The sequence below is a fragment of the Intestinibacter sp. genome, from assembly GCF_034113885.1.
Taxonomy (GTDB): Bacteria; Bacillota; Clostridia; order Peptostreptococcales; family Peptostreptococcaceae; genus Intestinibacter.
The window spans coordinates 1-41,824 of sequence record NZ_JAXEWM010000253.1 but is presented as its reverse complement, the minus strand read 5'-3'; the positions used below and the strand labels follow the sequence as shown (position 1 = coordinate 41,824).

General features: G+C 30.3%; 33 protein-coding genes, 1 pseudogene, 1 riboswitch and 1 other annotated feature. Of the genes and pseudogenes, 5 read left to right on the top strand and 29 right to left on the bottom strand.

Features of this window, described 5'->3' with window-relative positions; all coding sequences use genetic code 11:
- The first annotated feature begins 470 nt into the window (after positions 1 to 470).
- Positions 471 to 728 carry a hypothetical protein gene (locus SPD90_RS15120; RefSeq protein ID WP_290686989.1) on the top strand — a complete coding sequence of 86 codons (258 nt, stop codon included), beginning with the start codon at positions 471 to 473 and terminating at the stop codon, positions 726 to 728.
- A 369-nt stretch (positions 729 to 1,097) separates the two neighbouring features.
- Here SPD90_RS15120 and carB read toward each other — a convergent pair whose 3' ends face one another.
- The 4 genes from carB to SPD90_RS15100 form a co-directional block, all read right to left on the bottom strand.
- Complete coding sequence (gene carB, locus SPD90_RS15115) at positions 1,098 to 4,304, bottom strand: carbamoyl-phosphate synthase large subunit (RefSeq protein ID WP_320925781.1); 3,207 nt, start codon at positions 4,302 to 4,304, stop codon at positions 1,098 to 1,100.
- A 30-nt stretch (positions 4,305 to 4,334) separates the two neighbouring features.
- Positions 4,335 to 5,393, bottom strand: a complete 1,059-nt coding sequence (locus tag SPD90_RS15110; protein WP_320623791.1) for a carbamoyl phosphate synthase small subunit — start codon at positions 5,391 to 5,393, stop codon at positions 4,335 to 4,337.
- A gap of 12 nt (positions 5,394 to 5,405) precedes the next feature.
- Positions 5,406 to 6,122: an orotidine-5'-phosphate decarboxylase gene (gene pyrF / locus SPD90_RS15105; RefSeq protein WP_320625678.1), complete on the bottom strand. Its 717-nt coding sequence runs from the start codon at positions 6,120 to 6,122 to the stop codon at positions 5,406 to 5,408.
- A gap of 409 nt (positions 6,123 to 6,531) precedes the next feature.
- Complete coding sequence (locus tag SPD90_RS15100) at positions 6,532 to 7,332, bottom strand: nitroreductase family protein (protein WP_320925780.1); 801 nt, start codon at positions 7,330 to 7,332, stop codon at positions 6,532 to 6,534.
- 310 nt (positions 7,333 to 7,642) lie between these two features.
- Here SPD90_RS15100 and SPD90_RS15095 point away from each other — a divergent pair, with 310 nt between their 5' ends.
- Positions 7,643 to 8,869 carry an aminopeptidase gene (locus SPD90_RS15095; protein WP_320925779.1) on the top strand — a complete coding sequence of 409 codons (1,227 nt, stop codon included), beginning with the start codon at positions 7,643 to 7,645 and terminating at the stop codon, positions 8,867 to 8,869.
- Between the two features lie 743 nt (positions 8,870 to 9,612).
- Here the strand turns inward: SPD90_RS15095 and SPD90_RS15090 are convergent.
- Entirely contained in the window at positions 9,613 to 10,488 is an 876-nt protein-coding gene (locus tag SPD90_RS15090; protein WP_320627171.1) for a LysR family transcriptional regulator, read from the bottom strand.
- A gap of 210 nt (positions 10,489 to 10,698) precedes the next feature.
- Between SPD90_RS15090 and SPD90_RS15085 the strand changes: the two genes are divergently transcribed.
- The gene (locus tag SPD90_RS15085) at positions 10,699 to 11,247 is read left to right on the top strand and encodes a chromate transporter (protein ID WP_320627172.1); all 549 of its coding nucleotides are present in this window, start codon (positions 10,699 to 10,701) and stop codon (positions 11,245 to 11,247) included.
- Positions 11,241 to 11,807, top strand: coding sequence for a chromate transporter (locus SPD90_RS15080; protein ID WP_320925778.1), 567 nt, complete (start codon positions 11,241 to 11,243; stop codon positions 11,805 to 11,807). Before SPD90_RS15085 ends, SPD90_RS15080 begins: the two co-directional genes overlap by 7 nt.
- Positions 11,808 to 12,081: 274 nt before the next feature.
- Here SPD90_RS15080 and SPD90_RS15075 read toward each other — a convergent pair whose 3' ends face one another.
- The 8 genes from SPD90_RS15075 to SPD90_RS15040 form a co-directional block, all read right to left on the bottom strand.
- Complete coding sequence (locus SPD90_RS15075; protein WP_320925777.1) at positions 12,082 to 14,472, bottom strand: homocysteine S-methyltransferase family protein; 2,391 nt, start codon at positions 14,470 to 14,472, stop codon at positions 12,082 to 12,084.
- The gene (locus SPD90_RS15070) at positions 14,444 to 15,169 is read right to left on the bottom strand and encodes a vitamin B12 dependent-methionine synthase activation domain-containing protein (protein WP_320925776.1); all 726 of its coding nucleotides are present in this window, start codon (positions 15,167 to 15,169) and stop codon (positions 14,444 to 14,446) included. Before SPD90_RS15070 ends, SPD90_RS15075 begins: the two co-directional genes overlap by 29 nt.
- A 35-nt stretch (positions 15,170 to 15,204) precedes the next feature.
- Positions 15,205 to 15,660, bottom strand: coding sequence for an S-ribosylhomocysteine lyase (locus SPD90_RS15065; RefSeq protein WP_320627176.1), 456 nt, complete (start codon positions 15,658 to 15,660; stop codon positions 15,205 to 15,207).
- 149 nt (positions 15,661 to 15,809) lie between these two features.
- Entirely contained in the window at positions 15,810 to 16,748 is a 939-nt protein-coding gene (locus SPD90_RS15060; protein ID WP_320627177.1) for an NAD-dependent epimerase/dehydratase family protein, read from the bottom strand.
- A gap of 290 nt (positions 16,749 to 17,038) precedes the next feature.
- Positions 17,039 to 17,779 carry an amino acid ABC transporter ATP-binding protein gene (locus tag SPD90_RS15055; RefSeq protein WP_320627178.1) on the bottom strand — a complete coding sequence of 247 codons (741 nt, stop codon included), beginning with the start codon at positions 17,777 to 17,779 and terminating at the stop codon, positions 17,039 to 17,041.
- A gap of 23 nt (positions 17,780 to 17,802) precedes the next feature.
- Complete coding sequence (locus SPD90_RS15050; RefSeq protein ID WP_320627179.1) at positions 17,803 to 18,561, bottom strand: amino acid ABC transporter permease; 759 nt, start codon at positions 18,559 to 18,561, stop codon at positions 17,803 to 17,805.
- A 76-nt stretch (positions 18,562 to 18,637) separates the two neighbouring features.
- A complete protein-coding gene (locus SPD90_RS15045; RefSeq protein ID WP_320627180.1) occupies positions 18,638 to 19,483 on the bottom strand; it encodes a transporter substrate-binding domain-containing protein in 846 nt (281 codons plus the stop codon).
- Positions 19,484 to 19,806: 323 nt separating this feature from the next.
- Positions 19,807 to 21,135 carry an APC family permease gene (locus SPD90_RS15040; RefSeq protein WP_320925775.1) on the bottom strand — a complete coding sequence of 443 codons (1,329 nt, stop codon included), beginning with the start codon at positions 21,133 to 21,135 and terminating at the stop codon, positions 19,807 to 19,809.
- A gap of 191 nt (positions 21,136 to 21,326) precedes the next feature.
- A riboswitch (glycine riboswitch) is annotated at positions 21,327 to 21,434 on the bottom strand.
- Between the two features lie 942 nt (positions 21,435 to 22,376).
- Here SPD90_RS15040 and SPD90_RS15035 point away from each other — a divergent pair.
- Entirely contained in the window at positions 22,377 to 23,735 is a 1,359-nt protein-coding gene (locus tag SPD90_RS15035; protein WP_320624965.1) for an APC family permease, read from the top strand.
- Positions 23,736 to 23,833: 98 nt separating this feature from the next.
- Here the strand turns inward: SPD90_RS15035 and SPD90_RS15030 are convergent, their stop codons facing one another.
- The 16 genes and pseudogenes from SPD90_RS15030 to SPD90_RS14955 form a co-directional block, all read right to left on the bottom strand.
- Positions 23,834 to 24,505: a YitT family protein gene (locus SPD90_RS15030; protein WP_320624964.1), complete on the bottom strand. Its 672-nt coding sequence runs from the start codon at positions 24,503 to 24,505 to the stop codon at positions 23,834 to 23,836.
- A 166-nt stretch (positions 24,506 to 24,671) separates the two neighbouring features.
- A complete protein-coding gene (locus SPD90_RS15025; RefSeq protein WP_320925774.1) occupies positions 24,672 to 26,093 on the bottom strand; it encodes a gamma-glutamylcyclotransferase family protein in 1,422 nt (473 codons plus the stop codon).
- Positions 26,094 to 26,260: 167 nt separating this feature from the next.
- On the bottom strand, positions 26,261 to 27,316 hold the full coding sequence (locus SPD90_RS15020; protein ID WP_320925773.1) for a hypothetical protein: 1,056 nt from the start codon (positions 27,314 to 27,316) through the stop codon (positions 26,261 to 26,263).
- Between the two features lie 114 nt (positions 27,317 to 27,430).
- Positions 27,431 to 28,915 (bottom strand): glutamate--tRNA ligase, encoded by a 1,485-nt coding sequence (gene gltX / locus SPD90_RS15015; RefSeq protein WP_320624961.1) that lies wholly within the window; start codon positions 28,913 to 28,915, stop codon positions 27,431 to 27,433.
- Positions 28,916 to 28,934: 19 nt separating this feature from the next.
- On the bottom strand, positions 28,935 to 30,650 hold the full coding sequence (locus SPD90_RS15010) for a proline--tRNA ligase (RefSeq protein ID WP_320925772.1): 1,716 nt from the start codon (positions 30,648 to 30,650) through the stop codon (positions 28,935 to 28,937).
- A gap of 56 nt (positions 30,651 to 30,706) precedes the next feature.
- Positions 30,707 to 30,914 (bottom strand) — a binding site (T-box leader).
- A 45-nt stretch (positions 30,915 to 30,959) separates the two neighbouring features.
- Positions 30,960 to 31,442: a 2-C-methyl-D-erythritol 2,4-cyclodiphosphate synthase gene (gene ispF / locus SPD90_RS15005; protein WP_320624959.1), complete on the bottom strand. Its 483-nt coding sequence runs from the start codon at positions 31,440 to 31,442 to the stop codon at positions 30,960 to 30,962.
- 27 nt (positions 31,443 to 31,469) lie between these two features.
- Positions 31,470 to 32,408, bottom strand: a complete 939-nt coding sequence (locus tag SPD90_RS15000; protein WP_320925771.1) for a lipoate--protein ligase family protein — start codon at positions 32,406 to 32,408, stop codon at positions 31,470 to 31,472.
- Between the two features lie 21 nt (positions 32,409 to 32,429).
- Positions 32,430 to 33,146 carry a 2-C-methyl-D-erythritol 4-phosphate cytidylyltransferase gene (ispD, locus tag SPD90_RS14995; RefSeq protein WP_320624957.1) on the bottom strand — a complete coding sequence of 239 codons (717 nt, stop codon included), beginning with the start codon at positions 33,144 to 33,146 and terminating at the stop codon, positions 32,430 to 32,432.
- 480 nt (positions 33,147 to 33,626) lie between these two features.
- Positions 33,627 to 34,970: a dihydrolipoyl dehydrogenase gene (lpdA, locus tag SPD90_RS14990; protein WP_320925770.1), complete on the bottom strand. Its 1,344-nt coding sequence runs from the start codon at positions 34,968 to 34,970 to the stop codon at positions 33,627 to 33,629.
- A 79-nt stretch (positions 34,971 to 35,049) separates the two neighbouring features.
- Positions 35,050 to 36,456 (bottom strand): 2-oxo acid dehydrogenase subunit E2, encoded by a 1,407-nt coding sequence (locus SPD90_RS14985; protein ID WP_320925769.1) that lies wholly within the window; start codon positions 36,454 to 36,456, stop codon positions 35,050 to 35,052.
- A gap of 11 nt (positions 36,457 to 36,467) precedes the next feature.
- Complete coding sequence (locus tag SPD90_RS14980; RefSeq protein ID WP_320624954.1) at positions 36,468 to 37,454, bottom strand: alpha-ketoacid dehydrogenase subunit beta; 987 nt, start codon at positions 37,452 to 37,454, stop codon at positions 36,468 to 36,470.
- A 61-nt stretch (positions 37,455 to 37,515) separates the two neighbouring features.
- Positions 37,516 to 38,478 carry a thiamine pyrophosphate-dependent dehydrogenase E1 component subunit alpha gene (locus tag SPD90_RS14975; protein WP_320624953.1) on the bottom strand — a complete coding sequence of 321 codons (963 nt, stop codon included), beginning with the start codon at positions 38,476 to 38,478 and terminating at the stop codon, positions 37,516 to 37,518.
- Between the two features lie 255 nt (positions 38,479 to 38,733).
- Positions 38,734 to 39,684: a sugar-binding transcriptional regulator gene (locus tag SPD90_RS14970; protein WP_320925768.1), complete on the bottom strand. Its 951-nt coding sequence runs from the start codon at positions 39,682 to 39,684 to the stop codon at positions 38,734 to 38,736.
- Positions 39,685 to 39,788: 104 nt separating this feature from the next.
- Complete coding sequence (srlE, locus tag SPD90_RS14965) at positions 39,789 to 40,805, bottom strand: PTS glucitol/sorbitol transporter subunit IIB (RefSeq protein ID WP_320624951.1); 1,017 nt, start codon at positions 40,803 to 40,805, stop codon at positions 39,789 to 39,791.
- Positions 40,806 to 40,832: 27 nt separating this feature from the next.
- Entirely contained in the window at positions 40,833 to 41,354 is a 522-nt protein-coding gene (gene srlA / locus SPD90_RS14960; RefSeq protein ID WP_320624950.1) for a PTS glucitol/sorbitol transporter subunit IIC, read from the bottom strand.
- A 259-nt stretch (positions 41,355 to 41,613) separates the two neighbouring features.
- Positions 41,614 to 41,824, bottom strand: a pseudogene (locus SPD90_RS14955) (NAD(P)H-dependent oxidoreductase); the annotation flags it as partial.

Here is a 41,824-nt window from a genome sequence, read left to right as displayed (position 1 = left end):
ATCTCATTTGAAGAATTTGGTCAATATATCAATCCTAGATTTTATTGCAACCCACAAAACGTAATTAGAAGAAGAAAAAAATAGTTCACTAATAGAGAAACAATTATTTTTGTTTCTCTTTTTTTATTCGTTATTTTTCGTTATTTATTTAACTTATATACTATATTATCACACAAACTATTAAAAACCGTTTTCCTAAAGTTATTTTTTTAACTTTTTAAAAGTATATTTTTTTAACTTATTTTATTTAATTTTCAGATAAAAACTATTAAAAACAAATACTTTTATTTTATTATATTAATTTTTTTATAATATTGTTTTTTGTATACTAAATAGAGTATTATTATAACATCAATAAACAATTAAATAGTTAATTAATTATTAGTCAATTATTTTTAATAAATTTATTTAGCTAAAGGTATTTTATTAATTTTCAGAATATTTATATTTATCTAAAAGGAGTGATTATTGTGTTAACAACTACTAAAAATTATAACAACGTAAATTCAGCTAAATTTGAAGAAATAGATGCTTTATTAAAAAAATATGTAAGAGTAAAAACTTATCTTAGTATGAAGCCAATATATGGTGAAATATTAGAATCTACAGAATATACGATAACTGTAGTTCCTGAGTATATAGGAGCTTTCGACCATGTAAATTATGATAAATTACAAACGTATTTAATACCTAAAAGCTCAATAATAGATGTTAAAGAAATTGTATAATTACAATATATATGAATAAGATTTCAAGATATTTAGTTTAAAATTATAAATATAACTAAAAAACTAAATGTAACTATATATCCATAATAGTTTCCTATAGAAGAGATTTAATTTGTTTGCTTTCCTTTTGTGTTTTTTTCTCTTCTATATTTTTTACTGTTGGAGATGTAGAAATGCATATAATCAAATCCCAATAAAAAACAAGCAATACGTAAAACTTTACAAATTGCTTGTTTTTTTATTGATTTAATAGTCCATTTCTCCTTCTATAATAAAAGGATTATATGAAGAAAATTTTTTGCAAGAAAAAAGCTACTGTGAGCCAGCACAAACCTGGTCACAGTAGCCTATATAATTAATCATATTAAATTAATCAGCTAAGTTATATACTTTTAATTGATCTTTATCCATATGTTTTTGATTTACTTTAACTAACGCTTTTAATGTATCTAATGAAGTCATAACATCTATAGAGTATTCAGTTGCTAATCTTCTTATCTTGAATCCATCTCTTGTTGCATCGTTACCTTTAGTTGGAGTATTTATAACCATATCAACTTGGTTGTTAGTTATAACATCAAGTAAGTTAGGTCTTGCTTCTCTTATCTTATTAACTACAGTTGCTTCTATACCATTGTTTCTTAAGTATAATGCTGTTCCTTCTGTAGCTAAGAAAGTATATCCTACCTTCTTCATTTCTTTTGCTATTTCTAAGAATTCTTCTTTATCTTGGTCATTTACAGTTGCAAGTACAACACCTGTATCGTTAGTCATCTTTCTACCAGATGCTATGAATCCTTTGTATAAAGCTTCTTCTAATGTTTCACCAACACCTAAAACTTCACCAGTTGATTTCATTTCTGGTCCAAGGCTTACGTCAACTTTAGCAAGTTTTGACATTGAGAATACTGGAACTTTTACAGCTATTAAGTCTGGAGTCTTGTAGATTCCTGTTCCATATCCTAAATCTTTTAATTTAGCGCCTAACATACATTTAGTAGCTAAGTCTACTATTGGCACACCACTGACTTTACTTATATAAGGTACTGTTCTACTTGCTCTAGGGTTAACTTCTATGATGTATAATTCACCTTTGTATTCGATGAATTGGATATTAACCATACCTAAAACATTAAGTTCTAGTGATATTCTCTTAGTGTAGTCTAATATTTTTTCTTTTATTTCATCAGATATATTTTGGCTTGGGTACATTGTTATAGAGTCTCCAGAGTGAACCCCTGCTCTTTCTAAGTGTTCCATAATACCTGGTATTAATATATCTTCTTTATCGCATATTGCATCTACTTCTATTTCTCTACCAACTAGATATTTATCTATAAGTACTGGGTTTTTATGATCTCTTTCAAATGCACTGTCAAGATAAGCTTTTAGCTTAGTTTCGTTGTAAGTTATTTCCATACCTTGACCACCAAGTACGTAAGAAGGTCTAACTAGAACTGGATATCCTATTTCACTAGCATGTTTTATACCTTCTTCAGTAGACCATACAGCTATACCTTTTGGTCTGTTTATGTTTAATTTTTCTAGTAATTCATCGAATTTTTCTCTATCTTCTGCTGCATCTATATCAGCAAAGTCAGTTCCTAATATTGGTATATTCTTTTCGTCTAAGAACTTAGCTAATTTTATAGCTGTTTGTCCACCGAATTGTAAGATTACACCTTCTGGTTTTTCTTTTTCTATTATATTTAAAACTTCTTCTTCTGTTAATGGTTCGAAGTATAATTTGTCAGAAGTATCGAAGTCTGTACTTACTGTTTCTGGGTTGTTGTTTACGATTATAGTTTCTATACCTAATCTTCTTAATGCTTTTATACAGTGAACTGAGCAGTAGTCGAATTCTATACCTTGTCCTATTCTAATTGGTCCAGAACCTAAAACTACGATTTTTCTCTTGTCACTAACTACAACTTCATCGTATTCTTCGTAAGTTGAATAGTAGTATGGAGATAATGCATCGAATTCACCACCGCATGTATCAACCATTTTGTAAGCAGCGTTTATGTTGTATAGAGATCTTAATTCGTATACTTTTTCTGGGCTTATTCCCATTAAGTCAGCTATACCCTTATCAGAGAATCCTTTTTTCTTAAGAGTTCTTAAGTAATCTTTACTTAAGTCTTCTATTTGCATAGTTTTTAATTTTTCTTCTTGTTTAACTATCCAATCAATTCTATATAAGAACCATTTGTCTACACCAGTGATTTTTTCTATCATATCTATGCTGTAGCCTCTTCTTATCATTTCAGCTAAGTCGAATAGTCTTTCGTCATCTGGCATAACAACTCTTTCTTTTAATTCTTCTATAGTTCTTTGTTGAGATGGTTTGTGAATTAAAGAGTATTTTCCTATTTCTAGAGATCTTATACCTTTTAATAAAGCAGCTTCGAAGTTGCTACCTATACTCATTATTTCTCCTGTAGCCATCATCTTTGTACCAAGTCTTCTGTTAGCTTGTTTGAATTTATCAAATGGCCATTTTGGTATTTTTACAACTACATAGTCAAGAGTTGGTTCGAAGCAAGCTTTTGTTTTCTTAGTTACTGCATTTTGTATTTCATCTAATGTATAACCTAAAGCTATTTTAGCTGCAACCTTTGCTATTGGATAACCAGTTGCTTTTGATGCTAATGCTGAAGATCTACTAACTCTTGGGTTTATTTCTATTATTGCATATTCTAATCTGTGAGGATGTAAAGCTATTTGTACGTTACAACCACCTTTTACTTCTATTGCATTGATTATATCAATTGAAGCAGATCTTAATAATTGGTATTCTTTATCACTTAAAGTTTGAGAAGGAGCTACAACTATACTGTCCCCTGTATGTACACCAACTGGGTCTACATTTTCCATGTTACAAACAGTTATACAGTTTCCGTTACCGTCTCTCATTACTTCGTATTCGATTTCTTTCCAACCTTTTATACTTTTTTCTATAAGAACTTGAGTAACTGGGCTAAGTTGTAAACCATGAGTAAGTATTTCTACTAATTCTTCTCTGTTTTCAGCTATACCACCACCAGTTCCTCCTAGTGTGTAAGCAGGTCTTATTATAACTGGGTATCCAATTTTTTCAGCGTATATGATACCATCTTCTAAGTTTGTTACTATATCACTTTCTATTACTGGTTGGTTGATAGATTTCATCATTTCTCTGAATTCGTCTCTATCTTCACCTTTTTTGATTGATTCTATTGAAGTACCTATTACTTTAACTCCATATTTATCTAATATACCAGCATCTGCTAACTCTACTGCTAGGTTAAGAGCTGTTTGTCCACCCATACCTGCAAGTAAGCTGTCTGGTCTTTCTTTTTCTATTACTTTTTCTATTGCTTCTATTGTAAGAGGTTCTATATAGATTTTATGAGCAACCTCTTTATCTGTCATTATTGTAGCTGGGTTTGAGTTTATTAATACAACTTCTACCCCTTCTTCTTTTAATGCTTCACAAGCTTGAGTTCCTGAATAGTCAAATTCTGCAGCTTGTCCGATTATTATTGGTCCTGATCCTAATACTAATGTTTTCTTAATACTATCTATTCTAGGCATAATCTCTTCTCCTTCACAAAATATTTATAACTATTTATTATTTAATACATCTAAGAATTTATCGAATATATATTGGCTGTCTTTTGGTCCTGGGCAAGCCTCTGGATGGTATTGAACACTATATATTGGTAATTCTTTATGTCTCATACCTTCAACTGTTTCGTCGTTTAAGTTTATTTGTGTTACATTCATACATTCTGGTACGTCTGTTACATAATAACCGTGGTTTTGAGCAGTTATAAATACTTTATTTTCTTCAAAATCTTTTACAGGATGGTTTCCACCTCTGTGTCCGAATTTAAGTTTTCCAGTTTTTCCACCAAATACTCTTGCTAAGATTTGATGTCCTAGGCAAATTCCTACTATAGGTTTTTTACCTATCATTTTCTTAACGTTTCCTACTATTTCATCTAAATCATCTGGATCCCCAGGTCCATTAGATAAGAATATTAAATCTGGATCGTCGTTTAATACTTCTTCAGCTGTTGTAGTAGCAGGATATACTGTTACATCACAATTTCTTTGTACAAAGTTATCTATTATATTTTGTTTTACACCGTAGTCCATAACAGCTACTTTAGGTCCATTACCTGGGTAGAATTCTTTTTCTTTTCTTGAAACTGTATAAACAGCGTAAGTATTGTCGAATTTATCTAATTTTGGTTGTATACTTTCTAATGTAGCATTATTATCTAATGTTATTATACCTTTCATTGTTCCTCTATTTCTAAGGATTTTTGTTAAGGCTCTTGTATCTATTCCTTCAAGTCCTATTATTTTATTTTGTTTTAAATAAACATCTAGGCTCATTTCATTTCTAAAGTTGTTAGGTGTGTCACTTTTTTCTCTAACTATAAACCCTTTAACACATACATTTCTTGATTGCACGTCTTCTAAGTTGATTCCATAGTTTCCTATTAATGGGTAAGTCATAGTTACTATTTGTCCATAATAAGAAGGGTCTGTTAAGACTTCTCCATATCCAGTCATTGAAGTATTGAATACTACTTCACCTACTGATTCTTCTAAATAACCAAATGCTTTACCTTTAAAAACAGTACCATCTTCTAATATTAATCTTGCTTTCATACAACTTCCCTCCTAAGCATTTTCTATTTCTTTAACTATATCAATAGCTGATTGTTTTGGATTTTCAGCTTGTGTTATCGGTCTTCCAACTACTATATAATGTGCTCCGTTTTGAATTGCTTGAGCTGGAGTAACGACTCTCTTTTGGTCTCCTATTGCTGCTGATGCTGGTCTGATTCCTGGGCATACAGTTACGAAATCTTTACCACAAGCTTCTACTATTTTATCTACTTCTTTAGCAGAGCATACTACTCCATCTATTCCTGATTTCTTAGCTAATTTTGCTCTCTTTATAGCTAATTCTTCAGTTGTCATATTGCATCCAATATCTTGTAAATCTTCATTACTTAGTGAAGTTAAAACTGTAACCCCAACTATTATTGGTTTTTCAATGTTTAATCTTTCTGCTTCTTGTTTTGCTATTTCTGCGCATTGTCTCATACCTTCAAAGTCTGAAACATGTATTGTCATTAACCAAACATTATCCTTTATAGCTGCTTTTACTGCGCTTTTCATTGTGTTTGGTATATCGTGGAATTTAAGGTCTAAGAATATTTTTTTGCCTTTTTCCTTTAAATATTCCACTGTCTTTCCTTTTGTTGCAACATATTGTTCTAGTCCTACTTTAAATATGTCTACACTATCTTCTAATTGATCGATTAAATCCTTAGCTTTATCAAAGTCGTCTGTGTCAATAGCTACTATTAACTTATCTTTTCCATTTATCATCTTATTCTCTCCTTCTTAATAAAGCCTTACTTTTAAAAAAGCCCTTAGACCGCAGAGGTATAAGGACTTTGTATACATAAATAACTCACTTGTTAACTATGAAGTATCTTTATCAGCCTCTCTGGACTATTTTAAAAGACTTTATTACGTTTTTTTATATATGAAAAAACCTCTAGTAATTAACCAGAGGTAAAAATAATCTCAACAAATAATACTTAAGACATGATGACCTCTCTGTGCCAATATACATTCTTAAATATAATAATTTATCAAATTACTTTATATTCTCTCTGGAATAATTTAAAGTTTTATTTAAATTTTGCATAGCTTATATAGATTATTGCACTTATTTGTTTATATGTCAACCTTTGTTTATTTATGAATTTAAATAAATAATTTTTTAATAAATCTATACATTCTTTTCTATAATACTTATAAAATACGATTTTTTTCGCTTATTTTTTACATCAAATTTTCTATATTCTATATCTATATTATCATACTTACATCCAATCTCAAAATGTTTTAATGCTACTCCCATGCTGATTTTGCTGTACTTTTCTAGCTCTAATCTTTTTTTATGTTCATTTTCAAATAAATCAAATCCATTTTCTCTCGCCTCTAATGTCCAAGGCTGACAGTTATTGATTGATGGCGCAACTCTTAGAGCATTTAACGCATTGAACCATTTTTCGTCATATTTTTTACATATATGCTTCATCTTATGTCTATCATGCACTGCTGAAGCCGATCTAAATAAAGCCTCTCCTTGATCAGGATATCCAAAAGCTATTATAGCCTGAGGGTATTCTATCTCTGACTCATCTTTTCCATCTATTTTATCTAAATTAACAAATTCTTCTATTTCTTCTCTGTTCAACATACATTTTAACCATGTTGTTCCCAAACCTAAGCAAGCCATCTCTAAAGTAACCTCTTGTAGTGCATATCCTATATTTTCTAGATAATCTTCTCCTTTGTTACTAGTTACTAATATATAATGAGGTGCTTTGATATGAATTTTATTATCAGTAGAAAAATTAATCAAATGACCTCTATCTATCACATGAGCTTTGATATTCAAATTTGTATTTAGATAAGTTATATCGCTGCATAGTTTTTTCACTTCGTTCATTAAAAATTCTGTTATCGGTTTTGTTGAATAAAATTCTATAGACTTTCTATAGAAAATAGCATCATATAACTCCATCTAATTCCTCCCATTAAACCTATTACATTACTTATATAATATTAAAATTATCACAGTAATATTATATTCTTTTTAAGTCATAAATTAAAGAGTTCTAATTCTTAAAATTATTTAAATATTTCCTATCCAAAATTTAGTTTTTTAGTATATATTTCTTATTAAATACAATACTAGAAATATGTAAATTTTTCGAATCAACTTTATTACCATAAATTACATAATTAAAATAAAACTTTGTTTAGATACAATGTTATAATTTAATAGTATATGTTATATATTTCTAAATAATTAGATTGAAAGGAGCTTTTTTATGGATTTTAATTTAAAATTACAAAAATACGCAGAATTAGCAGTTAAAACAGGAGTAAATATTCAACCAGGTCAAACTCTACTTGTAAGATCTCCTATAGAATGTGCAGATTACGTAAGATGCGTTGTAGAAGAAGCTTACAAAGCTGGAGCTAAAAACGTTCATATAGAATGGTCTGATGAAAAATGTACCTTAATCAGATACTTAAACGCACCTGATGAAGCCTTTGAAGAATTCCCTAGATGGATTTCAGACCAATATGTAGATATAGCTAAAGAAGGTGGAGCCTTCTTATCTATACATGCTCAAGATCCAGATTTACTAAAAAATGTAGACCCTCAAAGAATAGCAGACTACCAAAGAGTATCAGGACAAGCATTAAAGGAATGGCGTAGTTATACCTTAACAAATAAAGCTAGATGGAGCATAGTGTCTGTACCTACTGCAGCTTGGGCTAAGAAAATATTCCCTGATGCTTCTGAACAAGAAGCCATCGATAAGCTTTGGGACTTAATCTTCAAGTGCACTAGAGTCACAGACGACCCAATCAAGGCTTGGCAAGAACACAACGAAAGCCTTAAAGAAAAAACAGCCTTCTTAAACAACAAGAAATTCAAAATACTAAAATACAAATCAAAAATAACTGATTTAACTGTTGAAATGCCAGAAGGTCACATATGGGAGAGTGGAAGCGAAAAGGATGTAAACGGAATAGAATTCAATCCAAACATGCCTACGGAAGAAATTTTCTGCTTACCTCACAAATACGGTGTCAACGGAACACTTGCAAGCACTAAACCACTTGTTTACGGTGGAAATGTAATCGACGACTTCGTATTAAAATTCGAAAACGGTAGAATAGTAGATGTCAAAGCTAAACAAGGAGAAGAAACTTTAAAACACTTAATCGAAACAGATGAAGGCTCTCACTATTTAGGTGAAATAGCTTTAGTTCCTTACTCTTCTCCAATTTCTGATACTAACACAGTATTCTACAATACTCTATACGACGAAAATGCATCTTGCCATTTCGCTATAGGCTCTGCTTATTCTTCTTGTATCGAAGGCGGTAATGATATCGCTGAAGAGGATTTCGATAAGTATGGAATTAACGATAGTATAACTCATGTCGATTTTATGGTCGGCTCTGATGATTTGGATATAGTTGGAATTACTCATGATGGTGAGGAAGTTCAAATATTTAAGGATGGAAATTGGGCTATTTAATCCGTTTTTAGTTAAAATATATTCTTTATTATAAAAATAGCCATATACCCCTAAGTATATGGTTATTTTTATTAAACACTATTATCCAAAATATGTATTTTCTCTTTAAATTTATTCATCGTCATTTATTATTCTTATAATCCACTTTAATATGTTAAACACAAAAACTACATTTTTGTTTATGTCGTTTTTATATAATATTTTTACTTTTTTTCGATTTAATGGAATAATCTTTAAATAATCAGGCAATAATCCAAAAATTAATACAAATAAACTTGAATACACTATTAACCATATAATTAAATTTACATTTATATCTATTTCCTGAATAAATATACCTCCAATAAAATTTGATACGATATAAATCACCAATACTTCACATGTATGTTTTAGCAAATATTGTATTCTAACAAAAGTTATATTTTCAAAATTTATTGGTATGTATTTTAATTTTTCATAAATATAAATAGTCTTACCATTCTCCTTGATTTTCATATATGTTACCAAATATGAAAATGTTGATAATAAAATACTTATTCCTTCCAAAAATATTATAAATATATAATGTCATTCTAAATGCACATTATTTCTATATAAATAATATCCATCTGAGAAAAAATAGTTTATAAAAAACAATAAAAATAAAAGTACCATCCTATTAATCTAATTTTCAACCATCTGATCGTTAATTTTTAAAAGCTCTTTATCAACTTTTTTAATTTGTTTATTTATTATATTTTATACTAAAAATCCATCTCGTTAATCATATCCAACAAATGTCTGGCACTCTTAGATAAATACTTATTCTCCAACCATATAACAGCTATATCTGTCTTCAAATCATCCTCCTCAATTTCATAAACCTTAATCTCTCTATTAAAAGTATTTATAACTGATTTTGGCACAATACCAATCGCAAGACCTGCCTGTGCCCAAGCTACAGTAGTTCTTCCGTCGTCATTTAAACAATATATACTCGCTTTTATATCATTCATATTCAAAACCTGCATTATAAGCTTCTCATATCGTCTATATATTATAATAGGCTTGTTATTTAAATCTTTTAGGCTTATCTTTTCTCTATCTCCAAAATCAAATTTTTGGCTATTATTTATAACAGCAACCATAGGCTCTGTTCTCAAGCTCATACAACATAAATTTTCGCGGTTAAAAGGGGTACGTACCACACCTATATCTACTATACCCTTTTCAATCATATCTACGACCTCATATGTATTTCCTTCATACAATTCAAATCTCACTTTTGGATATTGTCTAGTATAAGGAGATACAAGCTTGTCTGGAACAAATTGGTTACATGTAGATACAGCTCCTATTTTTAATACACCTTCTATTCCACTTTTAAAATCTTCTACTTCATTTAAAGTTGATTCGAACATGCTTATCATGTCTTTTCCTCTCTTATACAGAAGATTTCCTACATCTGTCAAAGTAATTTTCCTACTGCCTCTCTCAACTAGTTTAACTCCTAATTCTTGCTCTAGAGATTTTAGCTGGTTGCTTAGAGGCGGTTGAGATAAATGTAGCTTTTGTGCTGCTTTGGTTATATTTCCTTCTTCTACTATTGTTATAAAATTTATCAATTGTTTTATATCCATTTTTTCTCACTCTCACTAACTATTCTAATATTTTTATAGGTTGCTAATAAATTTATATTTATCTGCAAAAAATAAATAAACTACGAAAGTACGATTTTATTTTAAACTATATTAAAAAAGTATATTACCTATATATATTATATATTTTTAATATATATATAACTATGCTAAAATTTTTATATAAGGACTAAGGAAGGGGACTTTTCAAATATGAATATTTTACTCGACTTATTTTTAACCTTCGCTAGAATTGGCGGTCTTACATTCGGTGGAGGTTATGCGATGCTTCCAATTTTACAAAGGGATGTCGCTGAAACTAAGAAATGGACTACAGAAGAGGAATTGATGGATTATTACGCTATTGGTCAATGTACTCCTGGTATTATATCAGTTAATGTCGCTACTTTTATAGGATATAAGCTAGCAGGTATTCCAGGCGGTGTTATAGCTACTTTAGGTGTAATAACTCCTTCAGTAATAATTATTACACTTATAGCTGCATTTCTTACTAATTTTGCAGATTTACCAATTGTAATCCATGCATTTAACGGTGTAAGAGTGTGTGTATGTGTATTGATTTTAAACGCTATTATCAAGCTCGGTAAAAAATCTATTGTTGATAAATTAACTTTAGCTATTTTTATAGCAGTTTCTATATTATCTATAGCCACAAGTTTATCTCCTATAATTTATATTATTATGTCTGGAATTATCGGAGCTCTAATTTATAAATTTAGAGGAGGTAAAGAAGAATGCTAATACTTTTTAGATTATTTTACGAATTCTTTAAAACAGGACTTTTCGCAATCGGCGGTGGGCTTGCTACAATGCCGTTTTTATACAATATAAGCGAAAGTACAGGATGGTTCACTAAAAGCGAATTAACTAATATGATCGCTATCTCAGAATCTACACCTGGACCTCTAGGCGTTAATATGTCTACCTATGTAGGTTTTTCAGTAGCTGGTGTTCCTGGAGCCTTAATCGCTACTATAGCACTTGTTATGCCTGCACTATTTATAATAGTTATTATTTCTAAGTTTTTAAATAAATTCAAAGAAAATCCATATGTAGAGGCTGTTTTCCACACTATTAGACCAGCTTCAACTGGATTAATTGTAGGAGCTTGTTGGGGTGTAGTAGAAATCACTATGTTTTATTTAGATAAATGGGGAATTGATTCAAAAATCACAGATTTACTTAATTTTAAATCTATCGTATTCGCTGTGATACTATTTTTCTTGATAAAATATACAAATAAACATCCAGTTATCTATATAGCTCTTTCAGCTGTAGTAGGTATACTTTTATCTTTTTAATATAGAGATCAAGAATTTTACTTCAAATAAATAATAATTTCCAAAAACAAAAAGAGGCTATACTATAGCCTCTTTTTGTGTTGACGAGAAATTTTTAATTTAACATCATTAATTAAATTTATATATATTTGTAAATTAATGACCTATATTCATTATAGTAACACATTTTGCTACTATATTTAAGTATTTAAGGAAAATAAATATAATAAATTTATTCTCCTCAAATATCTTTTATATTTTAACATACTTTCATGGTTCTTTTCCACATTATTTTTTAAAAAGTAATTTTTGCAATTTCTACTGAGCGTTTTGCATCCTTTGCATAGTAGTCTGCATCTATTTGTTTAGCATATTCTTCTGTTAAAACTGCGCCTCCAACTATTACTTTTGCGTCTATTCCAGCGTCTCTTATAGCTTTTATTGTGTCCTTCATATTTTGTACAGTTGTTGTCATTAGCGCACTTAGACCTATTAGCTTGATGTTTTGCGCTTTTGCAGTTTCTACTACAGTTTCTATTGGAACATCCTTACCTAGGTCGATTACTTCGTATCCATAATTTTCTAGCATTATTTTTACGATATTTTTACCTATATCGTGTATATCACCTTTTACTGTAGCAACTATTATTTTACCTTTTGTACTGCCACTGTCATTAGTATTGACGCTTAGTTTATCTTTTATAATATTTAATGAAACTTTTATTGTTTCTGCTGCTTGTATCATTTGAGGCAAGAATATTTCACCCTTGTCGTATTTTACTCCTACTTTATCTAGAGCAGGTATTAGCATATTATCTAATATATAATTTCCATCGTATTCTTCAAGCAATTTATATGTCATATTTTTAGTTTCATCCTTTAGACCTCTTTCTATAAGTACGTCTAAAGAAGTTTCTTCATTTATTTCAACTGCTTTAGCTTTGTCGTTTTTTGATTTTGAAACATTCATATATTTTTCTATATATTTTTCGCAGCCTTTATCTATATTGCTTATTACTCTGTATGCGTACATTGATTCCATCATAACAGATTCTGATGTATTTATTATAGCTAAGTCTAGTCCTGCTCCTAAAGCTAGATTTAGGAAAGTAGAATTTAATGCACTTCTATTTGGCACACCGAACGAAATATTAGATACACCTAGTATAGTTTTACAGCCTAAGTTTTCTTTTACCATTCTCATAGCCTTTATAGTTTCCATAGCTTCTTCTTGTTGTGCTGATACAGTAAGTGATAGGCAGTCTATAAATATGTCTTGTCTTCTTACTCCGTAGCTTTCTGCTCTTTCTACTATTTTTTTAGCTATTTCAAATCTTCCTTCTGCTGTTTTAGGAATTCCATTTTCATCTAATGTTAGTCCAACTACAGCTGCTCCATATTTTTGAACAATTGGAAGGATAGAATTTAAAGATTCTTCTTTTCCGTTTATAGAGTTTACTATAGTTCTTCCGTTGTAGTATCTAAGACCTTGTTCTAACGCATCTACATTAGATGAATCTAGCTGTATAGGCACGTTTATGATTTCTTGTAGAGTTTTTATAACCTTAGGCATCATAGCTTTTTCGTCTAATTCTGGAAGCCCTACATTCATGTTTAATATTTCTGCACCTTCTTCAACTTGATCTAACCCAAGACTCACTACATAATCTAAATCTCCACTTATTAAAGCATCTTGTAGTGGCTTTCTGCCTGTTGGATTTAATCTTTCACCCATTATTGTTGGTCCATTGATTTCAAGTATTTTTGAAGGTGAGCAAACTACACATTCTAAGTTCTTTTCTAATGGCTCTACTTTTATGTTTTTAACATTGTCAGCTAAAGCCTTTATAAATTCAGGATTTGTTCCACAGCATCCACCTACTATAGTTGCTCCCATTTTTACAAATTCAGATACACCTTCTAAAAATTGTTCTGCTGTCATTTTATATACAGTTTTTCCGTCTTCTATATCAGGAAGTCCTGCATTAGGTTGTACAATTACTGGTACGTTAGCTCTTCTTATTATTTTTTCTACCATTGGCTTTAATTGTTCTGGTCCTAGAGAACAGTTGACACCTACAGCATCTGCTCCTAAGCCTTGTAATGTAGCTACCATGCTTTCTGGTAGACAGCCTGTGAAGCTTCTTCCATTTTCATCAAAAGTCATAGTAGTGAATACTGGTAAATCAGTATTTTCTTTAGCAGCAAGTAGAGCGGCTTTAATTTCATATAAATCCATCATAGTTTCTACGATTATTAAATCTGCACCTGATTTTTGACCCTGTACTACTTGTCTTTTAAATATTTCATAAGCTCTATCAAAGCTAAGTGTACCCATAGGTTCAAGCATTTCACCTATTGGTCCTATATCAAGAGCTACATATTTTTCATTCCCATTATTTACTAGAGTAGCAGCTTTTTTAGCAGCCTTTACTGCTGAATCTACTATTTGTTCTACTTCGTATCCTTCTGGTAATTTTAATTCGTTGCATCCAAAAGTACAAGTTGTAGCTACATTTGCGCCTGCTTCAAAATATTCTTTATGTATTTCAACTAATATTTCTGGATGCTCGTATCCAAATGCTTCTGGATTCTGTCCAGTTTGTAGACCTCTTCCTTGAAGCATAGTTCCCATACCACCATCGATTATTAGCATATTATCCTTTATATATTTTTTTATTTCCACAACCCTCAGCCTTTCTTCTAAACTCGCAATTATCTCTGTTAGGACAATTATTACATGTTCGTTTAACCTTTTTTATTTGTTTATTTGTTATACCTATTAAAGCTACTACAGATTTTCTAGGTATCATAATTCCTGTATCTGTGACTGTAACCCCTATTTTTCTCTGTGCATTTAATACATTCAGTATATTCTTATTTGCTCTTATATCTAAATCTCCATAACCTGGACTGTATCTCATCGTTAAAGACTTTTTTTCTTTAGCTACAGTTTGCAAAATATTATCTTGTACCATATCACAAACTTCCTCAATAGAAGTTGTAGCACAAGCATCTATTATCACACCTTTAGTTAGATTTTTATAGCTGTATTTTCTAATATTTTTTTCGATATTAAATCCAAGTGTTGCACTCATCAAAACACATTTATCACAATCTTCAAGCAATTCACTCAAATCTTTGCTTTGTAATTTTAATGTTGTGTTTTTAAATTCAATAGTATGAGAAGCTAAATCATTTTTTATATCGTATATGTCATATACGTACTTTATATCAATATTTTCTTTAGTCTCCTCAATACATTCATTTATTTTAAAATCTAAATCACTATCTATATCTTGTCCATTATGACCTAAATATCTAAGGACCTCTGATTTATCTACTGATATATCAAATATTGTTTTTTCTTGATTTACTATCATTTATCGATTATCTCCACATATATAATATATATCTATTATTCTCCATATATATTTAACGAAAATCCTTTTTCTAATACATATTTAGCATATTCTTGAGCTCCAAATAATGATAAATCTCTGTAATTTCCACATTCAACAGCAGTTGCTGCTACCATTTCTTTTGCATTTATAACCTTTACTAAAGCTTTTTCTAGACCTTCTTTAACAGTTTTTGCTTCTACATCGCCCCACATAACTAGGTAGAAACCAGTTCTGCATCCCATTGGTGATAAATCTATAATATCATCTAATTCTTCTCTTAAATAAGTTGCTAATAAATGTTCTAAACCGTGCATAGCAGCTGTTCCAAAAGCTTCTACATTAGGTTGTAAAAATCTTAAATCGAATTTACTTACCTTGTCTCCCATTTTTCCATCTAATACACAGCATTTTCTTACAAAAGGTGCTTTTACTTTATTGTGATCTAATTTAAAACTTTCAACTTTTTCCATCTTCCTTATCTCCTTTTACCCGTTTTTGTATTTCATAATATAGAAAAACGCCTAAAGACTTTCTTTAGACGCCATAATATCAAAATATATTTCAATTATATATTAATAACTGTTTTTTGTAAATAATTCGTAAATTTTTAACATTCAAATTACACTATTTTTAAAACTTGATCCACTTCTACCATTTCTGGGTCTTCCATTTTTGGTTTATTTTTTACATACCACTTATATGTTTTCTTTAATCCTTTTTCAATAAGTATATTAGGTGTATAAAGTCCATGATCTATTAATTTGTCTATTTCTAATACACAGCTAGTGTTTCTAAATGGAAAATAGCTTCTGTCCTTTACCTTTATTTTATCTGAATTTACATATTTTATTATAGGTTCTTTGCCTACAATTTCTCCACATGTTTCTATTAATTTTTTCCAAGTAACAAGCTGTGGTGTAGAAACGTTATACGCTTCTCTTACTATATCGTTTTTTGTCAAGCTATATAAAACCTTTACAAAATCATCAATGTAAATAAATTGGTTTACTACTGGTTCATTTCTATCACTAGGTACTGGAATCGCTTTACCTTCTTTGATTCTATCAAAGAAATACATTTCCCTATATAAGTTATTTTCTGGTCCATAAATATGAGTTGGTCTTATTATTATGTAAGGGATATCACTTTCTGTAATATATTTTTCAGCCTCTACCTTTTCTATTCCATACTTACCCCAAGCTGGATTTACTCCTTTTTCTTCATCCTCTGTTATGTATTTACCTGTGTTTTTATATACAGCTGCAGAAGATAGTACAACGTATTTTTTTAATGTGTCTCTATTAACAAATTGAATTAATTCTGCTATGTCTGACTTTAAGAAAGCAGTCATATCATAAATATAAGTATATTCATTATCTTTAAGTGCATTTTTTAATTCTTCTTCTTTCCTTCTGTTACATGAAAAATGTTTATTTACTCCCTCATAATCAATTTTTCCTGTAGTCAAGACATCTACTTTATGTCCATGTTCTATAAAATACTTAGCAAGTGATTTTCCTATGAAATCACTTCCACCCATAATTAAAACTGACTCCATTTTTTCTTCATTCCTCCTTATGGATAAAAATTTATTAAGTTCAAAAATAATGTCATATTTATAATACCATATATTTCCTGAATTTTAATGTATAATAAAAGTTATATAGTATGTTTTTATAATTTTTTTATATAATATTTATACACTTCAACATTCATTTTGTAATAAAAAACTCAAAAAAAAGTAATAGCTTTTAATACTATTACTTTTGTAATTCATTGATTGAATAAAACCATATTAATGTATAATTTTATATCGATTTTATCATATATAATTTATATTCTATAAGCTTATATATTTTTTAAAGTACGTTTCAAAAATTCACGAGTACGTTCTTGTACTGGATTATTAAATATCTGTTCTGGAGTACCTTCTTCTGCTATTACTCCTTGATCCATAAATACAACTCTATCAGAAACCTCTCTAGCGAATTCCATTTCATGAGTAACAACTAGCATTGTAAGTCCACTTTCTGCTAGCTCCTTCATAACCTTTAAAACTTCTCCGACCATTTCAGGGTCAAGCGCAGAAGTCGGCTCATCAAATAACATAACATCAGGCTCCATAGAAAGTGCTCTAGCTATGGCAACACGTTGCTTTTGTCCACCTGATAATTGCTTTGGCTTTGCATTTATAAATTTATCCATTCCAACAACCTTTAAATACTTCATAGCTACCTTTTCAGCCTCTTGCTTTGAACGTTTTAAAACTTTAATTTGTCCAACAGTACAGTTTCCCAATACATCGTGATTGTTGAATAGATTAAATTGTTGGAATACCATTCCTAATTTTGTACGATATTTATATACATCGTGTTTTTCATCTAGTATATTTTCACCGTTGCATATTATTTCTCCACCACTTGGAGTTTCAAGTAAATTTATACAACGAAGAAGAGTTGATTTTCCTGAACCAGAAGATCCTATTATACAAACAACTTCACCTTTATTAACTGAAAAATTTATGTCTTTTAAGACCTCATGTGTCCCAAAAGATTTGTTTAAATGTTTTACTTCAATTACATTTTCCATATTTTCTCCTCCACTAACTCGTTTTATGCCTTTTTCAATGCATCTTCAGGTCTTTGAACTTGCATTTGGTTTCCTGTCATATTGTAATTTTCAGGACCATCTAGTTTTCTTTCAAGATAGCGTAATATTCTTGTAACAGTGAATGTCATTACGAAGTATATGATACATGTTATAAAGAATGATTCAAAATATCTGAAGTTGTTTCCTGCAATTGTCTTTGTTGTAAAATAAAGCTCAGTTACTCCTATAACATTAAGTACTGATGTATCTTTTATGTTTATTACAAATTCATTACCTGTAGCTGGTAATATATTTCTTATAACTTGAGGCAATACTACATTTATCATTGTTTGAATATGATTCATACCTATAGCATGTGCTGCTTCAAATTGTCCTTTGTCTATAGATATAATTCCTCCACGAACTATTTCAGCCATGTAAGCACCTGTATTTATAGAAACTATAAATAAAGCTGCAAATGTTCTATCCATATCAATTCCAAAAGCTAAATCTGATCCGTAGTAAATAACCATAGCTTGAACTATCATTGGTGTTCCACGGAAAAATTCAACATATGCGTTTAATATAGCATTTATTATTGTTAATAATATTTTCTTAGGTCCTTTTTCACCTTTAGGTACAGTTCTTATAACACCTATTAATAAACCTATTATAGAACCTATTACAGTCCCTATTAATGATATAAACAGAGTCATTTTAGCTCCGTTTAAAAAACCCATCCAGTTTTGAGATAAAATTTGTACAATCCACTCCGAACTCATTTTTTTCCCCCTTAATCACACCTAAAGACCGACTGTATTTCTACACCCGGCCTTTAAGCTAAATTTTTTAATATTCTTATTCTGCTGCTGGTTGATTAGCTATTGCATCATCCATTAATTTTATACGATCGTCTTCTGATATACCTTTTAATATTTCGTTTATTTTATCTTTTAATGGGCTATCTTTAGCAAGACCTACAGCTATAGCTGTATCTTCAGCAGATGTTTCAAATCCTTCGCCTTCTTCAAATTGTACCATTGCAAAGTTATCATTTGCAGCTGTAGCACTTACACCTTCAGGACGTTCAGAAACATATCCATCTATTTTACCTGATTCTAGTGCAACTCTCATTGCTGGGAAGTTATCCATAGCAGTATCTTTGTTAACTCCATCTATTTGGTCTATTACAGTATAGTGGAAAGTATTTAATTGACCTGTTATAGTAGCACCTTTAAAATCACTTAATTTAGTTGCTTTTTCATAGTCTCCACCTTTTTTAACAACCATTACTAAATCAGAAGTATAATATACATCTGTAAAGTCTATAGTTTTCTTACGTTCAGCTGTTGGTGACATACCAGCGATTATAGCGTCTATTTTACCTGATTGTACTGCTGGAACTAATCCATCCCATTCAGTTTTAACTATTACTAATTTTTTACCTAAACCATCAGCTATTTTTTGAGCTATTTGAACGTCATATCCACCTGCATATTCGTCATTTCCTTCGATTTTTACAGCTCCATTTGAATCATCAGATTGAGTCCAGTTAAATGGCGCATATCCGCATTCCATACCAACTCTAAATTCTTCACTCTCAGCATCTGATCCACTTGATGCCTTAGATGATGAACTACATCCTGTTAACATCATAGCTAAAGACATCACAATTACTAATAATAACGATATTCTTTTTTTCATAAAAAAATTCTCCCCCTTTTACTTTTAACATATTTAATGATATAGTCAACCCTATTATACTCATTAAAATTACTAAAATTCTATCATTATATGGAAATTTTTTCAATATTATTACCCAAATTTTTTAAACTTTAGTTTTTATACATATGAATTTTATCTAGTATTTTTTATTTAATTGTTCTTTTTTCGATTTAAATATACAATTACTACATTTTTTTTAAATAAAAAAAGAGCTGTAAAATCAATTAAAATTCTACAACTCTTCTAAAAAAATTATTTATTTACTTTCTTAATCTTAAAATATTCATATATTAAATACTTAATTATTGAGCTTTCTTTTTACTCATTATCATGTAAACTGGTAATCCTACTAATGTTATAGCTATACCAGCTAATGCTATCGTTCTAGGACCAGAACCAGCCATAAATAATTGGTTTACTAATACGAATCCACCACCGATTATAGCTATTGCTGGAACTATTGGATATAGTGGCACTTTGTAAACTCTTTCTACATCTGGTTTAGTTTTTCTAAGTATTATAACTGCTATGAATGTCATAACATAGAATACCCATCCAGTAAAAGTAGCTAAGTCAGTTAATAGATTAAATTGTCCTGTTAATGCATATATACATGATAAGAATGCTACTAATATAACACCATTTCCTGGAACATCAGATTTATTTAATTTTCCAAAGAATTTATATCCTGGTATTGTTCCTTGAACACCTAATGTATATACAACTCTAGATCCTGATAATATGAATCCATTTAATGCACCAAATACTGATATTAATATACCTATTGCTATTATTTTACCACCAATTGGTCCAAATATAACTTCTGCAACTGCAACTGCAGGAGATGAATGTTGTGCTAATTGATCAGCTGGTAATACCCATAAGTAAGCAACGTTTACTAATACGTATATAGCCATGATTATTAATATACCTCCAGCAAATGCTTTAGGTAAATCTTTTCCTGGATCTTTCATTTCACCAACTACTGGTGTAACATTTATCCAACCTTCATAAGCGAATAATATTGCTATTAATACAGAACCTAAAACTGTTCCTGTGCTTAATCCTTCTCCTACCATAGGACTTAATATTGGATTAGTTCCACTACCCTTTATAAATGCAAATATTGCTATTAATATAAGTGGTATTACTTTACCTATTGTTGCTAAAGTTTGAACTAAACCTGCTGCTTTTGAACCAACATTATTTATAATTGCTACTACTATAATATCTACTATTGCTATTCCTACTGCCCAACTTGGGTTTCCTAATAATTGTGATAACTGGTTACCAAAAGCTACTGCTAATGCTGCTGCTGTCCCTGGATAGAAAAGTACACATTGCATCCAACCAGTTAAATATCCCACTTTTTCACCAAAAACTTCTTCAAGATATACCATCATACCACCAGTTTTTGGTATAACAACTGCTATTTCTGCAACTGTAAGACCAGCACATAATGTTATTAAACCACCTATAACCCATGAAATAATTCCTATACCAGGTGCTCCACCTGTTGCTGTATAAATTGCTTGTGGTTTAAAGAATACCCCTGATCCTATAACACATCCTACAACCATACTTAGTGCGACTGCTGCGCCCATTGTTTTTTGCATTTCTTTACCTTCCATTGATTTGCCCCCTCTTCATTTAATTTATTTTATTTAAATTTATTTTTCAATAAAATTTAATCATAATTTAGAAAATTAATTATATTCAAATAACTTCTACAATAAAAAAGATATGTGAATAATACCACATATCTCTGTCTTTCTAGTTAAAATACATATCTTATACTAACTAATATATATATCCAGAGGTCTATCAATTTATGATCTTTTTACCTGAAAGTTTCTTGCTAAAATTGTGAGTTTTAACAATTGCCTCATCGGTGTTTCTAAATTTTAGAAATCTCTCTCATAAATATCACCTAGATTATATTATTTTGAATACGTTTTCCTACTATAATTATATAAACTTTATTTAATTAAATCAATATTTTTTTATGCTAAATTTTTACAATATTTATTTTTTTTAAAAAATTATTGACAAAATAAAATATATCTTTATAAAATAAACTTTATACTTTTTTTATTTTTGGGGGTGATTTTATAAATATTTATATTTTTTTCATACTAATATTAATTGTTTTATTCATAGTGAAACCTGTTAAAGAAAATATTTTAACACTTTCTTTTTTACCTTCTTCATTAAATATGTTTAATGGGAATCCATGCTCAAATACTATTAAGCCTAAAGGTATTGAAATTGCTATAAACTACCTTTTCGCTGCTTTAATAAATTTAATAGATTTTTTGTTGTTATTTATAAGTTGGATTCCATTTGTCAAAAAAATTCTAGATTTTATGTATAGAAATCCTGATACTATTGAAAAGCATATATCTTTTTTATTTGGTGGAAGTAAAGGACATAGAAATTTTATTACACATTCGATTTTTAACCCAATTTTTTTAATATATGTATTCGTAGCTAATAAAATTTGTGTACTTTTTTCAGATACAGTTTTATATATTGTATTTAGTCCGATATTATTTTTAATCGGATTGTGTTTTACATGCCATCTTTTATCTGATACTATGCCAAAACATTGGAAGGGTTTTGCCAATATTAAAATATATTTATTTACTAATCTTTTTACATTTTCACCTATTATATCGAAAGCCTGGCTTTATATAGGTTCATTTTTATCATTTATATTAGTATGCAAAATGATTATTTTTATATAACTCGTGAACGAATATTATATTTCCTTTTTTTGTATGGTGTTTTTTTTATAAAAAAGTAATATTATATTAATAATGACTTTTATAAATTTAAAATTTTACATTTACAAAAGAAAGGATTTATACAAATGGAAAACAATAAGTTACAAAAGAATTTAGGGCTTGCCGCGGCATTATCAACTGTAATCGGTATGGTAATTGGTGGTGGAGTATTTTTTAAGCCACAAGCCGTATATGAGCTTACAAATGGTGGTCCTGGACTTGGCATAATTGCTTGGGTCATCGCTGGTATTATGACTATCACTGCTGGACTTACTGCAGCTGAAATATCTGCTGCCATTCCTAAAACTGGTGGTATGATGGTCTATATCGAAGAAATCTACGATAAAAGACTAGGTTTCTTAACTGGTTGGATGCAATCAGTATTATTTTTCCCAGCTACTATAGCAGCCATATCTGTTATGTTTGGTAAACAAAGTGCTATATTACTTGGGAATGAAAATTTAGTACTTCCTATGACTATAGGAGTAATCGCATTTATAGCATTTATAAATACTTTAGGATCTAAAACTAGTGGATCTATACAAACAATTTCTACTATAGCAAAATTAATACCTTTAATTTTAATCATGATATTTGGTTTTATAAAAGGTAATGGAAATAATCCAATATTAACTCCTATGGTAGGAGATGGAGTATCTGGTGCAAGTGTATTTGGTTCTCTGTTAATAGCAATATTATTTGCATATGATGGTTGGATAAATGTAGGTGCCCTTGCTGGAGAAATGAAGAATCCTGCAAAAGATTTACCTAAAGCAATCGTAGGAGGTTTATCTCTAGTTATGGCGGTATATATAGTTATAAATATCGCTTATTTATGGGTATTACCAGCAAGTGAACTTGCTACTTATTCTTCTCCAGCTTCAGCAGTTGCAGAAGCTATATTTGGACCTATGGGAGGTAAATTTATAACAGTAGGTATATTAATATCAGTATTTGGATGTATAAATGGTTATGTACTTACAGGTTCTAGAATACTATACACTTTAGGAACTCAAAAAACTATACCATATAGCAAATATATAAGTAAATTAAATAATAACAATGTTCCTGCAAATGCTACTATAATTATGTGTATTTTAGGTGCATTATACGCTACTTCTGGGCAATTTAACTTATTAAGTGATTTATCTATGTTTGCTGTTTGGTCATTCTATGTTTTAACTTTCTTAGGTGTATTTAAATTAAGAAAAGAAAGACCTGATCTTCATAGACCTTACAAAGTTCCTCTATATCCAGTTATACCTATGATAGCTATAGCAGGTGGATTATTTGTAGTTGTTAACCAGTTGTTATTCTCTGGTTTCCAAAATACTATCATATCATTTGGAGGTATACTTATAACTTTAGTCGGACTTCCTATATATGATAGCATGCAAAAACGTGCAAAAAAACATGAAGGTGACGATTTAGATAAAATTGCATAAATATCCTTCATCTAACATTTTAAAATTAATTATAAATTGACATAAAAAATTGCCACAAAATAAACTCAATCTATTTTGTGGCAATTTTTATTTTTAACCTAACAAGCAGTTTCTTCAAAATCCTGCAATTGTTCATCGTCATTATTACTTAATTTTTTCTCTTTGTATTTAGTTATCATGTCAATTAATTTATCAACTAAAAGCCCATTTGCAATTACTGCGACTAATGAAAAGAAACCTTTATTCAATCCAAAAGTGAAAGCCCCAGCAACAACTACGAATAAATCGACAATTAATAAAGCTATCCCTATATTAAAGCTAGTGTACTTATTAAGTATTTTAGCTAAAATATCAGTTCCACCTGTAGATGCATTTATTGAAAATGCTATTGCAAGCCCTGATGCTATTATTAAAGTCCCATATAAAACAGCCAATGTCAAATTAGTTGTAAGCGCATAACTATGCATAACCTTCTCCATAAAATCCATTACAAAAGACAATGCAAAGCTGGCGTATATAGTCTTCAATCCGAAATCCCCTCCAACTAAAATGAAGGAAATAACAAATAGTATTAAATTTCCTAAAAATACTAGTGTTCCAACTGATAAAAACGGTATATAGTGATTTATCACTAGCGATAATCCACTAAGTCCGCCCCCTGCGATATCGTTAGGTGCGTAAAAATACTGTAATCCAAATGCTACTAATACAACACCTATTGTTACTATGAAATATTCTTTGATAGATTTTATAATGTCATATTTCCTCATGATGTCCTCTCCTCTTTATTAGAATTTATATAATATATAAACTCAGTTTTAAATTCAATTTAAAATATAATTAATTTACATATTATATAATATCAAATTCAGTTGATTTTTCAAATAACTTTATTTTCATCAGTTGGGATAATATACCTGCAACAAGATATAATTTTTATTTTATTTTTTCTTTTAGGTACAATAAAACTTCTGATTCAGTCATATCTATATATGTTTCTAATATACCTTTTTTAATAACATCTAAATATCTTTCAGAAGGTTCATTTATCGCTTCAACATCAAAATCAGTAAATGTAACTATATCTTTGCCGTCGTATTTACCTAAGCTTAATTGATTTTGATACCACCCTCCCTCTTGCTCTTTAATTTCCTCAAATTGTTCTTTTGTTATGAGATACATTTTACCTAAAGTTTTTTCAATTTGATCCTCTTTAGCATCTATAAATGCCACGCCTTTTTCGTCCCACCATGATGATTCTTGTGCAAAATACATTCTGTGGTTAATTGCTATTGGTTTTGATTCAACGGGAGCAGTTTTGTCTGTACATTTATTTATATATCTCATAAATCTTTCATAGTTTATATTAGACCCGTAACTAGCATACCATATATATTCTGAACATTCGCTGTTAGCTTTCCATTTTGAGATTCTTTTATTTTTGTCTACATTATAGTTATATACATAGATTAAAGCTAGATGTTTATTACCATTTGAATCAGTTACAATTGTAAATTCTCTAGTGTATAAATCTCCATTGTCCTCTAGTTGATCAATATATTTTAAATCCTTCTTAGAAATTAGATACAACGCTCCTGAAACATCACCTTCTAAACTGTGCTTAACAGCAGGATATCCATATCCAGTATCATAAAGTGTATATCCTGATGCAACTGCATCACATACTACACATGCATTCTCCATGAAATAATGGTTACTTTCATTCTTCATAAGAGTTCCATATACAAATAATTTTAATTGATAGTTATCTGATTGTTTCAATAAGCTTTTAAACTCTAATCTGTAATCTTTACCCCATTGTCCTTCAGTTAAATTATTATTTACTGCATTTTCTATATATTCAAATATTCTATTTATCATCTTTGAAAAAGGTCTACAAAAATCGTAATTCAATGATAAGAATTCTAGTAATCCTACTTTTATAAATAAATTCAATACTTCTATTTTTACATCTATACTTTCATATCCATGTCCAGATAGATTCGTTTTCACACAAGCATCTAACCCTAATTTCAATGTTTCTTCAAACCCTAAAACTTTTTCGTCTATATTCATTAAATAGCCTAGCATCATGATCATAGTTGCGTAATATGTTGGATAGTATATAAAATCTACTCTAGCATCTGATGGCATGTGCTCATCATAAATTATAGTCCAAAACCCTTTTAAAGTACTTTTATCTTTAACTTGTTCATTTATAAGTGAAACACATATTTCTTCTATCTCTGGTCTTGTCTTTTTACCGTCTATTATAGATTGTAATAAATCTCTTACTTCTGATTTGATTTTTAAAGCTTCTTGCACATTAGTATTTTTCATATTTTTAATAATCATCATATTATCGACCTCCCGACATATTGAAATAATTTTTTTAACATCGATGTTTTTTACATATTTTAAAATATGTTACAAGGAAATTATATCAAATAAAACGCCATTCCACGATGAAGCTCTGCTTCATCTTTGAAATGGCTTATAATCGATGGTATTTAATTTTTATATGATTATTTATTTCTTTTAACTCTTCTACTTTTTAATTGAGGCAAATAACATATAATTTTATCTGTATTTATTTTTATTTCACGATTTTCTTCATAAATTATAGCTGTAATTATTTTTCCTTCTTTTGATATAATTTCATCAACGTATTGATCAACTATTTTACCATCATCATCTCGATATTGAATAATACAATTTTTCCCGTTTTTACGAATATCTAAATATCTATCACTAGAGAAATCCTCTTCTACTTTAAACATATATTCTTTCTCTGATTCTTGTGATATTTCATCATACCAACTTTTATTTAAATTTAATCTATCAACAAGTACATTTTGTATTCTATCCTTCGCATCATCAGATAACTGCATCCAAATAGATACTGCGGTTTCTTTAGCATATTCATGATATCCGTAATCTCTTCTAGCATAAGATAAACCATTTAATAAGGCTATAACTTGTGTCAAATTTTCAACTAAAAATAATGGGTGTACCTTTGACTTAAGTTGTATATGTTCTCCATTTCTTCCATATTCTACTTGCAGCTTTTGATCTAAAACCTTTATTTTTCCATTTTGTAAGTCTGATAAATCTTTTTTAATAGTTCTCGGGCTAACTAAAAATTCTCTAGCTATATCTTCTATATTGAATTCCTCGTGCATTTTTTTAGCTATTAATAATCTTCTTTCTAATTCAGAATAATATGTTGGCAATGGTTGTATTTGTCGTGCTTTAATTTCATCTTTAAAATAATTCTGATTCATATAATCTATATATGTAGAATAAACCTTATGAGCTGTATCCTTATTATTCTTATTTAAAATAGATTGTATTATATCTTCTCTTATTTCATTAGGTTCTAATTTTATTATTTCTTTATCTAAATTTTGCTCTTCTATATTTTCAAATACCTTTTTTAAATCTTTTAGCTTTAGCTTTTTTCCTTTGAAAAAAATTCTGCTTGGTGTATTATCATTTATTTCAAAATCTTGTACATCTTCTAATTTTACTTTTATAAATTTTTCAATACTCTCTCTAAATGTATCTTCCATAGAATACATAAAAACTCCCCCTCACAAGCAAAAAGGAGATGACACCAATTTCGTCATCTCCTTAAATGATATAATATTAAATTATTTTCGCTCTAATTAATTTCTAAAACTATTTTTTAAAAACTATATTAAATTTTCCTTAGCATATGCTAATCTCTTTAAACAAAGGTCTTTACCTAATATAGCCATTATTTGTCCTAAATCAGCACCGTGCATTTGTCCTGTTAGAGGTATTCTAGCTCCCATATATAGGTTTTTACCTTTGATTTTGTATTCTTTTTGGATAGATTTTAATATAGCTTTTACAGCTTCTTCATCTAAAACATCTACTGCAGCTATTTTTTCTTCTAAAGCATTTACTAAAGTAGGTATATGTTCCATCTTTAAGAATTCTGCACCTTCTTCAGTTTCTACAGTAACTGTATCTCCAAAGAATATTGATATATGATCAGTTATTTCTTTTACATAGTGTAATTTTTCTTTTAATACTGATACTATTGATTTTAAGAAGTCGTATTTTTCTTCTGCTTCTTCAGCAGTTACATATCCAGCTTCAACGATGAATGGTATAGCTAATTTAGTTAATACATCATCATCTCCATCTTTCATGTAGTGTTGGTTAACCCAGTTTAATTTTTCTGTGTCGAATACTCCACCACTCTTAGAAACTCTTTCTATAGAGAAGGCTTGTTCTAATTCTTCCATAGAGAATATTTCTTTGTTTTCTTCTGGAGACCAACCAACTAATGCTACATAGTTAACTAAACCTTCTGGTAAGTATCCTTTTTTCTTGAAGTCTTCTACTGCAACGTCACCTTGTCTCTTACTTAATTTTTTCTTTTCTTTGTTAAGTATATTTGGTAAGTGAACGAATTTTGGAGCTTCCCATCCAAATGCTTCGTATAAATAAACATGTTTTGGAGTTGAAGAAACCCATTCTTCCCCTCTTATTACGTGAGTTATTTTCATTAGATGGTCGTCAACTACAACTGCGAAGTGATAAGTTGGGAAACCATCAGTTTTTATTAATACTTGATCGTCTAAATCGTTAGTATTGAATTCAGTTTCTCCTCTAACTAAGTCAGTGAATTTTATAACGTGATTTTCTGGTAATTTTAATCTTATTACATATGGTTCACCAGCAGCTATTTTAGCTTCTACTTCTTCTTTAGTTAAATCTCTACAGTGACCATCGTATCTTGGAGTTTCGCCAGCTTCTTTTTGTTTTTCTCTTACTTCATCTAATCTTTCTTTTGTACAGAAGCAGTAGTATGCTTTTCCACTGTCTAATAATTCTTGGATGTATTTTTTGTATATGTCTAATCTTTCTGATTGGATGTATGGTCCATATTCACCGTTTTGAACTACTTTTCCATTTTCATCTAGCATAACACCTTCATCATGGTTAACGCCAGCCCATTTCATAGCGTTTAACATGTTTTCTATAGCGCCATCCACTAATCTAGTTCTATCTGTATCTTCTACTCTTAATATATATTTTCCGCCCATTTTTTTAGCAAATAGATAGTTGTATAACGCAGTTCTTAAACTACCTATATGAACAAATCCTGTTGGACTTGGAGCAAATCTTACTCTTACTTCACTCATTGTTTACCTCCTATTTTAATTAACCTAATTTTACGTTATTTTTTACAAATTCAGCTTTAACTCTGTCTAATACATCTTCAACAGCTATTATTTCTTTGTCAGCTTCACTTCTTAATTTGAATTCAACTTTTCCATCAACTATATCTTTACCAACTGTAATTCTCATTGGTATACCTAATAAGTCAGAATCCTTGAATTTGAATCCAGCTCTTTCATTTCTATCGTCTAGTAATACTTCTACACCTGCTGCTTGTAATTCTTCATAGATTTTTTCAGCATTTTCAAGGTGTTCTTCTTTTTTAACGTTAACTGGAACAACTACTACATGGTATGGAGCGATTGCTAATGGCCATATTATACCATTTTCGTCGTGATGTTGTTCTATTACAGCTGCAACAGTTCTTTCAACACCTATTCCGTAGCATCCCATTATGATTGGTTGAGATTTACCGTTTTTATCTAGGAAAGTAGCTCCCATAGATTCAGAGTATTTAGTTCCTAATTTGAATATATGACCAACTTCAACACCTCTCATTATTTCAAGTGGTGCACCACATTTTGGACATCTATCTCCTTCTTGAACATTTCTGAAGTCACCTACTACACCATCGAAATCTCTTCCGAAGTTAGCATTTTGTATATGGTAGTCAGTTTTGTTAGCTCCTATTATAAGGTTTCTTTGATCTACAACTTCTTGGTCTATAAATAAGTAATCAGCCTTTATTCCTATTGGTCCTGCAAATCCTACTTCTGCTCCAGTAACTGCTTTTACCATTTCTTCGTCTGCCATTTCGAATTCAACAACTCCACCTACAGCATTTGCAACCTTAGTTTCGTTAGCATCTCTATCTCCTCTAACTACTACTGCTACTGATTTTCCATCTGCATTGTATATTAATGTTTTTGCGAATTTTCCAGCTTCCATTTTGAAGAATTCTTCTAAGTCTTCTATAGTATGAACGTTTGGAGTTGAAACCTCGCTCATTTCTTTCATTTCTTCAGTTGAAGGTTCGTGGTTAACTGAAGTTGCTTTTTCTATATTTGCAGCGTAATCGCATCCACTACAGAATACTATTTCATCTTCACCAACTTCTGATTTAACCATGAATTCTGCAGATGCAGAACCACCCATAGCACCTGAGTCTGCTTGAACTGGGCTGTTTTCTAGATCGCATCTTGCAAATATCTTAGTATATGCATCAAACATATCATTGTATGATTTATCTAATCCTTCTAAGTCAGCATCGAAGCTGTAAGCATCCTTCATTGTGAAGTTTCTAGTTCTCATAACACCAAATCTAGGTCTTCTTTCATCTCTGAATTTAGTTTCGATTTGATATAAGTTAAGTGGAAGCTGTTTGTATGAAGTTATTTCATTTCTAACTATATGTGTGAAAGTTTCTTCATGTGTTGGTCCAAGGCAGTAATCTCTACCGTTTCTGTCTTTTAATCTGAACATTTCAGGACCCATAGCATCCCATCTTCCTGATTCTTGCCATAATTCAGCAGGAACTAATAATGCACATGATATTTCTTGTGCTCCTTTTGCGTTCATTTCTTCTCTTATTATATCTTCTACTTTTCTGAATACTCTTATTCCCATTGGTAATTGATTATAAATTCCTGATGCCATTTTTCTTATCATACCTGCTCTAAGCATTAATTGATGACTTGTAATTTCTGCATCAGATGGTACTTCTTTTAATGTTGGCATTAACATTTTTGACATTCTCATCTCGATTTATTCCTCCTTAAAATTTTCTGTATTAAAAAAACCTTTCATCTCTTTTGTAAAGAGACGAAAGGTTATATATTCCGCGGTACCACTCTAATTAGCTATAAAAGCTCTCTCAAAGGATGTAACGGTCCTACCCGTAAAAACTTTTTACCGTTTTTATGCTAAAAGATTGGTTCAAAAACATCATCATAGAAACTCTCACCAACGTTTCCTCTCTGTAAAGAATCAAGATTTTTACTATTTCTTAATCATTGCGTTTATTTTATTTCAATTATTTTCATAATCTATTTTATAATATATTATTTATTATTCGTTGTCAACTTTTATTAATGAACAAATTGCTTGTGATGATATACCTTCTTTGTTTCCCGTGAAACCAAGTCCTTCTTCTGTAGTCGCTTTTACGTTGACTGAATCTATATCTACACCGATAGCCTTTGAAATATTTTCTCTCATTTTTAAAATATGTGGAGCCATCTTAGGTGCTTGTGCAATTATTATACTGTCGATATTATTTACTTTATAACCTTTACTTATTATTAAATTATTTACAAATTCTAATAATTTTATACTATCTGCGCCTTTATATTTTGGATCTGTATCAGGGAAATGTTTACCAATATCTCCTAAGGCTAATGCTCCAAGCATCGCATCCATTATTGCATGAACTAGAACATCTGCATCTGAATGTCCTAAAAGACCTTTTTCATGAGCTATTTCTACTCCACCTAATATTAATTTTCTACCTTCAATTAATTTATGAACATCATATCCTATACCAACTCTCATATCTATCTCCTTATATTACTCAATCTATTAAAATACTGCTTTTATTATATCAATATATTGTCTGTATTCCTCATTTGCAATTTCCATAATATTTTTCTCAAAGAACAATTCTCCTATAAACTTGTTCAACATAACTTGCTTATCACTATTTTTGTATTTAATAATAAATGATTTAACTCTCCATTTATTAACACTTATTTCTACAACCGAATTGTCTTCACCATCTATGCAAATATCAAATTTCGGAGTTTTTTCAAATATCCATCTATCTTTACTGTAAATTTGTTCTGCATTTTGACTAATTTTTTCTAAATCTTCATCATTCAATACTATTTGATCAGGAGCTTCTACATTTAAAATTATATATTCTTTAATCTTTTCTATAAATTCTTCTACACCCATATCTATGTACTGATTCAAATTAGTTACTTCACTTCTAACAGATTTAGTCGCATTAGATGTAGCGTTTTTATTTGTATTCAAAAACTCGCTCAAATTATTTAAATTGGAACTAAAAAGCAACGTACCATGGTAAAGACATTTGTTTCCTCTTATACATTGAGCCGAGCCAGAAATTTTCTTTCCATCGACTAACAAGTCTTTTCTATCACTATACGTTGCTTTCACACCAAAATAACCGAGCATCTCCTGCATAAATTTAGTGTATTTAATAAAGTCTATTTTATCTAATTTTACATTCTTTTGAATAAATGTCATATTGACATTTCCTAAGTCGTGATAAACTGTACCTCCACCAGATATTCTTCTGAGTAAAGGTATTTTTCTATCATTTATCAAGCTATGTGCTATCTCAACATATGGATTTTGATTTTTACCTAAAAAAATAGATTCCTCATTTCTCCATACGATAATTATGTCATCGTCAAAATTATCACTTGAAAATAAATACTCTTCAAGCGCAATATTAAAATACGGGTTTTTATAATCACTTACTAAATATAACATTTAGCTAACCTTTCTATCCTATTATCCAATTTTTTTCATTCTTTTTCCCATTTTTGACTTTTTTCTTAAGTTCAAAATTTGTTCTGCTACATTTATGTCTTCTGGATTAGTGATCTTTATATTTTCATAAGAGCCTAAAACCATTGTCACTTCTTGACCTAAAAATTCAACTAGCATTGAATCATCAGTTCCATAAAAATTCTTGCTATATGCATTTTCGTATGCTCTAAGTATTAAGTCCTTATCAAAAGTTTGTGGAGTTTGAGCAGACCATAGAGTTTCTCTAGAAGGTGTGCTTTTTACTACTCCATTTTCGATAACCTTTATAGTATCTCTAACTGGAACACCTACTACTGCTGCTTTTTTCTCCTTTGCAACTTCTATTGTTTCATTTATTATAGCATGGCTTACAAATGGTCTAGCTCCATCGTGAATTAAAACTATATCACTATTTGGATCTAATTCCTTTAATCCATTGTAAATTGAATCCTGTCTTTCTTTTCCTCCATAAGCTATTTTTATATCCCTAAAATCATATTTATCTAATATTTCGTGTTCAAAGAAATATTCTTCTTCTTCTCTTATACAGACAATTATTTCGTCTATATTTTCATTGCTATAGAAAACATCTATAGTATGAGCTATCATTTCCTTCTCGTCTAATTTTATATATTGTTTATTTATGTCTAGATTCATTCGTCTTCCGCTTCCAGCAGCTACAATAACAACACTATTCATAATTTCACCTCTTGAATTCATATAACCTTATTTAACATCAACTAATCTAAACTTTCTCAATATAAAAGGACCTTTTTTAACTAAAGGTCTTACTTATTTTCTGTCTTATATTTATTCCTTATTCATTATAGTTAAAATAAAAATTTTTTTCAAATTAATTATATTCCTAAATTCAATAAAAAATTGAGATTAAAATTTGTATTGCTATTGATCAGTTTGAAATAGGAATATTATTCTTATTGAGTTTTATTTTATAAAACTTTTTAATTTTTTATTAATCTAATAATATATCTATTTTTTTAATATGTCAATGGATATTTATTGTTTTTCAATAAATATTTATTGTTTTCGAATATTAAACGCTTATATTTTAATTTTTCAAAAGGCAAACGTTTGCTGTTATATATTCAATTTTTTGCAAAATAAAAGAAGCAGATAAAGATAAAATTTATTATCTACTTCTTTGTTAAATTTTTTTAACTATTTTTTAGGTGTATGTATCGAATTGTTATTTATATCTGCTAGTGCTTCTTTTAATACTTCAGAGATAGTTGGATGTGCAAATATTATATCTGCAGCTTCATCTGCCGGAACCTCTAATGATTTTAATATTGCAGCTTCATTTACAAGCTCTGTAGCTTTTTTACCTATTATGTGAACGCCAAGTATTTCTCCGTATTTTTCATCTGTTATTACTTTTACAAATCCATCAGTTGCACTTTCTGTTAATGCCTTTCCATTCGCTGCGAAACTGAATTTACTGACTTTTATGTTGTAATATTTTCTAGCTTCTTCTTCAGTTAATCCAACTGACGCGACTTGTGGTACTGTATATAAGCATTTTGGTGATGCTTGCCCTTTAAATTTAGCTTTTCTACCCATAGCATTTTGAGCCGCAACTTCACCCATTGCAAAGGCAGCATGAGCAGTCATGTCTATACCTGTTACATCTCCTACTGCATATATTCCTTTTATAGAGGTTTCCATTTTATCATTTACAGAAACAAATCCATTTTCTATCTTAACATTTAAATTTTCTAATACGTTTAAATTGGCTTCTCTTCCTAATGCCAATAACACTTTGTCAAATTTTATTTCTTTATCGGCTATTTTCACTATTACTTTGTCATCAGCTTCAACAAATGTATCTGCTTCTTCATTTGTTAGTATTTCTATACCTTTTTTAGCTAAAATTCTCTTTAATGCTGTAGATACTTCTCTATCAATATCTGTAAGTATTTCATCAGTAGACGATATAACAGTTACTTTAGAGCCTCTTGAGTTGAATATTTCCGCAAATTCTATTGCTATAAAGTCTGATCCAACTATTGCCATAGTCTCTGGTACTTCTTCTAATTCCAGAGCTTCTGTACTCGTTAACACTCCTTTTATATCAGTCTTAGAGACCTTAGACCCTGTTGCTATAATTACACTAGCAGTTGATAAAACCTCTCCATTTTCTAAGACAATTTCATTAGCATTTTTTACTGTAGCTTTTGCTTTAAATATTTTCACACCATATGATTTTAATAATCCTTCAACTCCTGCTACTAATTTCTTAGTCACTCTATTTTTATATTTTATAGCTTTTTTAATATCTTGACCCTCAATATTTACAGAAATTCCTCTTTTAGAAAACTCTTTTATAGCCTCTAGCATCTCGACATTTTCCGTATATATTTTAGTTGGTATACACCCTCTATTTAAGCATGTCCCACCGAATTTATCAGACTCTACTATAGCTACATTTCCTCCTAACATAGCCGCTTTTATAGCTGCCACATATCCTGCAGGTCCACCGCCCACAACTACTACATCGTACATAATATCCTCCTAATTATCCGTCGTAAGAATAGATAAGGATTTTTAAGTCGAAAATCGATTTAAAAATCCTTACTTAAATTTATATAAACATTTTATATGGATTTTCTAGTAAATCCTTAAGCTCTTTTAAAAATTTAGCTGCTGGAGCTCCATCGACAACTCTATGATCTGATGTCAATGATAAATTCATCATAGGTCTTATCTTTATCTCTCCATCCACTGGAACAACTCTATCAACTGTAGCCCCAACTCCTAATATAGCACTATTTGGCATATTTATTATTGGAGTAAATGTTGTTATTCCATACATACCTACATTACTTATAGTAAATGTGTTTCCTTCTTGTTCTGATGGCTTTAGCTTATTAGTTTTGACCTTGTTTATTAGTTCCTTGCTTTCTGTAACGATTTGAGATAATGTCTTCTTATCGCAATCTCTTATAACAGGAACATACAAGCCTTCTTCAAGTCCTACAGCCAAGGCTATATTGACCTCTTCGTATCTAAATATTTTATCTTCAACCCAAGCTGAATTTAATACTGGATTTGTCTTCAATAATCTAGACACTGCCATTACAATTAAATCTGTATACGTTAATTTATAGCCTGTGACTTCTTGTACGCTGTCGATTAGCTTTTCTCTCAAATTTTTTAATTCTGTCATATCTACTTCTATATTCATATTAAATGTAGGTGCTGAGAAATAGCTTTCAGACATTCTTCTTGCAACTGTCGATCTCATAGGGCTTAAAGCTTCAAAATGCCCATTTACTGTATTGAATATTTCTTTTTCTCCAATTATATTTACTATAGTGCCTATCGCATTAGATATTTCTGATGCTTTTTCTGTTTGATCTATATATTTTTCAACATCCTCTTTAGTTATTTTTCCGTTAAATCCTGTTCCTATAATATTATCTATATCTATTCCAAGATCCTTTGCTATTCTCATCGCTAAAGGTGTAGCCTTTAAAGAACTTACCTTTAAGTAGTTTAATACATCAGCAAGATGAACTCTTCCATTTGGACCGCTACCTTCGACTTCGAGCAAGTCTACTTCGTTTTCTTTTGCTTTTTTTCTAGCTGCTGGAGTAGCCCTTACCTTTCCCGCTTCATCTATCTTTGAAACTAATTCTTCATTAGTAACAGCTATTTTGTCTACTTCAACTTCCTGAGCTTCAGTTTCCAAACCGTTTGAAACATTTTCTTTAGCTAATACGTTAGCTTTTATCTCAACAGGATCTTCTCCTTTTTCTGCTATTGCCCCAATTACAGTAAAAACAGGTAACACCTCACCCTCTGTATCATGAGTTATAACAGCTAAAATTCCATCTCCTTCTGCTTCTACCTCCATATTTACTTTATCTGTTACGATTTCTAATATAGGCTCTCCAGTAGTTACTGTTTCACCCTCTTCTTTTAACCAAGATACAATAGTACCCTCTTGCATGTCTATACCGGCCTTTGGTATTATTACTTCAATCATAATTCTGCCTCCTATCTAACAATTAAAGATCTTATTGCATCTTCAATTTCATCAATTCTAGGTACAACTGCTTTTTCTAATTCTGGATTATATGGTATAGGAACATCCTTACCTGCTAATCTTTTTATAGGAGCATCTAAATAATCAAAGGCTTCACTTTCAGCTATTGTAGCTGAAATTTCTCCACCTAGGCCACCTGTTTTTGCAGCTTCATGAACGATTAATACTCTTCCTGTTTTGCAGACGCTTTTTATTATTGTATCTTTATCCATTGGATATAAAGTTCTCAAATCTATTATTTCAACATCTATATTTTCCTTTTCTAAAGTTTCAGCTGCTGCTTGGCATCTTTCCAGCATTCTGCCGTAAGTTATTACTGTAACATCTGAACCTTCTCTTTTTATATCAGCTTTTCCTAACTCTATTACATAATCCTCTTCTGGCACTAGTCCTTTAGTTTTGTATAATAATTTATTTTCAAAAAATATAACTGGGTTATTATCTCTTATCGCCGCTTTTAACAATCCTTTTGCATCGGCTGGAGTCGAAGGTGCTACAACCTTAAGCCCTGGAACATGACACATCCATGCTTCTAAGCTTTGTGAATGCTGTGCTGCTGCTCCTGTTCCTGAACCACTTGGAGTTCTAACTACCATAGGAACCTGAGCCTTACCTCCAAACATATATCTCATTTTTGCCGCTTGATTTACTATCGCATCCATTGCTATTGTTATAAAATCACTGAACATAATTTCCATTATAGGTCTCAAGCCTGTCGCCGCCGCTCCTACTGCACAACCAGCTATAGCAGCCTCTGATATTGGAGTATCTCTAACTCTCTCTTCTCCAAATTCCTCTACCATTCCTACAGAAACACCAAATGCGCCTCCATATACTCCAATATCCTCACCTAAAAATATAATATCTTCGTCTCTTCTCATCTCTTCAGCCATAGCTTCTCTTACGGCATCTTTATATGTAATTTCTTTCATTCCCATAATCCAAACCTCCTGATAAATATCATCTTTTTATTATTTCGTACAAATTTTTGTACTAAACTTAATCAGCATAAACATCCTCTTCCAATGTATCTAGTGGTGGCATTGGACTATTTTGTGCGAATTCTACTGCCTCTTCAATTGATTGTTTAGCTTCTGCTTCTATATCCTCTAATTCTTTTTCAGTAGCATAGCCTAATTCTAGTATCTTATTTTTCAATCTTTTAATTCCATCTTTTTCTTTCCATGAATCTATTTCATCCTTAGTTCTATAAGCATTTGCATCTGATTTAGAGTGGCCTAACCATCTATAAGTTTTTGCTTCTATTAAAACTGGTCCCTCTCCTCTTCTACACATTTCAGCAGCTTTTTGAACAGTCTCATAGACCTCTATCGCATCATATCCATCTATAATAAAGCTTTGTATTCCATAGCTAACAGCTCTATCTGCTATATTTTCTATATTCATAGATTTAGATTGAGCAGTAGACATTCCGTATAAATTATTTTCACAATAAAAAATCACTGGTAAATTCCAAACTGAAGAAAGATTTATACCCTCATGGAAAGATCCTTCATTTGCGGCTCCATCTCCAAAAGTACATAAAACTACCTTCCCAGTCTTTTTATATTTTTGAGTAAGTGCTGCACCTGGAGCTAAAGTAAGACCTCCACCTACAATTCCATTTGCCCCTAGGTTTCCAGATTCAATATCTGCTATATGCATTGAACCACCTTTACCTTTACAGTAGCCTGTGTATTTTCCCATAAGCTCTGCCATCATTTTATTTAAATCTATTCCCATTCCTATAAATTGACTATGTCCTCTATGTGTCAATGAAACTAAATCACCCTTTTCAAGTGCCATAACCGCTGCAACACCAGAGGCTTCTTGTCCTATAGATAAATGAGTTGTTCCATGTATCATACCTCTCGCAAAGAACCAGTTTACTTTTTCTTCAAATTTTCTAGCTTGATTCATTCTTTTATACATTTCAAGCAATGTTTCCTTTGATACTGACATACTTACCTCCTATAAATTTACTATTTATATTTTTATCCTAGATTATTTAATCATATTCATGTAAACTATAATTAATTTCTAAATTATCTACAAAATTTCCTTTTTAATATATTGATTATTTATAATTTTTACATTCGTTCTTTTTTAAAACCATTGTAAACTTACCAATATTATTTGTCAACGTAGATAAAACAAAAAAAAGCATAGCAAATTTTTAAATTCACTACACTTTTATTTTCGATTTTATATTTTAAATTAATAATTTAATAAAGCTTCAGCCAAGCTATAATTAACTGCTAAAACATTCACATAACGTCCATTTAAGGCTCCTATAACAGCATTTAGTTTTTCTATACCACATGCTACCCCGATGACTTTGTCTACATTTCTCAATTTTTCTATATTCATACCAAAAATACATTTGTTGTACTCATAGTTATAAACATTTCCATCTATATCATATACATTTAAGCATATATCGCCTGCTGCTTTTTTTTCTTTAAATGTTTCAATATCACTATCATTAAAATATCCATTTTTTATTACATTTGAATTTTCGTCTATCGGACTTCCTATTCCGACTAATGCCATATTCATCTTATCCATAGCATTAAATACATCTTTTATATTTTTGTCTTGTCTAAGTATATTTATAATATTTTCATTAGATACTATAGCTGGTCCATGTAATAGCTTAAATGTTCCACCCATTCCTTTACTAAGCTCTACAACTAATTGATTTGAATGAGTTGTCATATCAGCTTCTCCAATACCACCTACTAATGGAATAAACTCTATTTTATTGAATTTTTTAACATTAGTATATTGAGGGATCATCTTTAAAGTTGTCCCCATTGAAACACCTATAATATCTCCTTCTTGTATCATTCGATACAAGTATTTAGCTACTTCCAAGCCTAATTCTTCCTTTTGGAAAGTAGTATCATGCTTATCTTCTACTACAATAGCTTCTTTTAAGCCGAATTTTTCTTCTAATCTTTTTTCTAATTTATAACAGTTTTGTTCTTCTGGTCCTACAATTTCTATTCTTAAATATCCTCTTTCTTTTGCTTCTTTAAGTAATTTTGAAACTGTCGGTCTTGAAATACCTAATTTTTTTGCTATTTCACTTTGCCCCATTTCATTTTCATAGTACATGACACAACACTTAAGCATTAAACGTGTATCTCCTAATATTTTTTTCATACTCGCCCCCACAATTTTTCAAAATTCATATAATCTACTTAAGGCTGCCTCAAATCAATTGAAACAGCCCCATTTTATCAAAATCTTTTAATTTGGAATTCTATTTAAAACATACCAAAACTTGCTGCATAAGCTATTAAAACAGCTAATGGTCCAGTTATTACTCTTGAGAATAATACTGCAGGAACACCTATTTCAACTGTTTCAGCTTCTGCTTCTGAAAGTGATAGACCAACTGGAACGAAGTCTCCACCAACTTGTGCATCTATAGCGAATAATGCTGGTAAAGCATATTGAGGTTGTATTCCACCTTGAGCTATTTGGTTACCTAATAAAACACCTATGATTTGAGCTATAACTGCCCCTGGTCCTATAAGTGGAGATATAAATGGTAGTGCACAGAATAAAGATATAACTAACATACCTGGTAATGATGATGCTAATGGAGATATTGTGTTAGCTAACCAGTTACCTACACCTGTACCATTGATTATACCAACTATTAATGATACAAATATCATGAATGGTAATATATTTGTTAAAGTAGTTTGTACTGCATCTCTTGCTGCTTGGTAGAATGTAGAAACTACATTACCAACACCTTTACCTAATCTAGTTAAGAATCCTTCTTTAGCAACTTCGCCGTATTTTTCTTGAGCTTCTGCTTTCTTTTCTAAGTATTCTTCTCTAGTCATTTTTGAAGATCCTTCTGCTTCTGCTTTTGGTTCAGCAGCTGGTGCTGGAGTTCCATCACAGAATGAAACGTCAGATTCTTTTACGTCTGAAACGTATATTTCTTCAGTTATAAATTTAGCTAAAGGTCCAGATTTTCCAACTGGAGTTAAGTTTACAGTGAATATTCCTTTTTTAGGATAAACACCACATCTAGCTGTACCACCACAGTCAACGATTGCTAATATAACTTCTTCATCTGGTATAGTAGTTTTGAAACCATCTACTAATTCACAACCAGTCATGTTTGCTATATGTTGAGCTATTGGAGGGAATCCTCCTCCTGTAACAACTAATATTTTATTTTTTGTTTCTGTTGGAACTATAGTTAAAGGTCCACCCCAACCGTTAGCTCCTCTATTTATTACGATTGATTTATATTCACTCATTGTATTACCTCCCTTAATCAAACTCTACTATTTTGCTTGTTTTTTCATTAGCATTGCTGTTATTTTTTCAGTAACTATACCTCTTATAAGAATAACAACTACCCCAACTAAGAAATATCTAACTGCAAGTTGTCCTGTGCTTAATCCTAAAGCTGTGATACCAGCAGCTATACCTTGGTATACGAATAATTCACCAGCATTTGCATGTGGGAATAAACCAGTTATTGGATGTACGAATGATACTGCTGCATCATAGTATGCTGGTTTGTATTTTTCTTCAACGAATTTACCAAAGTTGTAGCACATAGGGTTTGTTAAGAAGAATACTGCTAATATTGGTAATATTGTATATCTTGTTATTACGTTTTTAGAAGCTAGAGCTGCTATCTTGTCAACTCTTTCTTGTCCTATGATTGCTATTAACGCATTAACTAAAGTTATTAATACTAATAATGTTGGTAATATACCAGTTACTAGGCCCATTAAGTTTTCTCCACCTAGATTGAATAATTTTATAAATGCCTCTGCAAATTTTGCTATTTGTTCCATAAAAGTTCCCCCTTTTTTATTTTATTGATTCTTAAATTGAACAGATAAAGCCAAACCACATTTTGACATCGTTTTCCATAGTTGTAAATAAAAAAGACTCAACTTTATCGTTATTTTATTTTCATAAAGGGAACTCGGTATGGAACTGATTATTACTTTGCCAAGCTCCCTTTATTTATACAATTTCAATCTCAATCGAAGTCCGATCTATTATCAATTTATCCTCAATATTTCAATTACTTAGAATCTAAAATCCTAATTATTTAGCATCCCAGAACCCTTCTGATTGTAATTGTTCTTGTAATTGTCTTAAGTGATATAACTTAGTTGATTTGTCTATTTCTACCATATCGTAAGTTATTACTTCACCTTTCTTGATGTCTTTTAATACTTTTGTTTTTCTATCTACTAATCCTATTGGAACTGCATTCATTTCTTTTGCTGTTTCATATTTTTCTATTAATCCGTAG

What these genes read in the sequence shown, in the direction of transcription:
- SPD90_RS15030 (WP_320624964.1), bottom strand. Translation starts at nt 24,505, where the DNA reads ATGAGGAAATATGACATTATAAAATCTATCAAAGAATATTTCATAGTA.
- SPD90_RS15060 (WP_320627177.1), bottom strand. Translation starts at nt 16,748, where the DNA reads ATGGAGTCAGTTTTAATTATGGGTGGAAGTGATTTCATAGGAAAATCA.
- SPD90_RS15045 (WP_320627180.1), bottom strand. Translation starts at nt 19,483, where the DNA reads ATGAAAAAAAGAATATCGTTATTATTAGTAATTGTGATGTCTTTAGCT.
- srlE (WP_320624951.1), bottom strand. Translation starts at nt 40,805, where the DNA reads ATGAGTGAATATAAATCAATCGTAATAAATAGAGGAGCTAACGGTTGG.
- SPD90_RS15025 (WP_320925774.1), bottom strand. Translation starts at nt 26,093, where the DNA reads ATGATGATTATTAAAAATATGAAAAATACTAATGTGCAAGAAGCTTTA.
- SPD90_RS15095 (WP_320925779.1), top strand. Translation starts at nt 7,643, where the DNA reads ATGGATTTTAATTTAAAATTACAAAAATACGCAGAATTAGCAGTTAAA.
- SPD90_RS15040 (WP_320925775.1), bottom strand. Translation starts at nt 21,135, where the DNA reads ATGGAAGGTAAAGAAATGCAAAAAACAATGGGCGCAGCAGTCGCACTA.
- SPD90_RS15110 (WP_320623791.1), bottom strand. Translation starts at nt 5,393, where the DNA reads ATGAAAGCAAGATTAATATTAGAAGATGGTACTGTTTTTAAAGGTAAA.
- SPD90_RS14985 (WP_320925769.1), bottom strand. Translation starts at nt 36,456, where the DNA reads ATGATTGAAGTAATAATACCAAAGGCCGGTATAGACATGCAAGAGGGT.
- SPD90_RS15000 (WP_320925771.1), bottom strand. Translation starts at nt 32,408, where the DNA reads ATGTTATATTTAGTAAGTGATTATAAAAACCCGTATTTTAATATTGCG.
- SPD90_RS14975 (WP_320624953.1), bottom strand. Translation starts at nt 38,478, where the DNA reads ATGTCAGTATCAAAGGAAACATTGCTTGAAATGTATAAAAGAATGAAT.
- ispD (WP_320624957.1), bottom strand. Translation starts at nt 33,146, where the DNA reads ATGAATAGTGTTGTTATTGTAGCTGCTGGAAGCGGAAGACGAATGAAT.
- SPD90_RS15050 (WP_320627179.1), bottom strand. Translation starts at nt 18,561, where the DNA reads ATGAGTTCGGAGTGGATTGTACAAATTTTATCTCAAAACTGGATGGGT.
- SPD90_RS14980 (WP_320624954.1), bottom strand. Translation starts at nt 37,454, where the DNA reads ATGGGAATGAAAGAAATTACATATAAAGATGCCGTAAGAGAAGCTATG.
- SPD90_RS15100 (WP_320925780.1), bottom strand. Translation starts at nt 7,332, where the DNA reads ATGGAGTTATATGATGCTATTTTCTATAGAAAGTCTATAGAATTTTAT.
- carB (WP_320925781.1), bottom strand. Translation starts at nt 4,304, where the DNA reads ATGCCTAGAATAGATAGTATTAAGAAAACATTAGTATTAGGATCAGGA.
- pyrF (WP_320625678.1), bottom strand. Translation starts at nt 6,122, where the DNA reads ATGATAAATGGAAAAGATAAGTTAATAGTAGCTATTGACACAGACGAC.
- SPD90_RS15020 (WP_320925773.1), bottom strand. Translation starts at nt 27,316, where the DNA reads ATGTATTCTATGGAAGATACATTTAGAGAGAGTATTGAAAAATTTATA.
- SPD90_RS15035 (WP_320624965.1), top strand. Translation starts at nt 22,377, where the DNA reads ATGGAAAACAATAAGTTACAAAAGAATTTAGGGCTTGCCGCGGCATTA.
- SPD90_RS15065 (WP_320627176.1), bottom strand. Translation starts at nt 15,660, where the DNA reads ATGGAAAAAGTTGAAAGTTTTAAATTAGATCACAATAAAGTAAAAGCA.
- SPD90_RS15080 (WP_320925778.1), top strand. Translation starts at nt 11,241, where the DNA reads ATGCTAATACTTTTTAGATTATTTTACGAATTCTTTAAAACAGGACTT.
- lpdA (WP_320925770.1), bottom strand. Translation starts at nt 34,970, where the DNA reads ATGTACGATGTAGTAGTTGTGGGCGGTGGACCTGCAGGATATGTGGCA.
- SPD90_RS14970 (WP_320925768.1), bottom strand. Translation starts at nt 39,684, where the DNA reads ATGAAAAAAATATTAGGAGATACACGTTTAATGCTTAAGTGTTGTGTC.
- SPD90_RS15010 (WP_320925772.1), bottom strand. Translation starts at nt 30,650, where the DNA reads ATGAGAATGTCAAAAATGTTAATGCCAACATTAAAAGAAGTACCATCT.
- SPD90_RS15085 (WP_320627172.1), top strand. Translation starts at nt 10,699, where the DNA reads ATGAATATTTTACTCGACTTATTTTTAACCTTCGCTAGAATTGGCGGT.
- SPD90_RS15090 (WP_320627171.1), bottom strand. Translation starts at nt 10,488, where the DNA reads ATGGATATAAAACAATTGATAAATTTTATAACAATAGTAGAAGAAGGA.
- gltX (WP_320624961.1), bottom strand. Translation starts at nt 28,915, where the DNA reads ATGAGTGAAGTAAGAGTAAGATTTGCTCCAAGTCCAACAGGATTTGTT.
- SPD90_RS15070 (WP_320925776.1), bottom strand. Translation starts at nt 15,169, where the DNA reads ATGATAGTAAATCAAGAAAAAACAATATTTGATATATCAGTAGATAAA.
- ispF (WP_320624959.1), bottom strand. Translation starts at nt 31,442, where the DNA reads ATGAGAGTTGGTATAGGATATGATGTTCATAAATTAATTGAAGGTAGA.
- SPD90_RS15055 (WP_320627178.1), bottom strand. Translation starts at nt 17,779, where the DNA reads ATGGAAAATGTAATTGAAGTAAAACATTTAAACAAATCTTTTGGGACA.
- srlA (WP_320624950.1), bottom strand. Translation starts at nt 41,354, where the DNA reads ATGGAACAAATAGCAAAATTTGCAGAGGCATTTATAAAATTATTCAAT.